Origin of the sequence: Paenibacillus psychroresistens, assembly GCF_009728935.1 — a bacterium.
GTDB classification, from domain to species: Bacteria; Bacillota; Bacilli; order Paenibacillales; family NBRC-103111; genus Paenibacillus_AC; species Paenibacillus_AC psychroresistens.
The window spans coordinates 3,148,713-3,206,383 of record NZ_CP034235.1 but is presented as its reverse complement, the minus strand read 5'-3'; the positions used below and the strand labels follow the sequence as shown (position 1 = coordinate 3,206,383).

Annotated in this window: 43 protein-coding genes (1 of these 43 only partly in view); 5 read left to right on the top strand and 38 right to left on the bottom strand. The window is 40.6% G+C overall.

Annotation, left to right across the window (positions count from 1 at the left end; all coding sequences use genetic code 11):
* Positions 1–117: 117 nt before the first annotated feature.
* From EHS13_RS14470 to ald, 7 genes are all read right to left on the bottom strand, one after another.
* Positions 118–1,161 carry a hypothetical protein gene (locus EHS13_RS14470; protein WP_155701018.1) on the bottom strand — a complete coding sequence of 348 codons (1,044 nt, stop codon included), beginning with the start codon at positions 1,159–1,161 and terminating at the stop codon, positions 118–120.
* Positions 1,162–1,579: 418 nt separating this feature from the next.
* Positions 1,580–2,419 (bottom strand): purine-nucleoside phosphorylase, encoded by an 840-nt coding sequence (locus EHS13_RS14465; RefSeq protein WP_155701017.1) that lies wholly within the window; start codon positions 2,417–2,419, stop codon positions 1,580–1,582.
* An 18-nt stretch (positions 2,420–2,437) separates the two neighbouring features.
* The gene (locus tag EHS13_RS14460) at positions 2,438–3,262 is read right to left on the bottom strand and encodes a purine-nucleoside phosphorylase (RefSeq protein WP_155701016.1); all 825 of its coding nucleotides are present in this window, start codon (positions 3,260–3,262) and stop codon (positions 2,438–2,440) included.
* 17 nt (positions 3,263–3,279) lie between these two features.
* Positions 3,280–4,455 (bottom strand): phosphopentomutase, encoded by a 1,176-nt coding sequence (locus EHS13_RS14455; protein ID WP_155701015.1) that lies wholly within the window; start codon positions 4,453–4,455, stop codon positions 3,280–3,282.
* Positions 4,456–4,465: 10 nt separating this feature from the next.
* Entirely contained in the window at positions 4,466–5,365 is a 900-nt protein-coding gene (gene xerD / locus EHS13_RS14450; protein WP_155701014.1) for a site-specific tyrosine recombinase XerD, read from the bottom strand.
* A gap of 64 nt (positions 5,366–5,429) precedes the next feature.
* Positions 5,430–5,663, bottom strand: coding sequence for a DUF4227 family protein (locus EHS13_RS14445; RefSeq protein WP_155701013.1), 234 nt, complete (start codon positions 5,661–5,663; stop codon positions 5,430–5,432).
* 77 nt (positions 5,664–5,740) lie between these two features.
* Positions 5,741–6,895: an alanine dehydrogenase gene (gene ald / locus EHS13_RS14440; RefSeq protein ID WP_155701012.1), complete on the bottom strand. Its 1,155-nt coding sequence runs from the start codon at positions 6,893–6,895 to the stop codon at positions 5,741–5,743.
* A 190-nt stretch (positions 6,896–7,085) separates the two neighbouring features.
* Between ald and EHS13_RS14435 the strand changes: the two genes are divergently transcribed.
* Positions 7,086–8,255 carry a S8 family peptidase gene (locus EHS13_RS14435; RefSeq protein WP_155701011.1) on the top strand — a complete coding sequence of 390 codons (1,170 nt, stop codon included), beginning with the start codon at positions 7,086–7,088 and terminating at the stop codon, positions 8,253–8,255.
* A 148-nt stretch (positions 8,256–8,403) separates the two neighbouring features.
* Here EHS13_RS14435 and fur read toward each other — a convergent pair whose 3' ends face one another.
* From fur to EHS13_RS14410, 5 genes are all read right to left on the bottom strand, one after another.
* A complete protein-coding gene (gene fur / locus EHS13_RS14430) occupies positions 8,404–8,859 on the bottom strand; it encodes a ferric iron uptake transcriptional regulator (RefSeq protein WP_155701010.1) in 456 nt (151 codons plus the stop codon).
* A gap of 92 nt (positions 8,860–8,951) precedes the next feature.
* The gene (spoIIM, locus tag EHS13_RS14425) at positions 8,952–9,587 is read right to left on the bottom strand and encodes a stage II sporulation protein M (protein WP_193571502.1); all 636 of its coding nucleotides are present in this window, start codon (positions 9,585–9,587) and stop codon (positions 8,952–8,954) included.
* Between the two features lie 80 nt (positions 9,588–9,667).
* Complete coding sequence (locus EHS13_RS14420; RefSeq protein WP_162463111.1) at positions 9,668–10,891, bottom strand: acyltransferase; 1,224 nt, start codon at positions 10,889–10,891, stop codon at positions 9,668–9,670.
* Positions 10,892–11,073: 182 nt separating this feature from the next.
* Entirely contained in the window at positions 11,074–12,249 is a 1,176-nt protein-coding gene (locus tag EHS13_RS14415; RefSeq protein ID WP_155701008.1) for an endonuclease Q family protein, read from the bottom strand.
* A 1-nt stretch (position 12,250) separates the two neighbouring features.
* On the bottom strand, positions 12,251–12,814 hold the full coding sequence (locus tag EHS13_RS14410) for an NUDIX domain-containing protein (RefSeq protein WP_155701007.1): 564 nt from the start codon (positions 12,812–12,814) through the stop codon (positions 12,251–12,253).
* Between the two features lie 82 nt (positions 12,815–12,896).
* Between EHS13_RS14410 and mciZ the strand changes: the two genes are divergently transcribed.
* Entirely contained in the window at positions 12,897–13,091 is a 195-nt protein-coding gene (gene mciZ / locus EHS13_RS14405; RefSeq protein ID WP_155701006.1) for a Z-ring formation inhibitor MciZ, read from the top strand.
* On the opposite strand, the gene EHS13_RS14400 is transcribed toward mciZ, so the two are convergent.
* A complete protein-coding gene (locus EHS13_RS14400) occupies positions 13,063–16,704 on the bottom strand; it encodes a two-component regulator propeller domain-containing protein (protein WP_155701005.1) in 3,642 nt (1,213 codons plus the stop codon). The genes mciZ and EHS13_RS14400 overlap by 29 nt on opposite strands.
* Positions 16,705–16,856: 152 nt before the next feature.
* Entirely contained in the window at positions 16,857–17,990 is a 1,134-nt protein-coding gene (locus EHS13_RS14395; RefSeq protein ID WP_155701004.1) for a M20/M25/M40 family metallo-hydrolase, read from the bottom strand.
* Positions 17,991–18,084: 94 nt separating this feature from the next.
* On the opposite strand from EHS13_RS14395, the gene prli42 reads away from it, so the two are divergent.
* The gene (prli42, locus tag EHS13_RS14390; protein ID WP_155701003.1) at positions 18,085–18,189 is read left to right on the top strand and encodes a stressosome-associated protein Prli42; all 105 of its coding nucleotides are present in this window, start codon (positions 18,085–18,087) and stop codon (positions 18,187–18,189) included.
* A 62-nt stretch (positions 18,190–18,251) separates the two neighbouring features.
* Here the strand turns inward: prli42 and EHS13_RS14385 are convergent, their stop codons facing one another.
* From EHS13_RS14385 to EHS13_RS14375, 3 genes are read right to left on the bottom strand one after another with little or no spacing between them, the layout of a single operon-like run.
* Complete coding sequence (locus EHS13_RS14385; RefSeq protein WP_155701002.1) at positions 18,252–19,595, bottom strand: dihydrolipoamide acetyltransferase family protein; 1,344 nt, start codon at positions 19,593–19,595, stop codon at positions 18,252–18,254.
* A gap of 23 nt (positions 19,596–19,618) precedes the next feature.
* Entirely contained in the window at positions 19,619–20,599 is a 981-nt protein-coding gene (locus tag EHS13_RS14380) for an alpha-ketoacid dehydrogenase subunit beta (protein WP_155701001.1), read from the bottom strand.
* 5 nt (positions 20,600–20,604) lie between these two features.
* The gene (locus EHS13_RS14375; RefSeq protein WP_155701000.1) at positions 20,605–21,618 is read right to left on the bottom strand and encodes a thiamine pyrophosphate-dependent dehydrogenase E1 component subunit alpha; all 1,014 of its coding nucleotides are present in this window, start codon (positions 21,616–21,618) and stop codon (positions 20,605–20,607) included.
* 194 nt (positions 21,619–21,812) lie between these two features.
* Between EHS13_RS14375 and EHS13_RS14370 the strand changes: the two genes are divergently transcribed.
* Positions 21,813–22,082, top strand: coding sequence for a DUF2627 domain-containing protein (locus EHS13_RS14370; protein WP_155700999.1), 270 nt, complete (start codon positions 21,813–21,815; stop codon positions 22,080–22,082).
* 5 nt (positions 22,083–22,087) lie between these two features.
* On the opposite strand, the gene EHS13_RS14365 is transcribed toward EHS13_RS14370, so the two are convergent.
* The 3 genes from EHS13_RS14365 to EHS13_RS14355 form a co-directional block, all read right to left on the bottom strand.
* On the bottom strand, positions 22,088–22,993 hold the full coding sequence (locus EHS13_RS14365) for a hypothetical protein (protein ID WP_155700998.1): 906 nt from the start codon (positions 22,991–22,993) through the stop codon (positions 22,088–22,090).
* Positions 22,994–23,106: 113 nt separating this feature from the next.
* On the bottom strand, positions 23,107–24,060 hold the full coding sequence (gene msrB, locus EHS13_RS14360; RefSeq protein ID WP_155700997.1) for a peptide-methionine (R)-S-oxide reductase MsrB: 954 nt from the start codon (positions 24,058–24,060) through the stop codon (positions 23,107–23,109).
* A 110-nt stretch (positions 24,061–24,170) separates the two neighbouring features.
* The gene (locus EHS13_RS14355; RefSeq protein ID WP_155700996.1) at positions 24,171–24,605 is read right to left on the bottom strand and encodes a MerR family transcriptional regulator; all 435 of its coding nucleotides are present in this window, start codon (positions 24,603–24,605) and stop codon (positions 24,171–24,173) included.
* 228 nt (positions 24,606–24,833) lie between these two features.
* Between EHS13_RS14355 and EHS13_RS14350 the strand changes: the two genes are divergently transcribed.
* Positions 24,834–25,862, top strand: a complete 1,029-nt coding sequence (locus EHS13_RS14350; protein ID WP_155700995.1) for an aldo/keto reductase — start codon at positions 24,834–24,836, stop codon at positions 25,860–25,862.
* 135 nt (positions 25,863–25,997) lie between these two features.
* On the opposite strand, the gene EHS13_RS14345 is transcribed toward EHS13_RS14350, so the two are convergent.
* The 18 genes from EHS13_RS14345 to nrdE all read right to left on the bottom strand — a co-directional run.
* A complete protein-coding gene (locus tag EHS13_RS14345; RefSeq protein WP_155700994.1) occupies positions 25,998–34,571 on the bottom strand; it encodes an S-layer homology domain-containing protein in 8,574 nt (2,857 codons plus the stop codon).
* A 348-nt stretch (positions 34,572–34,919) separates the two neighbouring features.
* Positions 34,920–35,960 carry an HD-GYP domain-containing protein gene (locus EHS13_RS14340; protein WP_162463110.1) on the bottom strand — a complete coding sequence of 347 codons (1,041 nt, stop codon included), beginning with the start codon at positions 35,958–35,960 and terminating at the stop codon, positions 34,920–34,922.
* Between the two features lie 25 nt (positions 35,961–35,985).
* Positions 35,986–39,069: a hybrid sensor histidine kinase/response regulator gene (locus tag EHS13_RS14335; RefSeq protein ID WP_155700992.1), complete on the bottom strand. Its 3,084-nt coding sequence runs from the start codon at positions 39,067–39,069 to the stop codon at positions 35,986–35,988.
* Positions 39,070–39,220: 151 nt separating this feature from the next.
* Positions 39,221–40,339, bottom strand: coding sequence for a response regulator (locus EHS13_RS14330; protein WP_155700991.1), 1,119 nt, complete (start codon positions 40,337–40,339; stop codon positions 39,221–39,223).
* A gap of 142 nt (positions 40,340–40,481) precedes the next feature.
* Positions 40,482–41,981, bottom strand: a complete 1,500-nt coding sequence (locus EHS13_RS14325; protein ID WP_155700990.1) for a DHA2 family efflux MFS transporter permease subunit — start codon at positions 41,979–41,981, stop codon at positions 40,482–40,484.
* 256 nt (positions 41,982–42,237) lie between these two features.
* Positions 42,238–43,026 carry a hypothetical protein gene (locus tag EHS13_RS14320; RefSeq protein ID WP_155700989.1) on the bottom strand — a complete coding sequence of 263 codons (789 nt, stop codon included), beginning with the start codon at positions 43,024–43,026 and terminating at the stop codon, positions 42,238–42,240.
* On the bottom strand, positions 43,010–43,774 hold the full coding sequence (locus EHS13_RS14315) for a hypothetical protein (RefSeq protein WP_155700988.1): 765 nt from the start codon (positions 43,772–43,774) through the stop codon (positions 43,010–43,012). The genes EHS13_RS14320 and EHS13_RS14315 overlap by 17 nt, the downstream gene beginning before the upstream one ends.
* The gene (locus EHS13_RS14310) at positions 43,758–44,219 is read right to left on the bottom strand and encodes a flavodoxin (RefSeq protein ID WP_155700987.1); all 462 of its coding nucleotides are present in this window, start codon (positions 44,217–44,219) and stop codon (positions 43,758–43,760) included. The genes EHS13_RS14315 and EHS13_RS14310 overlap by 17 nt, the downstream gene beginning before the upstream one ends.
* Positions 44,220–44,304: 85 nt before the next feature.
* Complete coding sequence (locus EHS13_RS14305) at positions 44,305–45,069, bottom strand: SDR family NAD(P)-dependent oxidoreductase (RefSeq protein WP_155700986.1); 765 nt, start codon at positions 45,067–45,069, stop codon at positions 44,305–44,307.
* Between the two features lie 24 nt (positions 45,070–45,093).
* Positions 45,094–46,212, bottom strand: coding sequence for a galactonate dehydratase (gene dgoD / locus EHS13_RS14300; RefSeq protein ID WP_155700985.1), 1,119 nt, complete (start codon positions 46,210–46,212; stop codon positions 45,094–45,096).
* A gap of 39 nt (positions 46,213–46,251) precedes the next feature.
* Positions 46,252–47,562, bottom strand: coding sequence for a carbohydrate ABC transporter permease (locus EHS13_RS14295; RefSeq protein ID WP_155700984.1), 1,311 nt, complete (start codon positions 47,560–47,562; stop codon positions 46,252–46,254).
* A gap of 17 nt (positions 47,563–47,579) precedes the next feature.
* Positions 47,580–48,494, bottom strand: coding sequence for a carbohydrate ABC transporter permease (locus EHS13_RS14290; protein ID WP_227013938.1), 915 nt, complete (start codon positions 48,492–48,494; stop codon positions 47,580–47,582).
* Between the two features lie 76 nt (positions 48,495–48,570).
* Positions 48,571–50,007: an extracellular solute-binding protein gene (locus EHS13_RS14285; RefSeq protein ID WP_155700983.1), complete on the bottom strand. Its 1,437-nt coding sequence runs from the start codon at positions 50,005–50,007 to the stop codon at positions 48,571–48,573.
* Positions 50,008–50,109: 102 nt separating this feature from the next.
* Positions 50,110–51,735 carry a response regulator transcription factor gene (locus EHS13_RS14280; RefSeq protein ID WP_155700982.1) on the bottom strand — a complete coding sequence of 542 codons (1,626 nt, stop codon included), beginning with the start codon at positions 51,733–51,735 and terminating at the stop codon, positions 50,110–50,112.
* Positions 51,736–51,751: 16 nt separating this feature from the next.
* On the bottom strand, positions 51,752–53,584 hold the full coding sequence (locus EHS13_RS14275; protein WP_155700981.1) for a cache domain-containing sensor histidine kinase: 1,833 nt from the start codon (positions 53,582–53,584) through the stop codon (positions 51,752–51,754).
* A 1,013-nt stretch (positions 53,585–54,597) separates the two neighbouring features.
* A complete protein-coding gene (locus tag EHS13_RS14270; RefSeq protein WP_155700980.1) occupies positions 54,598–56,313 on the bottom strand; it encodes an ABC transporter ATP-binding protein in 1,716 nt (571 codons plus the stop codon).
* 97 nt (positions 56,314–56,410) lie between these two features.
* Entirely contained in the window at positions 56,411–57,412 is a 1,002-nt protein-coding gene (gene nrdF / locus EHS13_RS14265) for a class 1b ribonucleoside-diphosphate reductase subunit beta (RefSeq protein WP_155700979.1), read from the bottom strand.
* A gap of 34 nt (positions 57,413–57,446) precedes the next feature.
* On the bottom strand, positions 57,447–57,671 hold the 3' portion of the coding sequence (gene nrdE, locus EHS13_RS14260) for a class 1b ribonucleoside-diphosphate reductase subunit alpha (RefSeq protein ID WP_155700978.1). Its footprint extends 1,860 nt past the window's final position; 225 of the gene's 2,085 nt are visible here — the last part of the coding sequence; its start codon lies off the right edge, out of view — the gene reads right to left on this strand; its stop codon occupies positions 57,447–57,449.

Here is a 57,671-nt window from a genome sequence, read left to right as displayed (position 1 = left end):
ACAATTCAAAACAGTCAATGCTTTTTCCATCAACACTCAATCTATCGCAAATTTCCTTGGCCATATCAACTTCCATAGCAGACTTTAATTTTTACGGAAAATAACTATCTCTACTTTCTAACAAAATGGCTTATTCATATCTCTTACCTTCTCATTATTTCTATCATATTCCGCTCTTACAATTGTATCTCTCCAATCTGTTTTAGCCAATTCAATGCCATCATTCAATCTATTTAAATCACCATTAGCATAATATACGATGCATCTTGTAATTCTATTTTCTTCAAACTGTTTGTAAATAGTTATCATTTCCGTATGCCAATCTAATAATATTCCTAAAACTAAATCATAATCCTGAGCGAAATCAATTAGAAGCTTTTTTAAAATATCCTGAGGGAAGTTATGAGTGGATACATCGTACTGCCCCTTATTATGATTTAGATAAATAAAATCATCAGCCATATTTATTAATTCTTCCTTTTCTACCACTGGGATTAAAACAATAGCATTATGTTCTTTCAATATTTGGATATATTTTCTGTTGTACTCACCAATAATGTAATTAGAATAAAGCTTTCCCTGCATCCAAGGACAACAAAATAATTTTTTACTATACGCAAATCCTATTGCCATTGAAGCTCTCCATACTTCGCTACCTTGCAATTCTAATGGTCTATGTATTCTTCCATTCCTTTCATCATTCTCAGCTAAACCTGTAAGATCAAACATAATTGCTATTTCTTGAAGGCTGTATTTACTTCCACTCTGATTGATCCCATCTTGAATCCTTTGAGCCACTGTTTTTATACCAAGCAACTTTCTTATCAGCTTATTCGTGTATGATTTTCTTGGTTTGAATGGAGATTCTGCAACACCTTCACCAATGTAGCAAGCAATAGTTTGAAGAGATTTTTGTGAAGCTATAACGCTATTGATTTTAATTTGATAATTATTAGGTTCATGAAACAATTCTTTTCCAGCTAACAAAATGGATAATGCCCATCCACCATTACCAAAATCACCAACAATTCCATATATCATTCCACTAGTCAATGTTACTTTTAAATTTGCAATGTTATCCACCATTCTCCAACGATCAAATAAAGTACAATCGATAGAGTAATTCTTGATATGTATATCAATTATTAATGTGGAGTCCATATAATCATCCTTTTAATAATATCCTCATAATTTTCATTCTTAATTTCAACGAAATTGTGTTTGCTGAGATCAATTTGAAATATACCTTCAAAGTTATCGAAGTTTAACCCAACCCATAACCATAAGTTGAGTTTTTTCCTTTAAGATTGAACATTTTGAAACTGACTGCAAGACCAATTTCCGCCTCTGTCAACTTAACTTCCTATTTAATCCATTATATCATTCGTTTGCATATCATAGGTGAGAAATTATCGTTCGTAGTAAATTCCAACAAAAAAAAAAAAGACCACTCCCAAGTTCGATTAATTAATCGACAGAAAGTAGCCTTTACTCCTAAAATCGTTTCTTATCACCATGACTTACTGTTTCCAGCCACCATGACATATTAAAAAATATCACAACTAAGCGCTACAAAAACCTAAACCTCCCGAACAAAAGCCTTAACCAGCCCAATAAACATCGGTTTAGTCTTTTCCGCCGTCGCCATCACTTGCTCATGCGTTAACGGCTCCAGCTCTTCGCCAATCGCCATATCCGTGATACAGGAAATGCCTAATACCTGCATCCCGCAATGCTTAGCTGCAATGACCTCACCAACGGTGGACATGCCAACAGCATCTCCGCCTAAATTAGCAAGCATTTTAAGCTCGGCAGGTGTCAGGTATGCAGGGCCACTAATCCCCGCGTAAACCCCCTCTTGCAGCTTTAAAGGGTTACCTTGATTATTAGTAACTTCACTAGCTACTTTGTGTGCAAGCTCACGGAAGCTGCGGCTATAAGCCTCAGACATGTCGGGGAACCGCAAGCCTAGCTCATCATGATTGGTACCAATCAACGGACTGTCGCCTGTTAAATTGAGATGATCGCTTAGCAGCATTAGATCACCTGCTTCATAAGTCCGGTTCATACCACCGGCGGCATTGGTAATAACCAGTGTACTTACTCCAAGCTGCTTCATTACATAAACCGGAAGCGTTACTTTACGCATCTCATAGCCTTCGTAATAGTGGAAACGTCCTTGCATCGCAATGACACATTTTCCCTCCAACTCGCCAATAACAAAAAGTCCAGCATGGCCAGCAACGGTTGAAACTGGGAAATGGGGGACTTCGCTATAAGAAATCATAACTGGATTTGTGATTTGCTCAGCTAGATCGCCCAAGCCTGACCCAAGAATTAGGGCAATTTCAGGTTTTCTATCTGCTAATTTATCTCGGATATATCCTGCTGCTTCTAGAATTTGCAATAAATAATTCAAAGTGCGACCTCCTGCGATTTAGATTAGTGGAATAATGCCTAACAATAATTTAAGAAACTTCGGCTTCACTCGTTCGCCCGTTTCCATTACTTCTTCATGAGAAAGCGGTTGGTCCAGAATACCTGCAGCCATATTAGTCACGCAGGAAAAGCCCAGAACCTCTATACCCGAATGACGAGCAACGGTTACTTCAGAAACGGTAGACATTCCCACTGTATCTGCTCCAAGAATACGGACCATGCGTATTTCAGCAGGCGTTTCAAAGGACGGTCCCAGGAGACCAAGATAAACGCCCTCTTGCAGGGTTAAGCCTTGCTCAGTTGCTACTTCGTGTGCTAATTTGCGCAGCTTGCGGTTATAAGCCTCCGACATATCTGGAAAACGAACACCCAGGTTGTCATCATTATGACCCATAAGCGGGCTGCGGCTAGTAAAGTTAATATGATCACTGATCAGCATTAAATCCCCAACTTCATAGGATTTATTAACTCCGCCAGCTGCATTGGTAACGATCAACGTTTTGACTCCTAGAGCTTTCATTACACGTACTGGAAAAGATACTTCCTCCGCGGAATAGCCTTCATACATATGAAAGCGGCCTTTCATTAGGACAACATTCTTGCCCCCAACTTTACCGATTACAAGTTCACCAGCATGGCCAAAAACCGTAGAAACTGGAAAATGCGGGATTTCTCCATACGGCAAAACTATCGCTTCTTCAATCAATTCAGCTAAAACACCTAAGCCGGAACCTAGTATTAGACCTAACTCTGGTTTTACTTTTGCTTTACTTTCGATATAACTGCGAGCCTCTGCTATTTTTATTGAACTTGTACTGGTCATTGGATTGTTCCTCTCTCTTATTGAAGTTGTTGTAAAAAGCTTTTTCCTTGTCCAACGTTTTCTACACCAAAATTATCTGCAATCGTAGCTGCCAAATCAGCAAAAGTCGCACGCACACCTAAGCTCCCCGGGGCCTTAAAAGCTGGGTTCCAAACTAACAAAGGGACATATTCCCGAGTATGATCTGTACCGGCATGAGTAGGATCATTGCCATGATCTGCGGAAAGAATTAATAAATCGTTCTCCCCTATCTGAGCCATTAATTCCGGCAGGCTTTGATCAAATTCGTCCAGAGCTCGCGCATAACCTACTGGATCACGACGGTGCCCATATAAGGAATCAAACTCCACCAAGTTCGTGAAGCATAACCCCTTGAATGGTTTGCTCATAGCTTCAATGGTTTGTTTCATCCCGTCAGCATTGCTAATCGTATGAAGAGATTCTGTAACCCCTTCACCTGTAAAAATATCATTGATCTTCCCAACCGCGATACAATCTAATTGAGCGTCCTGCAGCTTGTTCATCACCGTAGGTCCAGGCGGCTTAACTGCATAATCATGCCGATTGGATGTGCGTTTAAACGCTCCAGGCTGTCCAAGATAAGGACGAGCAATCACTCGGCCTGCCGCAAACTCAGGCTGCAAGGTTAAGCGACGAGCAAGCTCACAAGCACGGTACAGCTCGTCCAGTGGAATAATATCCTCATGGGCAGCTAGCTGAAACACGCTATCTGCTGAAGTATACACGATCCACTCGCCTGTTTCCATCTGACGCTCGCCGAGCTCGTCGAGGATTTCTGTACCTGATGCAGGCTTATTCCCAATCACTTTACGCCCAGTCTCACGCTCGAACTGTTCAATTAACGCTGGCGGAAATCCATTCGGGTAGGTCTGAAAAGGAATCTCTACTTTCAGCCCCATTAGCTCCCAATGTCCAGTCATCGTATCTTTGCCAACAGAAACCTCCGCCATTTTGCCATAATAGGCAGTTGGCTTGCCTGCTGCGGGAACCTGCTCTAGCGGCATTATGTTACCTAAGCCCATTTTCTGCAGATTCGGCCAGCTTATATGGCTCACCGTCTGAGTGATATGTCCAAGTGTATGTGAACCCTCATCCCCAAACTGAGGAGCATCCGGAAGTTCGCCTATTCCTACACTATCCAAGACAACGAAGCAAATTCTTTGAAATTTCATAGCATCCCGCCTATTCTATTTTGGCCCTTGGGTGTGTAAGGTTGTAAACTTCTTTCATACGTGTTTTGCTGACATGGGTGTAAATCTGGGTAGTCGATATATCCGCATGCCCAAGCATTTCCTGAACTGCTCTTAAATCTGCACCATTATCCAACAAATGAGTTGCGAAGGAATGACGCAGAGTATGGGGTGTAATCTCTTTAAGAATCTGTGCTTCGCGGCCGTATTTTTTAATTATTTTCCAAAAGCCCTGTCTGGTGAGACGGGTTCCCAAGTGATTAATGAATAAAGCATCATCTAATTTGGATTCTCTTAATAATTGACGACGCATAATTTGCAGATACTCATTGAGCCACTTAGCAGCAATTCTGCCTAATGGGATAATCCGTTCCTTAGAGCCTTTGCCGATACAGCGAACAAAGCCCATCCCTAAATTGACATGCCCCGCATTTAAGTTAACCAACTCAGAAACTCGAATTCCGGTTGCATATAATAATTCTAACATAGCTTTATCACGCATTCCATAAGGCGTACTTGTCTCAGGTGCTTCAAGCAAGGCTTCAACCTCTTGAATGGATAAAACTTTGGGTAATCTTTTGACTAAGCGGGGGGATTCCATATTTAAAGAAGGGTCTAATTCCAGCATCCGCTCTCTCACCAAAAATTGATAAAAAGAGCGAATCGACACCATGCTTCTAGTGATGGAGGAAGACGCCCGTCCTAACTTTTTGAGCTGTAATAAATAATTTTGGATGGTTAGTTTTTTAGTATCTTTCAATTGAGTGATGCCGCTTTTTTCGACAAATTCAAGATATTGCGTAATATCGCGCTCGTAAGATTCAAGCGTATTCTGGGCAAGCCCCTTCTCAACCGATACATATTGAATAAAAATCAGCAGCTGTTGTTTCATCGCAATCGAACTCCTCGTCATAACTTCAATTACGAATTCAACGCGAAGCTTGTCAATTCCTGCTTTATTCGCCTATCCAATAAAACATCGCTAACCGATCTTTGATTGTTTGTCGTTGCTCAATTAACATTTCTTCCTGAAATACCTTCACCGAATGACCCGATGGCGTTCGATATTTTTGCACAGGCTCAATCCATCTCGTAACGAGATTTAAGGAATAGTAGAAAAGAACAGTCAAGATGAATAGCTGCAAAAGAAACTTCAACCGCCGCTTGAACTTGCGAAATGAGAAAACCATACTGCACCTCTTTTACTAAACTTTTTTATATACTGTTAACGGGCAACTTATTGTTCATTAACAATATTAGTATATGTTTAGCTTGGGCTATTTAAGCCTTCCGATGCAGCATCGTTGTGCAAAAGGGTATGCAGCGGTGTATAAGGCCTACCCACTGCTTCTGCTACAGCAGCAAAAGTGACATGCCCTCCATAAGTATTAACTCCCAAAGAAAGCGCATTGCTCTCTAATAACGCTTTTTCCAAGCCTTTGTTAGCTAGTTCTAACGCGTATGAAATCGTTGCATTGGTCAGAGCAAATGTAGAGGTTCTTGGCACTGCCCCAGGCATATTAGCTACAGCATAATGAACCACCCCATGCTTCACATAAGTCGGTTCACTGTGTGTGGTGACTCGATCAATAGTTTCGATAGTCCCTCCTTGGTCCACAGCAACATCCACTATAACGGAGCCCGGCTTCATCGTACGTACCATTTCCTCGGTTACCAGCTTTGGCGCTCTTGCCCCAGGAATGAGTACGGCTCCAATTAAGAGATCTGCTTTCTGTACGGCATTAGCAATATTAAGTGGATTGGACATTAAAGTTCGCAAACGCCCGCCAAAAACATCATCCAGATAACGCATCCTTTCTGCGCTTCGCTCAATAACAACGACATTGGCTCCTAAGCCCAGCGCCATTTTGGCAGCATGAGTCCCCACGATACCACCGCCAAGAATGATCACGTCTGCAGGAGGTACCCCCGGAACACCACCCAGTAAGATACCTCGTCCCCCGTAATATTTTTCGAGAAACTGCGCCCCGACCTGTACAGACATTCGCCCAGCAACCTCACTCATTGGTGTTAATAAAGGCAAGCTCCCGTTAGCCAGTTGAATAGTTTCATATGCGATACCTGCAACCTGCTGCTTCAGCAACGCCTCTGTCAAATCTCCAGCAGCAGCTAAGTGAAGGTAAGTAAACAGAATTTGATTTTTTTTAAAATAGGGATATTCTGCAGGCAAAGGCTCTTTTACCTTAATAATCATTTCTGACCTTTCCCACACTTCAGAGGCCAAACTCAAAACCTCGGCTCCCGCTAAGCGGTACTCCTCATCGATAAATCCACTTCCCTCACCAGCACCTTGCTCGATATAAACAGAATGGCTTGATTTCCGCAGCATACTCACACCCGAAGGTGTTAGAGCAACACGAAACTCGTTATTTTTGATTTCTTTAGGTACTCCAATTCTCATAATAGTAGCCCTCTTTCAGTTTGGGTAGGCATTTCATCTATAGTCTGACTTTTCCAAACAATATTATGTATTCCGCAGACATCTTATACCTTTATGCATACAATGTACGATACGCTAACGCCCCCATCCCCCGTTAACAGTATACCAATCCCCCTAGCTCTTAATCCAAAATGTGACAGAGGTGAAATTATTGAACGATCTTAAACAGTCCATTCAAGCCTTAACCCACTCTTCAACCGGCAAAACCTCAACAATTAATCAAAAGAATGCTCCAAAAACACGACAATTGGTCGTTCTACGTACACAAGCTGCTTACAAAGAATGCTTGCATCATTGCAAAAGCTTAGGAATTCATCCTGTAAAAACCATAAAGACCATGAATGCCATCCTTTTGCATGCCCATCCTCATGCGGATATGGGTCCACTTAAGCGTAATGGTTTGGTTCGCAGAGTAGAATCAGATCGGAAAATTAAGCTTCATACTGTCAAAAAAAAAGCACGTCGCCTAGCAACGGGCTGCGCCTCCATTGATACTCCGGAGATTATCCCTTGGGGCATTGCTCGCATTCAAGCACCACTCGTATGGAAAGCTACTCAAGGCAGTCCCATTCGTGTAGCTATTCTAGATACAGGGATTGCTAAACACCCTGACTTGCGAGTGGTTAGATCCTTCAACACGATCAATAAAAAGCCTGTGATTGATCGTAATGGTCATGGCACCCACGTCGCAGGTACTGTTGCCGCTTTGCGCAATAGCTTCGGCGTTGTTGGGGTTGCACCAAAAGCCAAGCTTTATGCAGTGCAATCTTTTAACTCCGAAGGCTCTGCCTTTACCTCGGACATCATCCAAGGCATTGATTGGTGTATTCGCAATCGCATGCAAGTCATCAACATGAGCTTTGGCTTGACCGACTTTAGCCCATCTTTGCAGCAAATCATCCGCAAGGCACATCGCCAAGGAATCGTCATGATTGCCTCCGCTGGAAACAGTGGAAAAAACAGTGGAACCATCGACTATCCCGCACGTTTTCCTGAAACGATTGCCGTAGCCGCTTCCACAGAAAACAACCAAATTGCCGTTTATAGCAGCCGCGGGGCCGGCATTGATGTAACTGCACCTGGTGATGAAGTGTGCTCCACTTACTTGAACAATTCCTATACAAAGCTAAGCGGTACTTCAATGGCAGCACCGCATGTCACTGGCACTGTTGCTCTACTGCTTAGCCGTTGTCCACGATTATCCCCTACAGCTGTAAAACAACGTTTGCAGCGAACCGCTCGCAAGCTCAATGGATTTACTCGTAAATCTCAAGGGAACGGGTTAATAAACGCATCGCGCGCTGTTTTATTGACTAAGTAAGCTTGCTGTACCGCCAGTTTCTGGCTCTACAGCCTCATGCATGAACTACTTCCACAGCGTAGAAAAAGCTCAGCACAAATTAAAAGCATCTGTTAAGCGCGAGTCGCGACTTAACAGATGCCCATTTAATTAGTGGTTTAGTATTGCCTTAGATTGGGTTGTTAGTTTTACCATTACAGCGGAAACAGATGCCTTGAAAATCCAAACGATGATCAACTACAGTAAAGTTAAATTGCTCTTCCACTCTTTCTTCCAAGGGACCGAGCCAATCCTCCATTATTTCGTCCATAGCACCACATTGCACACAAATCAGATGATGATGGTGATGGTGAGTACTATCGTTGCGCAAGTCATAACGAGCTACACCGTCGCCGAAATTAATCTTCTCCACTACATGCAGTTCGCTCAGTAGTTCAAGGGTTCTATAAACGGTAGCCAGACCGATTTCAGGCGCTTTATCCTTAACGAGCATAAAAACATCTTCCGCGCTTAAATGGTCCTCTTCATTCTCGAGCAGCACACGAACAGTTGCTTCTCGCTGATGAGTCAGCTTATATGCTTGTGATTGCAGCTGCTGCTTGATTTTTTCAATCCGCTCTTCCATTATCCCCCTTACCCTCCCGTTCAAACATATTTCTTCCTATTATAGGGGGAAAAGTCGAACAAAGTCAAACCATTTAAGGTGTTTAACATGTATCAAGAAACCAATATAGGAGTCACCCACTGCATTATCAAAGGTGAAAGTAAAGCTTCATATAGCGAGACAACAATCAGAAGCACCGCTAATGAAAAAGTTGTGCCGATAAATTTTGAGAACGAGAGCGAATTACTCAAATGCTGGCGTAAAAAGCGACTTTTAAGCAGGTGCAGTCCAAAAGCAATCGAGGTAACACTACATATAATCAGTGCTGGAATCAACAGTAAATTTTGTGGCACTACGGAAGCAAGAGCGAATAACATCCCTTTCCAGGCATACTCCCCTACCATAAATCCAACTGTAAATCCAATCAAGACGCCCTTTAAGAAGTCCATAAATAAGATAAACGGCAGTCCGATCACCGATAAGCCCAAAAGGCAAATAAGTGCTAGCCACTTAAAATTCAGCAAAAAGGATTGCAAAAAAGAATGCTGCTTATCCCATTCAAGTCCGATATCAACCATTTGAAAAAAATTACCTAAATGGCGACTTAGCTCTTGCTTCTGCTCCAGGGTTAGAGCTTGCACAATAACAACACCAAAAACAACCCCTGTAATAAACAAGACAGATACATATACGTACAACGGCATATGTTCCTTCATATAGCTTCGCATCGCATGCGATAAATCCGACATATTCCGCTTCCCTCCCTTGTCCGCTTACAACAAGATATGAGTCCAGAGGAAATTGTATGTATATTGGTAACGGACAACTATTAACCTTGCTTTGAAACGGGTAATGAGAGTTTTGTTCGCTTGGCTATATTGGTGCTTTTCCATTCGATGTACGGGCTTATTTTCGGCGCAGCACCGAACAACATCCAAGCCAACCGGCTTTGCTTTTGAATAAAGCTGACAATTATCCATGATAAAGCAAAAGTCACAACGAAAGCTGCAGCTACATAAACAGAGTAAATTAGGGGACTATAGCTCACTGAAATTCGGTAATAATAGAATAGAATCCCTGCATGAATAATATATATTCCAAATGAAGCAATTCCTAATTGCAGCATAATATTCACAAGGGGAGGGCTAAGCTTACGATAGATTAGATTAGCTAGCTGAAGCAAAACCAAGCCTGCTGTGATCGTGTGTAAATTCCAAACCAATTCATAAAGCAGTGGATTAAAAATGGTTCCATTTTTACGAGCCCAGTAAAACATATAAACATCGGCAAAGCTTGCCAACAACCAAACCGACCCTAACAATACCCAAAAAACAGCTTTCAAGCTCATTAATTTTTTTCTTGTAACTACGAGCCATTCCATTAAGCTGGAATAGTAAATCCCAAAATAAGCACCTAAAAAGTAATTAGAGGTGTAACTGATCGCAAGCTGTCCTTTATCGGCGTAATTCAAGCTATAATAATTATAAATAATAAATGCCCACTGTAACAAAAACCCAATCCAAATAAGGTGCTTAGTTAGGTTTCGTTTATATTGCAGTAAGAGCAGCAGCAAGGGGAACAATAGATAAAACTGGATATTGATAAAAACGAAATAAAGATGATAAAAGGATTTTCCTAGTGCCAGCATTTTCAGAAACCCTATAACAGAAGCCGCTTGAACAAACTGATGCCATGTTTCGCCGTAAGAATAATACATTTGAATCACATAATACAGTATGGAGAAAATAACATAAGGAATTCCGATATACAACAGCCTTCGCTTATAAAAGCTCATAAGCAGCTTTCCGCTTATCGGCTTCTCATAATAGCGATAAAATAGCACAAAGGCACTTAAAAAGATAAAGGTTGTTGTCCCATAGCGATTAAATATATTGAGAAAATTAAAAAACATGAACATGATTGAGCTTTTATCTGCAATAATTCCGACCGGAACGGATGAAACATGTACCAATAAAACTCCGATAATGGCTAGGGCACGTACAACATAAAGCTCTGGAATTTGCGCTTTATGATTCATGCTTAGACTACTCAAAACATCACTCCTCGTAAAAAGTCTTACGTTCATCGTAATCATAAATGGCCACCGGCACAATGCATTTACCAAATCTTCACAGTATAAAAGGCTGTTGCAAAAGTAGATAAATCTACTTTTGCAACAGCCTTTTTCTCAATAATCGATCTTAATCATAACTTTCAAAATTCACGTACCTCACGTTACCTACGCTGTATCCTACCATATTTCCCGCCACCGCCAACATCAACTTTTAGCAAGCCGCCTCTAGCATTAAGGATGGTCTCCGCTATTTCCAATCCGACGACTCGAGTCAAATCATCAATGGGTACATGGTGAAGTACGTTCATCTCCGTTCCGAATTGTCCGAGCAGCTGCTCCAGCTTTTTTTTACCGAGCCCTGGGATAAACTCAAGCGGAATTTGGTTATAGTAAGGCGGGCGATGCGGCATAATGATCGGTATTTCACGATCAGCAAGTGCGAGAATACGATCCATCACTCCACGGACAATTTTGGGACTGCCGCAATTTAAGCAACGAGATGTGGAGATAGCTGTTTCATCTAAGACCGCATCACATTTAGCGCAAAAAGTCCGATGGTATTTGCCAAGCTGTGGATTTAAGCCGTAATTGCCGATAATGGAACGCCCATCTTCAAAGTTAAGAGCCTTCACCAATTCGTTATAGCTCGGCTCAAGCATCCGCATTTGATTATATTCGCGCCCAATCTTACTAAGAGAATGTGCATCGGAATTGGTTACAAAGGCTAAATCATCTAACTCTGAAAGATAGCTAGCCATGTAGGTGTCTGAGCTTAATCCAAGCTCAACAGCAGTAAGTCCCTGCAGATCTAACATATCTGCTATCCTAGTTGAGCCGCTGCCATATACACTTTTATAAGGCGTAAAGATGTGCGCTGGGATCATAAAACCACCGCGGCTAATTACCTCACTCTGCAGCTCTCGAGAGGTTACATATAAACGCTGTGAACTAAGCTCGACATTTTTCATAAACCGACTCATCCACTTTGTAAATTGCTGCATGCTTTTTAGATCAGGCAAATAGGCCAACAGATGTGTAGGACCGCAGCCCTCATCCCTAACCTCAATCTCACTGCCGAGGATAATCGTCGACTGGCGATATCGGATACCTCCACCTTCAAGCTCTTCCATCTCACCACTGTGCAAATAACCCATGATTTCTTCCTGAACAGAAGGTGCATGACAATCAATAATCCCGATCATGTCAATGCCCTTACGTGTAGCTGATTCATGGGCAATATTATAAAAAGTTAAATCACGCGAGCCCGAGATTTTGACAGGCTTACCTGATTCCGTACGTCCAATATGAATATGCAGATCAACATAATAGTCATTCATTCTAGAAGGATCCTGTAAGCTTATAAATTCGCCAAGCATAGACAGCCGCTATAGTTTTGGCATCACTGATCCGTTTTTCAGCAATATACTGCTGCGCTTCTTCAAGAGTTATTGCTTCGCACTCTAAAAACTCGTCCTCGTCCAAGTTAACCTGCCCTTTGACCAAATGCTCCGCAACGTAAAAATGAATCAGCTCATCAGCAAAACCAGGTGAAGTGTAGTAGGAGCAAATATGAAGCAGTTCATCACAATGATACCCTGTTTCTTCCTCAAGCTCACGACGGGCTGCTTCCAGTGGATCTTCTCCTGGCTCTAATTTGCCAGCCGGTATCTCAACCTGGCTTTTGCCTAGCGGCTTACGATATTGCTCCACAACGAGCATCTTATCCTCTAACAGAGCAAGCACACAGACGGCTCCAGGGTGTCGAATAATTTCTCGAGTTGCGATTTGACCATCAGGCAGCTCCACATGAACAACCTCTAGTGAGATAATCTTGCCTTGAAAAATGTGATCTGTTTTTATGGTTTTTTCGAGAAATTTTTGATTACCTTCGTGATTTTTCATATTCTGGCTCCTTATGTATAAGTTGTCCCTTAGTATCATACGCTCCTAGTATAAGAATAACAATTGAAAAGAGGAAACGTCTATGAAAAGCTATTTTGCCCCACAGCAATTATGTTTAGTCGGCAAAGCCTGGGAGGTCCAACATTATTTACGCAAGCTTTCTGCTAGACCTGCCAGTTTGAAACAACCTTTAGTCTCCGTTTTACAAGATAGAGTGAATCCTGCCCAGCTAAAAAGACCTTATCCATTTACACTTGTTTCATCAAAGGAAGGGTAATAATGACTGATGTTTTGACCCCTATGTCACTAAAGGCTTCAATATCACCCTGATGGTTGCGCACAATGTTTAATGAGGTCGTTAAACCTAACCCAGTCCCCGTATCTTTCTGTGAATAGAAAGGATCGAAAATTTTACGCAATTGCTCAGTTGAAATACCCTGGCCATGGTCAATAATTATAATTTGGACATGTTGACTATTCTCAATTACTTGAATTTGAATATGACTACCCGCTTGTGAAGCCTCTAGTGCATTCTTAATTATATTCATGAAAACCTGTTTCATTTGCTTAATATCCATCTCTATCCAGACTTCTTTATTCAATGAATCGAAAATAATTTCAACATTGTGCAAGGAAGCTTCACTAGACATAAACTCCACAGTAGTTTTGAGCACAGCATACAAACTCCCGCGTTCATATTTAATCGGCTGAGGTTTTGCTAGCATTAAGAACTCGCTAACCAAGTCATTAATTCGTTTCACTTCAGGATGCATTAAATTCAGATAACTCTTGCGTTTCTCCTGCTCCAGCTCCGTTTTAAGCATAATCTGCATAAATCCGTCAATAACGGTCAATGGATTACGAATTTCATGGGCTATTCCAGCTGCAAGCTGCCCTAATACCGCTAGTTTTTCCATTGTGTATATTTCGTCCGCTTCCTCCATCTGTGTCTCTAATTGGCGTAGCGAGGATAGATCGGAAATGATTAACATGCACTTGATATCTTCAGGATTATCTGCATTAATAATAGGTTTGAAGTCCAACTTTACAGTAAATTCATTTAATCTTGTTTCACAGGAAAGCTGCTCCAAATACTCACTTTTCTTAATAAGATCGGGCTCTTCAAAAAACGCTCGCAATAGCTTTTCTAGTCTATCCTGCTGTGAAACTTGATTGGGACAGAGTAAGGTATGAATGGTCCGCCCTTCCAAATGACTTGAGAGAAAACGAACACAAGCTAGACTATATTCTTTCTGAATGATCAAATCTACCCCAAAGGAAAGAAAGCCTTGATCCGAATTATCCATAAGACTATGAATGGCGCTAGTTCGTGCAGCAACCATCAGCTCCTGCTCCTGAAGCTTCTTTGCTTGCTCACTGCTGCGAATACGTATAAAGAGAATAAAGAGCGAACTCCCTAACCCAACATATACAAGGTATGCCCACCAACGCTGCCACCAAGCAGGAATAACCTCAAGCTCAATGGTTTTCTCAATCGAGTTCCAAACCCCGTCACTATTGGTGGATTTGATATGCAGTACATAATGCCCCCCCTTCAAATTCATGTAACTGACATATCTTCTGCTCCCTGAATAAACCCAATCTTTATCAAATCCATCCAATTTATAAGCATATTGAATTCGAGGTGTATTCCGGTAATCCAAAGCTGCAAATTCGAAAGAAAAGAAATTTTCTTTATATGAGAGTTGAATGGTTTTCATTTCGGACAATGGTTTATCGAGAAGCTTAGGCTGGTCGAATACTTTAAAGGAATGGATAACTATGGATGGTGTAAAATGGCTATCTTCTAAAAGTTCAGGACGAATCCAATTGAAACCATTATATCCTCCAAAAAAGAGAGCGCCATCATTCGTTTTTAAAAATGACCTAACTACGAATGTATTGCTTTGCAATCCGTCAGCTTGCTCATAATTATGAAAGCTCATCGTTTTAGGATTCAATTTGGACAACCCTTTGGTATTAGAAAACCAAAGATTATCCGAATTATCTTCAACGATTCCCCAAATTAAATTATTCGACAAACCTTCTGTTTGTGTAAAGCGTTCAAAGCTGTCTTTTATAGGATTGAACTTCTCGAGTCCCCCTTTGGTCCCTACCCAGATAGACCCGCTTTTGTCTTTAAGGAGGGAGGAAACACTGTTGCTTCCCAAATTATTAGAAAATTCAGGATAAATCGGAAAGTGATCAAAGCGATTATGGATCGAGTCCAATTTATATAGACCTGAATCCAATGTTCCAAACCAAGTAATTCCTTTTTCATCTGCGAGAACGGAAGTAAACCGGGATTCATCAAAAGTACTATCATAATTATCTACCGTGCTTGCAATGAATTTATGAATTTCTTGTTTTTTAATATCAAATATAAAAAGGCCATTATAGGTACCTAACCATAGCTCATTTTCGGTCTTTTGGGCTATTACCACAATTGTAATGAATTTCCTTCGTTCTATCTCCCCTACTCCTATATCATTGAATCTTGTAAATGTCTGAGTTTCCGGGTTAAAGCGATTCAAGACTCCTTCTTTAGAACCCGCCCATATCGTTCCAGATGAATCTACAAAAAGAGCGAGAATCGAACCATTACTTACACTGGTAGGATCTTGAGGCTTGTTTATATAAAGCTCGAATGCCCCCGTTTCTCGATCAAAGGTTTGAACTCCTTTATTCGTGCCAAGCCAAATCAGCCCATTCTTACCTTCCGCAAAAGAAAGAACCCCGTTATTCTGGAGCTTGCTCATCTTAGCATCCTCAGCATGATAAGTAATAATCTTCTTGGGTGAATATAGATTCAAGCCTTTTTCGGTCGCCACCCAAATATTAAGCTGTTGATCTTGATAAATACCATATACCACACTTCCGTTTAAGCTTTGAGGATTGCTCAAATTATTAACAGTGTGCTTGAAGCCATTTAGACTACTATCCCACTGCTCCAATGATTTATCTGTACCTAGCCATACTCGACCTTGTCTATCTGTATAAATGGTATTTATTTTATTATCGCTTATACTTTCGGTCATATCGGGGTTTGAAAGAAAGCTGGAAAATAGCCTGTTTTTATGATCAAAACGAGTAACGCCTGCACTTTGCGTCCCTATCCATAAATCTTGGTTGGCATCTAAACTCAAAGAAGTGATCATGTCATCACCAATTGATGATGCCAACACTGCAATTTGCTGAGAACTGCTAAACTTCGAGGTTTTTGAATCAAAACGAACTAAGCCTGCAGAAGTACCCACCCAAATAATACCTTGATCATCGATAGCAAGTGCATTAATTAAATTAATTTTGTCATTATCCGTTTCATTATTTTTAAAGTTGAAATGTGTAAAAGTTTTGCTTGCTTTATCAAATTTATTTAAGCCTTTTCCAGTGCCAATCCAAAGCACTCCATCTTTATCTTGCTTCATTATATTTATATTCTCTTGACTTAGCCCTTTTGGGTCATCGGGGTTATTAGGATTGTATGTATAGTGTTTAAATTTACCCGTTTCTGGGTCGAGCTGATTCAATCCACCTCGATAAGTCGCTACCCACAAGGAGCCATCCACATCCTCCTCAATACCCATGATCTGATTATTGGAAATGGAGTTTGGATTAGTTGGATTGTTCGTATAAGTCGTGAAGGTATACCCGTCAAATTTATTAAGACCATCATCTGAACCAAACCACATATAGCCAGCTTTGTCCTGAGCAATTACTAATACAACTGGATAGGACAACCCTTGATCCGTAGAAAAGGACTTGAAATCCATAGGCTGATTGTTTAGCTGCTTTTCGAAGCTATCAGCTGATACAGCCGAACCCACCAAGAAAACTAGGACAAAGCTAAAAAATAGTATAAAAGCGATTCGATGTATGCTGCTGCTCATGATTGTTTGAATGCCCCTTTTTCGTAAAGTACATAAATCCTTTGATAAAATTTAGGTAGGCTAATTATAACACCAGTCACTGAAAAATTGCATTAAAAAGCCTGCTTTAGATATCTGATTGCAGATTTCTAAAGCAGGCAATTCCTATCGTTTTAGTTTGAAACTGCTACCTTTTGAATTAATGCAACTACGACTTCGGCCACTTTTACCAGCTCGCTCGCAGGTATTTGTTCCTTAGTGGTATGAATATGCTGATAGCCTACTGCTAAATTCGCGGTTGGGACACCCATCCCGTTGAATATATTAGCATCACTTCCGCCTCCGGAATGAAACGTATGTGGTGTTAACCCCATATCACTTAGTACATCGATTGCCAGCTTCACAACAGGAGAATCATCAGCATGCATATATGCAGGATAGATGACCTCGCTTTCGAACTCCATACGTGCGCCCATTTCTTCAGCTGCTGCAGCACAAGCTGCTCGCATGGATTCCACTTGCTTCGCCAGCTTCTCATTCACGATGCTGCGTGCTTCTGCAGTTAAAACAACTTTCTCACAAACGATATTAGTTTCTCCACCGCCTACAAAGCTGCCAATATTCGCTGTGGTTTCTTTGTCGATTCTTCCTAAAGACATCTTGGCAATAGCACGGCTTGCTGTTGTAATAGCGCTGACACCATCCTCTGGATTGACACCTGCATGTGCAGCCTTGCCCCAGAAGGTAATCTCAATCTTGGATTGAGCTGGTGCAGCTGTAGCGATATCACCGACTTGGCCATTAGAATCCAAGGCATAACCAAACTTTGCTTCCATCCATTTGGGATCCATCGCGCGCGCGCCATGCAAACCAGCTTCTTCGCCTGCGGTGATAATAAACTGGACTTTACCATGTTCAAGCTTCTGTTCCTTTAATACTTGAATGGCTTCTAGCATTGCTGCAATGCCTGCTTTATCATCACTGCCCAAGATTGTCGTCCCGTCGCTGCGAATAAAACCATCCTCGTCTAATCTTGGTTTAATCCCCTTGCCTGGCATAACGGTATCCATATGGCATGTAAAAAAAATAACCGGTGCTTCTAATCCACCTGAAGTTGCATTCAAGTTACAGATTAAGTTACCAGCAGCATGACCTGTTTGAGCTGCCGTATCATCTTCAACCACCGTTAACCCCAATTGTGTGAATTTGTTGATTAAAACCTTGCTAATGGCTAATTCATCTCTTGTTTCACTGTCCACTTGGACAAGCTCCATGAATTCTGCGATAAGACGTTCCTTCTGAATCATGCCTCTTTCCTCCATTCCACTAAATAGGTTACAATAGGGATAATGCTTGTCAGCTTCAATAATTAATAATTATATATAAAAGGAGTTGAATTACTTGCGAAAAAAGAAAAATGGTTTCCGTATTGTTGTCTATATTATGCTGTTTGCCATGGTAGCTTCCACATTAATGATAAGCTTAAGCTTCGTCGTCGATAAATAAGAAAATCGCAATGAGAAACATGTGACCATGTTTCTCATAACTTTTGCTACTTAAAACTATTTTTAATAAAGCTTGGTATCCAATGTAAAGCTCTCCAGGTTTTCCTTAACTCGTTGTAAAAACCTTCCACAGATAACGCCATCCAATATCCGATGATCCAAGGAAAGACACAAATTCACCATGGAACGAACCGCAATCATGTCTTGAATAACAACAGGACGTTTGACGATGGATTCAAAAGTAAGAATAGCTGCTTGTGGATAATTGATAATCGGATGTGACAGAATCGATCCAAAAGAACCGGTATTGTTAATGGTAAAAGTACCACCTTCGCTATCCGCTAACGTCAATTTGCCGCTTCTTGCTTTTTTGGTAACCAGATCGATTTCTTTGGCAAGCCCAGCAATATTCTTCTCATCTGCCTTTTTAATAACAGGTACGGTTAATGAATCCTCTGTCCCAACGGCCAGTGAAATATTAATATCCCGCTTAACGACAATTTTATCCACTCCCCAGAATGAATTCATAATGGGATAGTCTTTAATTGCATTCACAACGGCCTTCATCAAAAAAGCCAAGTACGTTAAATTAATGCCTTCATTGCGATTGAAATCATCCTTCAGTTTGTTGCGCAAAGCCACTAAATTCGTCATATCGACTTCAATCATCATCCAGCCATGCGGGATTTCCGTGACGCTTTGACGCATATTTCTTGCGATCGCACTGCGCATCGGTGTTAGATTGATATAATATTCATCTTTTCGTTCATTATTCGAGACCACTTCTCCACCAGGTACATTAATACTTTCAGATAAGTGTAATCCGGACGAACGCAAATGTGAAATAACCTTTTCAGGCGATTCTATGCTTGATTTTGACTCCTGAACTACGGGTGCAGCAGCTGGCTTAGAATTAGAATGTCCACCTCGAGTTATATATAACTCAACGTCTTTCCTTGTAATTCTACCACCTAGACCTGTACCCGCGATCTGATCCAAGTCAACTTTTTGCTCAGTTGCTAAATTCAATACAGCCGGCGAGAACCGTCCGCGCAACGAAATATCTCCAGTTATAACTGGAGGAATAGCCCCTGAGATAGCTTGAGAGGCTGTGGCTGGAATGTTGCCTCCTGATTGCTTTAAACCATTTGCAGGCTCTTCAATTAAACATATAGCTTCTCCGACCAAGGCAGTAACCCCTTCTTGCACTAGAATCTCAAGAATAGTTCCTTCAATAGGAGATGGCATTTCTACATTAACCTTTTCTGTTAGAAGCTCACAAATAATATCATATTCACGAACATAGTCGCCAGGTTTAACCATCCATTTACCTACTGTAGCGGAAACCAAGGTTTCTGCTAAATGAGGGACAGTAACTTCGGTTCCTTTAAGCTTCGAGCCTTCCATCTATCCACCCCGTTCTATTTCGGTTATAGCATTGCCAGATTACGCATAGCTTCCATGACTTTATCTGGGTTTAATAAATAAAACTTTTCAAGTGCAGGACTCATTCCTACTGCAGGCACATCCGGTGCACATAAACGCATAATAGGAGCATCCAATTGAAAGAACAGCTCCTCAGCAATAATTGCAGAAACCTCTGCACCTACGCCGCCCGTCTTATTATCTTCATGTACGATCAGAACCTTACCTGTTTTGGCCACTGCCGCAAGCACAGCTTCCTTATCAAGTGGCTGTAAAGTGCGCAAATCGAGGACATGCGCGCTAATACCTTCTTTTTCCAGCTCTTCTGCAGCCTTCAAGCAATAATGTACGGTCATTCCATAAGAGATTACGGTAATATCTGTACCCTCTCGTTTCACATCTGCTTTACCAATTGGCACAATATAATCTTCATCCGGCACTTCGCTGGAGATGGATAAATAACATTTTTTATGTTCAAAGAACAGCACTGGATCCTCATCACGAATAGCAGCTCTCATTAAGCCTTTAGCATCATAAGGTGTTGAGGGAGCAACTAATTTTAATCCTGGTGTTCCGAAGAATACAGATTCTGGGCATTGCGAGTGATACAAAGCTCCTCCTCCAGTGGCACCATAGGGTGCACGAATGACTATTGGACAATTCCAATCTCCATTGGAGCGGTATCTGATTTTAGCTGCTTCGCTAATAATTTGATTCGTTGCAGGAAAGATAAAGTCAGCGAATTGAATCTCGGCAACTGGACGCATCCCTTGCATGGCTGCACCAATTGATACGCCAACAATTGCAGATTCAGCTAACGGGGTATCCAATACACGAGCTGCGCCAAAGAGATCACGCAACCCTTTCGTTGTGTTATTTACTCCGCCTTTACCGACGTCCTCACCCAATACGAATACATTAGGATCGCGTCGCATCTCGTCTTCCATGGCCGAACGAATCGCTTCTAAATACGTCATAACTGCCATAGCAATTAAGCCTCCACTTCATTATCGGCATAAACATGCAGCATAACATCCTCTGGCTTAGGAAAAGGGGACTTATCTGCATAATTGGTTGCATCGTTGATTTCTATAGCAAGCTGTTCGATTAATGCCAAATCTTTTTCCTCGGACCAAATCCCGCTATCTATTAGATATTGCTTGTATTTAGGAATACCATCGTCTTTTTTGTGTAGATCGACTTCTTCCTGTGTGCGATATAACATATCATTATCAGCCGTAGAGTGAGGGGAAATTCGATACATCATCGCTTCGATTAAAGTCGGTCCCTCGCCTTTCACAGCCCGTTCCCGTGCTTCTTTAACTACACGATATACCTCAAGCGCATCATTGCCATCAACTCGAATACCAGGAAAACCATAGCCTATAGCACGCTCATATATATTGCCAGAAATTTGTTGGCTCAACGGCACAGAAATCGCATATTGATTATTCTCACACATCAGGATAACCGGGAGCTTATGTACCCCAGCGAAATTACAGCCTTCATGGAAATCCCCTTGATTACTAGAGCCCTCGCCAAAAGTGACGAATGAGACTCCCTCTTGCTTTTGCATCTTTGCCGCTAGAGCGAATCCGACTGCATGAGGAACTTGAGTAGTTACCGGGCTCGAGCCTGTAACAATGCGCAGCTTTTTGTGGCCAAAATGTCCTGGCATCTGTCTGCCGCCGCTATTCGGATCCTCCGCTTTCAAGAAGACAGAAAGCATCAGCTCACGCAATGTCATACCGAGAGAAAGCACAAATCCATAATCACGATAATAAGGAAAAAAGTAGTCCTGTTCCTGATTCAAAGCAAAAGCTGCTGCAACCTGAGCGGTTTCCTGACCAATCCCAGAAACATGAAACGCAATTTTACCTGAACGCTGCAATAAGAAACCTCGTTCATCAAACTTTCGCGCGCGCATCATACTGCGATACATCTCCACTGCTTGTACGTCTGTAAGTCCTAGCTTTTGGTGTTTAGTTAATTGTCCGATAGACATGGAGTCAGCCTCCTATAAGTATACTAAAAGAATAATTTATTACCTGGTCCTAAGACTTGCCGCTATAACCTTCATTATAAATCGTTTAAATTCGGATGGCAACCGTTTTATACGGTTTAGCCATATAAGTGAATTAGACACATATAACGTTTACTAGTATGATAGGAAATATCATACTACAAAGGATGTTCATAATGAATGATAAAGTCAAACGTTTTATTGCTGTTCTGCTACTAGTTATTCCTGGAGTGACAGCAACCTATGGTTTTCTGGCAATGAAGGATGCCTTTTTCGCGCAATTTGGAGATCCCGTCACTAACCCTCATGTGCTCTGGGGCAAAATGATTCTTGGTTTGTTCTTATTTGCAATCGGAATTGCTTTTATTGGTGGTTGGACCTTTTATCGGGATCGCAAACGAAACTACCTAGCTCCACGCTTTAAGCCAAAACGCAAGAAATCTTAATTTCTCTACGTACTAGCTCGTCCCGAAATACCAACAGTTATGAATTGCTTCTCTGCATTAAACGGCCAAATCCATGAGCGGAGAAGCTTGCCATCCACTGCCATTTTATCATGCATATCCTGTAAAGCAAGTACGGCGGATTCAATTCCATAGCTCCCCATAATTCGCACCATAAACTGAACTCTTTCTGCTTCAGTCGTCAAAGAATAGAGCATTTCTCTGATAAATTCAGTTTGTGCATCAAGCAGAACGATATCTGTCCACATAATAACTGTGCCATTTGGCCGGGCTAATGAGAAGAGCATTTCATTATATTGCCGCAACAGAAAATCTCTCAATTCGGCCATACCATCGACAATCTGATTCACATCATTTTTTGCATACAATTTCGCATAAATAGCAAATACCGTGAGCGCATGAAGATAAAATAACTGTGTATGTACAGCTGATGAAATCACCGCAGCAAACCGTTGCTTAAGATGCGCTAGAACAGGCTTTAACCCAACCTCTCTAGAAATCTCTTTAAAAAAAGTAATCAATCTCGCCGCAGGTGCTTGATTATCCAGTAAGCTTTGAAATCGAGCATAGAAATCTACCTGGTCCAAGCCTGTAAAATCAAGGGAATCCAAGCACTTTATACTAAGCTGCAGCTGGGGATCCAACGCTTTAACCGCATTTTGCATGGAATCTGTATCAATGTCTGCCAGAATAATCAAATGGAATCGTTTTGCCAAGTCCTCCAAATCAAAATCATCGCAATTACCTGCCCCCAGAATAATCACTTCATCCTTCGGACCAAGCTTGCCTATACTGCTCTGAATCAAATGCTTGATCTCTTGCCGATGCTTAATCCACCTGCCCGAACGATCTGGTTCACGCCCTTGGTTCATCTGTCCAAAAAAAGTTTTCATTCCCTATTAACTCCATTCCTATATGCTTCTTAGCTATTATAATACATAAACACCCACCGTATAAACCAAAAAAACCACTTAATTGGATAAGTGGTTTCGAGGTAGTTAAACCATCAATTAAACAAAGGCAAATAGCTGCCCAAGCCTTCTTTATCAAGCTCTTCCTTAGGAACAAACCGTAAGGCTGCAGAGTTGATGCAATAACGCAATCCACCTGTTTGAGCAGGACCATCATTAAAAACATGACCAAGGTGAGAATCAGAATCCGCACTGCGTACTTCCACTCGCTTCATACCGTGAGTACGATCCACTTTTTCTTCAACCGTTTCAGGAATCATTGGTTTTGTGAAACTCGGCCAGCCACAGCCTGAATCAAACTTATCCAATGAAGTGAATAAAGGAGCTCCAGAAACAATATCTACATACACTCCAGCTTGCTTATGATCCCAGAACTCATTATGAAATGCAGGCTCTGTACCGTTATTTTGTGTGACTTCATATTGAATTCTAGTGAGTTTCTTCTTTAATAGCTCTTTATCTTTCTCCGAATTCCAGTGGCTTTCAATAAAACGATCGCGACCAGAGCCCTGACGATAAGACTTGTAGTGGCTTGTATTTTTCTTATGATAATCTTGATGATAGTCTTCTGCTGGGTAGAAAGTGACTGCTGGCAGAATTGGAGTCACAATTGTTTTAGTGAACCGTCCACTTTCCTCTAAAGCCTTCTTAGATGCTTCTGCTGCAACGCGTTGTTCTTCACCATGATAATAAATGGCAGTCCCATAGGATTCGCCACGATCAAAAAACTGACCCCCTGCATCAGTTGGATCCACACTAGCCCAATATTGTTCAAGCAACCTTTTATATGGAAAAATAGCTGGATCGAACGTAATCTGCACCGCTTCTTTATGACCTGTCGTTTCGGAGCAAACCTCTTTATAGGTTGGATTTTCTTTATGTCCACCGGTATAGCCCGAGACTACTTTTATAATGCCTGGAAGCTCGTCAAATGGTGAAACCATACACCAGAAACAACCGCCAGCAAATGTTGCTAATTCTTGAGACATGTTTAATCACTCCTTCAATTGGTCCAAAAACTACCTTTATTATATCACACGTTTATGGGGTGTCCAAACGAGGATGATATAGGTGTTAAAAGATAAAAAAGTATTAGAGTTTACTCTTGGTCAGATGGTAACTTACCTTCCTTTAACCACGCTTTCATTGCTTGATCAAATTGAACATTTTCTTTTTTTAATCTAGGGTACCACTCCATTTGAAGATTGAGCAGATCGATGTGAGACTTCAATGTATTCACTTGTTCTTCTATCTTTTCTTTTTGTTTCTCAAGAATTCCCAAACGTTTTTCACCAGTTTGGTCGCCTAGTAAAGTAAGATCCGCATAATCTTTAAGCTGAGCTATTGGCATACCCGTATTGCGAAGACAGTTAAGAAGATTGATCCACTGGATATCCTCATATTCAAAAATACGTATTCCACTTTCGTTTCTTTTGATGAACGGCAGAATACCTTCTTTTTCATAATATCTTATGGTAGGGATGGACAAACCCGTCTTTTCTGCCACCTGGCCGATTGTTAATTCCTCGTTCATTCTCAATGTGATCCACCTCCCGTTAATGAATTAATCGAAACATGTTGTTCTTTATTATTTAGAATATACTCCATAGACAACAATAAACCAAGATTGGAACTTATATCGATAAACACTTTTACGCTAAACAGAATTTAAAAATAATCGCTTGACCTAAAGTGAACTTTAGGGTGTAGGATTTGAATTGTACGAGAGGAGATTTAAAAATTGAAAGGGAAGTGAAGTCAAATGGAATACAAATTACTAGGCAAAAGTGGCTTAAGGGTCTCGGACATCGCTTTGGGTACGATGACATTCGGAGATAGCTGGGGATGGGGAGCAGATAAAACGGAAAGCAGAAAAATCTTTGACACTTATGTTGAGGCAGGAGGAAATCTGATTGACACAGCCAATCAATATACGGGAGGCGAGAGCGAAGAATTCCTTGGGGAATTTATCGCATCAGAACGAGAGAAACTTGTCATCGCCACGAAATATTCACTGACCATGAACCCGAAGGACCCGAACGGTGGAGGAAATCACCGCAAAAACCTAGTTCAGTCTCTAGACGCAAGCTTGAAACGGTTGAAAACCGATTATATTGATATGTATTGGCTGCACGCATGGGATTTTATGACACCTGTTGAAGAGGTTATGCGAGCATTGGATGACCAGGTACGAGCTGGAAAAATCCTCTACATCGGCATCTCCGATACTCCGGCGTGGATTGTCGCAAAAGCCAATACAATGGCGGAATTGCGCGGTTGGACCCCATTTACCGGATTGCAGGTGTCGTATAGCTTGGTTCAAAGGGAGGCGGAGCGCGAGTTAATCCCCATGGCAAAAGCATTGGACATTGGGGTAACCGCCTGGGCCCCGTTAGGTGGCGGTATCTTGTCCGGCAAATATAAAGGAGGCAGACCTCAGGACTCGAAACGGGTTGATTTTATTGGGGAAAGTCTTTCGGAAAGAAACCGCTCCATTCTGGAAACGGTCGAAAGCATTGCTCAAGAGATTGGCAGAGCTCCTGCCCAAATAGCCCTCAATTGGATCAGGCAGCAGGATGGGACGCCGATCCCGATTATCGGGGCAAGAACGGAAAAGCAGATCAAAGATAATTTAAACTGCCTAACCTTCGAGTTGACACCTGAACAAATGGATTTGTTAGCCAAAGCCAGTAGTATCTCTCTGGGATTCCCGCATGATTTTCTGGAATTGGATCAGTTTCAACATGCCCTTCATGGTCAATTCGCTGGAAAAATTGCTAAACGCAACTAATAACGAGTGAGTGTAAAAAGAAAAGAGCTTTCAAACTTATTTTCAAGAATATCCTCTGTATGAGAAATAGAAAGGCCTGAATTCACTTAAATTTCTAAGTGAATTCAGGCTTTAAGTTATACTTTTACTTTAATTCTACCAAAGCGGCTCAGGAATATATTTAGTCATCTGCTCAGAACCATTATCAAAACGTTTGTACTCGTGAGTAATGGCACTTTCCTCAACCTGACCAAATGCCCAGTGTGTAGCATTAACATCTGGAAAGCTTACTTCAGCTCCATACAATGGACCACGATTCAACAATCGGTTGATCATCGTAACAGCCTCAGTACGAATCATATCTGCTCCAGGACGGAAGGTTTTATCCGGGTATCCTGTAATAATGTGATAACGGAAAATCTCTTCGATGGCATTCTTCGCCCAGTGTGTTTCAATATCCGTAAAGTCTAGCTTGATTGGAGCACGATCTGTAAGTTTCAAATATCTGAAGATAACCGTGCTTAACTCGGCACGTGTAATTGGAGCATCTGGTCTGAAGCCGCCATTCTCATAGCCTGTGAACAACCCAACTCTTGTTGCTGTCTCAATGTATTCTTTAGCCCAGAAGGTTGCTGTAATATCTGTATAGAATTTCTCACCTGTTACTGTGCTCTGTAAATCCATAATTCGTGAGAAGATAGCTGCAATTTCAGCACGTGTAATCGCACGATTAGGTTTAAAGTTACCATCTGGATAACCCTTAATGTAACGCTCATGTCCTTGATCACCAAAACGTGATGTGAATAACAAGATACTTAGTGGTGATTTATCATCTTCAAGATTCACTAAAGTATCAGTTGAAGCTATGGTAGCTTCATTTGTTACTTTAACTTCAGCTTGTGGCAATGAATTAGCTTTAACTTTTACTTTGTAAACAATCGTTCCTGATGCTTTAGGTGCTAGATCGCCAATTTTCCAAGTGATCTCAGAGCCTGTAACTTTTCCATCTGCTGCTTCTAATATATCTGTATATTGTGGAATTTGAGCCTTAACTGTAACACCTTTAACAATCACATCTGATTTATTCAGATAATTGATTGTAAATGTAACGATGCCTTCCTCAGGATAAGCAGCATTATCACTTAGAAGCTGTACAGCTAAGTCTGCTTGGGTTTGAACGATTGGAGCGACTGGAGCGACTGCGTCTTCCTGCTGTGCTGCCGGTGATGGAATTCTTTTCAGCTTAGGGTCATATTTAACGATTGCACCGTCTACACTAAGAGTTCCACTCGTATTGGAGTAATACCCTGGTTTAGTAGTTTCGACATAATAGTCTGTATGGTCATAAACCATCCAAGCATATTGTCCGTCAATCAAAGTAATTTGCTCTGGGCTTAAGTTATCAAATGGAGCAAATGAAAGAATCTGCGGTACATGAACTAAGGTACCCGGTATTGGCGATTCAGTTTGTCCTACGGGTGGAGTTGTTACATTCGCAAGATTCCTTGGAGTATTGGCATAAAATAGCGTAACATGCGCTCCAGCAATTGGTAATCCAGTATCTATATCTGTTACTGTACCATAAGGATCGATTAATCCAAGAGCTATGTTCATTTCTCCAATTAAAGCTCCATTGTTACCGATAACTATCGTCGGTAACTTACTTCCTAAAATCAATTCATGTGCGTTTTCATCCTTATATGTGATTGCAAATTGATAAGTTCCCGGATCCAGGTTCGGTGCATTGAATGTCCCGTTATCGTTAATTGTCACTGGAATCGGAACTTCTTGTGGCAATGACGGATCGATTACTTTAATTAAATACCCTTGTATTCTTTGCGCGAGAGCAACTTCAAGCAATGTTTCTTCTCCGGATTGCGTTTTGAAAATTAATAAGCCACTTCCTGTTTTCTCAGCAGGGAATTCCTTATAGATTCCGGCAATAATCGCTCCAGCATGGGCTACTTGTGGAAAATCTACCATTTTTGTTTGAGTCCCTACCAGTATTGGTTTCGTGATAACGACATCGTAATCCGTGTTACCTACTGGTATAGCGATTTTATAAGCTCCATTTTCAGCTGTAGTCATTGTGGCAGAGAATATTACTTCATTGCCTTCTTTTTTCGAAACCGTAACAATTGCTCCTTTAACTGGCTTAGAGATAAGATTGCCACTCTCGTCTTTTAAAGTTTCAGTAACAATACCGACAATTGCTCCAGGATCAAACGTGACGATGATCTGTCCATTAGCATACAAATTATTTATTGGGTCAGATACATCTGCATTAACTGGGAATCGAACAGATGCAGTTCCAGCAATTATATCTGATTTGAATTGTACATGCGCAATCCCGTGTTCATCCGTTATAGCACTTATGGAAGCTGCAACAAACGTTCCATTACTTGTTGAAGAGAAGGTACCTTTAGGGGCTGTAAATGTAACTGTAACACCATCAAGCGCATTCCCCTCATTATCAGAAACGATCGCAGTCAGTATACTTTGCGAAACGCCATCTCCAAGTATTGTCGAAGGGTTTGCTGTCATTGTGATCTTATATGGCGAGAGTGCTGCATCGACAATTACAGTATTCGATGTGTCATCTTCCGGTAAAGCATAGAAACGTTTCGTTGTTTGAGAATATCCCGATTTTATTACAAGTAGCTCATATTCTCCAACATTTATATTGGAAAAACTATAATGTCCATTGCTGGTTGTTTCAAGAAGAGTAGCCACAACCACTTTATTGAGCGGATCATACAGTACAACCTTTGCTCCTGCAAGATTGTTATGCGTACTCAAATCCGTTATAGTTCCTTCAACCGTTAAGCTCTGGCGTAATTTAAACTTATTATTGCCGCCAACACTTAAAGCTTCGTCATTATATGTGTCTGTTTCCAATTCTACTCTTGGAACAGCTACAGCATCGTATGCTTTATAAATAGTGCCATATGTTCCGGTTGTTATTGAGAATGGCAGACGCGAGACACCTGTCCATTGTTTATATCCCACATCAACAAAATTAGGATTAACCAGTGTTAATTTTGTTTCAACTACTTCCGAGTTAACCGTATAAATGGCTACTACTGCTTTAACGTTAACAGCACTTACAGCTTGCAGGGTCATTGAATCATATTGCCCAAATACAGGAAGCATCCAATCATTGCTTGTTGCTGGGTTATGAATTCTTGGCGCGAGAGGTCCTAATGGCAGTTGATTACCGACCCAACCGTCTAATGGAGTACCTGTTACGGTAAGAGTGTCATTGACAGATTCAACACTTATCGGCGATATATGGTATTTGCTGACAGCTTGTAGAACAGTCGTATTAGCAAGATTATCATATTGAGTTGTAACAGGTACATTCACAACAAGTTTCAGCGTTATAATAGCTCCAGCTGCGAGATCAACAACAATTTCGCCAGTACTGTTTCCATTACTGCTATAACCTAGGTTAAGTATCTCCCATTTCCAAACGCCTTCATCCAGTTTGCCCTTGGCAATTGGATTGACCATATCCGTCCCTGCAAACAAATCTGTAGGATAGATCCCATTTTGAAGCGATAAGGTGAAAGTATCTCTACCTGCACCATTGTTTTTCAATGTATGCGGAAATTCTTGTGATTTGCCCGCAGTGATCGAATAGGTATGAGTAAGATCTAATGCATGTGTACCTTTTACTACCCCGGTTGCTGTATTCGTAAGTAACGATGTATACTTCTTCCCTCCATCTCCTGGTAGTACAGAGCCTGGAATTGAATAATATTCCTTTAATTTGGCTTCACCATAAATAGCCGTCGTTACTGTTGTTGCATCTTTAGCAGCAGCTTTGAATTTCAGAATTGCTGAATTGCCTTTAGGAATAGATCCAATTATCCAATGGATTGTTCCGTTTCCTGTAGGACCACTATTTGAAGTAACGATATCATTGACTTCTGCCAAAGCTACATGTGACAAGTAAATCTTTGAAGAAACACTTAGATCTAGATTAGCGTTAAAAGCATCACTATTCCCTGAAGCATTACCAACAGTGACAGTATAAGTAACTTCCTCACCTGGAGTGGAAAGATCAGGCTTATCTTGAGTGATTTCTAGTGTCAACACAGGTTCAACAACAGTTTGTACCAATTGCGAAACCGTTGCTAGCTTATCGCTATCATTCGTGTCTGCAGTTTTATAGCTAATTGTCGGCTTAAAGGAAGTATCGTGTGGATTACTATAGTTCGTATTCGTATTAACCCTTGTTACCACAGTCAATTTAGAGTCATCTGAGATTGGTGAATCACCAATTACAGGAACTGATAAGATATAACCAATATTCTCAGTTAGTGGAATTGTAGTGTTGCCTTGTTTCACACTGATAATTACTTGATCTACTAAGCCTGTCAAATTTAAAATAGGATGATAAACGGTACTGTTATCTGTCGTATTTAAGTCGATCCTATAGGTCAGTTGATCGCCTGGACGTACTTTCGTTGTATTACCTGGCATGTATGTGTTTGCTGTCACCGTTACATCAAGAGTAAGCGGAGCTACAGTTAAAGTATGAGTAGCATGTTCATTAGGCATATATGTTTTAGCATGTTGATCTCCTGAAATGGTAGCAATTGATTTATATTGTTTCAATGCAGCTATCAGATCAAGCTCTGTAATACCCGCGCCTTGCACTGGAGAATTAGCCGACAACTCCACATCAAATGATAATACGAGTGTGCTGTTATTTCCGTTGACAGTGAGATTGTTCCAAACTACTTTCCCGCCTGATCCTCCAGTTGCTTCAATTAAACTGCCGCTAGCTGTACCCGCTGATTTAATTGTGCTCTCAACAACAGACAGCCCAGGTAAAATGGGAACTTCTACATTCGTTCCATATGCTTTTCCTGCTCCTGTATTAGTAAGCAGATACTGTATGTTTATCGTTTTGTTGTTACTTGCAAATTGTGGATTGCCTATAACTGGAGTTGCACTAATACTGAGTATAGGGCGAATCACAGCTATTGTGTTGGTTTTTTCAGGACTTGTTGTCAAAAGATTACCTCCTGAAAGTGCCGTCTCCCATTTAGCAGTAGCCGAGCTAGTTGCATTTTCAGTGTCGTTTGCAAAAGAACCATCTGTTTTGGCCCTTAAATGTAAAACAATTGTTTTCTTCTTCTCTGACCCTGATGCGTCAATTTCCCCAATAAAGGTATATTTATAGGTTGTTGAGGAAACAGTTTGTGTTGAGCCATCTAAGTCGGTCCCTATTAAATCGAACTTTTCAAGCGATGGCAAAGTGTCCTCAACAATTAGATTGTAAGCATTAGTTCCATCTGGAATGATTACTTCTAACTCATAATCAAGCAAATCTCCTGGGCGAATCTGTGTTAAATCCCCCGGGCTTATTCCATTGCTTGTGCCAATGATCTTATTAGTCAATTGAAGTCCAGGTACTTTAATTGTGCTTGATGCAGGAGCAGTAGGAAATTTCTCATTCTCATCCGTGCTGTTATTAACAAATGCTGAATGAGTCGAATAGTAGACTCCCGACGCTCCATTTACATGATGGCTCGAGCCTGAACCCTTCACTTGTTCTAGCATTAGCGGGAATGAAAAGGTAGTGCTTGCTGCTTTTGCTAAATTTTGAATATCATAAGTAAGTGTAAAACCGTCATCGATATTTCCAGAGACATCAGAATCTTCCAATAAAGGAGATGTACTAGCTAAATCAGCTACTTTAAACCCTGCAGGCAATTTTATCGTTGGTACAAAATCATAAGCTTCACTTGTTCCAATGTTTTCCAACTTAAATATAATCGTTTGCGTTTCTCCTTTTTCCATATCGGCATTAAGAGGAGTAATTGTCGCTTTTAAATTTGGTTTAGATACAATAACCTGAGCGTTGGAGGATTCTTTACTCCGTGGATCTCCACCCGAAATCTGATCTTTCCAATGTATTTGTGCTTTGGATTTCTGAGTTTCTTGATCCGAATCATCTGTGATGCGAACAACCTTGGTTTCGATAAAATAAGTATAAGTTGGTGTTGAGGCGCTAACCCCAAGTGTTTGCGGAAGAGACGCGCCATATTGTGGAATCCTTACTATTTCCGATGTGTTTGCAGCTCCGGATTGGGAATATGTCGTATTGGACAATGGTGTTCCAGAATGACTGGATGGTATATATTGATTTACTGCATACACATTCAGTAAGGTCTGTCCAGCTGGAATATCATCTGTAATAAACGCATCATACATCACTTCATTCTTTGGGACAGTAACGATAATTTTATAGACAACCTTATCTCCAACTTGAACATCACTATCACCAAAAGTTGGAGATGTTGAATCTACAACCGTTTTTGTAATTGCAACGTCCTCCGTTTTCATTGTTACATGTAAGGTTTCTCTTGTGATATTGCTTGGATCCGTGGGATCGATATAATGCCTTCCTTTATGGCCGGATTGACTATAATAGTCCCATTTCGAGCTTTCACTTATTTCCTTGCTTACACCGATTGGATTGATAACAGTTGCTCTGTAACTAAATGTAATGGTCTGACCAGGAGCAATAGACGGAATCTCATTAAAAGCAATATTGTTAAGGTTTGGCGTTGATCCATCACTAACACTAGATGGATTCTCCAATTCAGGAGGCAATGTATCAATAAATTTTACATTAAAAGCAGTTGAAGTAGTTGAGTTATTAGTTAAATAAACCGAAACTAATACACTCTGTCCACCATTTACTGTAACTGAACTCGAATCAACTATAGTTGTATTAATCTTACGACTTAGCTCAATATAGGGCTCCACGTATTGCAATTTCACGGTATCTCGTTCACTCTTGATTCGTCCAGGCGAGTTTTTGTAGGATAATACGACTAAGTTTTGCTCACTTTTATCAAGCTTCACATAATCAGTAGCATCGATGACAACAACGGGTACATCTACTGAAAGTGTCATCAACTCATCCACGTCATCAAGTGTCCAAACTAAAGCATGCAGATCGGCAATGTATTCAGGCTTAACGAGATTCAAGTCCAATCCTACTAAATCAGCTACATCATCTTCTCCATTTCCTGCTAGTACTGCTGCATTATCTGGCAATGTGCCTAACGGAAGGTAATCATATACGACAACTTCATGCTGTTTGGCATCGACATTCGATGCATCATAAGTTATTCTAAAATTCACTTTATCGCCAACAGTTGCTTTTGCCAATTCACTAGTAATAGGAGTAACAAATGCTGCATCTGCGACACTTGTTATTTCTTCAGTAATTTTTGGAACTGCAATTGGAACTGATGTCGAGTCACTGTCGCTTACTATGCCTGATGGAACCGTATGCGCAGTTACTTTTGACCAGTTGTGAATGTTATCTCCTGCATATATTGAATTGGGTGCATATGGAGCGCCAGCCCAAGTATTATCGACCGTAGTTGTATAATGCAACGTGACCGATTTCTTAGGCAGCATTGTACCAATATTCCAAGTAAATGTTGTAGTTCCATCACTAGCTTTAGCTGCAACAGGATTAGGTGCTGGAGCAGGATTAGTTGCATCTATTAAGCCAGTCTGAAGTACATAGCTGCCAAAAGATTGTCCATCGCCAATGATATCTGTTACAACAACAGTATCCGCTTGATAGTATTCATTTGTTGTTATGGTCAACGTATACTCCAAAGTATCTGCATAATGTGTTGAAGTTTGAATTACTGATTTATCTATAATAATATCCATCGGAGTAGAGTTGTACTCGATATTAGCACTTGGAATATCTGCATTACTAATAAAGTTTATATTATCAACAGTTGCATTATATTGAATTGTATTCGAGACTGTTGCGCCATGAGTAAGAATAGCTCCATCATTGTCCGTATCACTATCCACCGTATCATTATTTAAAAACGCTGCTTTAAACTTTAGTGATTTATCGCTATTCTCAGGCACATACAAATTTACCCATTGGCTAGAACGTTTATTATTTGTTTCCATCTTATTAACTGTTGTAGGTTGTGTATCCGTAAAGTTATACGCTTCTAGACTTCCACCCAATAAACTTGTCAATGAATTGAATTTTGTCTCAAATCGAGTATTATTCACTATATTGTATTCATAATTCCCTGCCCCCCACTCACTCGGGTGTGATGATTGTACCTCTACAGATCCGCTAGCTCCCTTAAGCTGCTTGCTAGGGTTCGTCACTATTATTGAAAAAGGCATGATTTTTAAGATTTGAGTCGTAGTAGCACTGACTTCATTTGGCGGATCATTTAGAATACGTGGAAATTTACTAGCGTGAACATTTACAACAAATTCAGGTACAGCTTTAAAAGGTACATATCCTTTGCTGGAAAGTATTCTGTATTTCTCCAATGAATTCACTTTTACAGGGAACTCAAATGATTCTCCAGGAGCAAGATCCTTAATGTCCTGCCAGTAAGCTGTTTGCTTTTCTAAAGAATTGCCTGTCTTGCTTGTTGGAGCTGGCGCTTGAGAATCACTTATTTGCAATCCATCATCTAGCACAACTTCGATCCCGACATTAAATGCCCAGGCAGCAGATTCATTTTTTGTAGTGACATAAACTATCGAATCTCGACCTAATACAGTTTCACCATATACATGCGTAAAAACAGTTATTCCGGTAGAAGTATTAGGATTAATTGTTGCCCCAACAGATGTAGCAAATATTCCTGAAACAAATTGAAACAAAAGCATAAAAATCATAATAACTGATAATTTCTTCTTCATCATAATAAGATTATCCCCTTACATTTAGTAGTTTCTTGCATAATCAAATTTTCATTTTTAGTTCTAAAGGATCAATAAATATTTGCTTATCCTATAAATTGTAAAAATTATTATTATCCTTTCTTATATTATTAGAACTTAAGAACTATTATTCTTGCCTCATAACTAATATAATGGTAAGAATTGTCGAACCCCACCGAATAATAGAATAACATCTTAATCTGAACAAAAACTGAACAAATTCGATTAAATTTTGAACATTTCTCTACAAATCCATAAAAAAAACACTCCTTTACACCTAGATCGAGGTATACGAGTGTCTTTTACTATTTTTTAGGTAATTTGAACTATTCAAAGTAAAATCTGTTGAATTTGCAAGCTATTATTTTTACTTAAATCTTCAAAGTTATCATCTATATGTATAAGTGGATGAGTCCCATCATAGGGATTAATCAACACAATTGTACCCTGTCTTCCATCTGTTAGTATAACTTCAAAGCCAATCATCGTTTGCATGATTTTATTGATTAATATACGAATGATTGTTGGATCCAAAATACCGAAGGCATTTTGCTCCATTTGCATCAATACTTCATAGAATGGGAAAGGATTGCGATACTCTCTTCGTGACGTCATAGCATGAAAAACATCTGCAACGGCGACTATGCGACTAAAATGATCAATTTGATCTCCGATTAAGCCTAACGGATACCCTGTACCGTCTACCCTTTCATGGTGCTGAAGCACCACTAAGGCCTGCCTGCTTGAAGTGCCTATCGTTTTTTTCACAAGCTCATATCCGAGGATGGTGTGTCGTTTCATGATCTCGAATTCTGCTGTAGTCAGCTTGTCTGGTTTTGACAGTAATTCGGGTGCAATATAAAGCTTACCAATATCATGAAGGACAGCAGCCATGGTTAACTGCAATAAATCGATTTCATTGTAGCCTAATTGTCTGCCGATAAGTGCAGATATGGTCCCCACAGCAATGCTATGTCGATATAAATAATCATCCTTTTCCTGCAAAGCTGCAAAAACTTCGAATACATTTTCCTGCTCAACTGTTTTAAGAATTAAGGGAATGACGGATTTGCGGATTTCAGTGAGCGGTAATTTTTTGGAGTTTAATACTTCATTGAAAACATCACGAACCACAGCAACAGCTTCATCCATTTCTTGACTTAACTGTAGAGAGCTTGGCTTGCCAAAAGGACCAATGGTTTCAATATTCAATTCGGCAGTATCAATCCGATGCGCTAAAAAATTCTGGACATGTATCCGATTTAGAATGGTTTGTGACTTCATGATTAGAAGTCCATTTTTATTATAAACATTTTCAATCAATCGTTTCCCTACCAATTGCTCAGAAAGCTGTGCATTTACTTTATCCATTAGTATGCTCCTATCCATCTATCTACTATTTTAATTTAGGAATTTGCATACTCACTCTAGTTCCTTGCATCGGGATACTCTCAATGGTTAGTCCATAACCATAATAATGCTTCAGCCTACGGTGGGTATTCAGTAAACCAATTCCCCCGTTGCTAATTTGTCCAGTTAATACGGCCTTAATTTCATCTCCAGTCAAACCCACTCCATTATCACTTACTGTAACCCTGACCTCATCCCCTAAATCTATAGCTGAAATCTGGATTTTGCCGCCTTCCATCCGTTTCATAATGCCATGACGAACAGCATTCTCAATTATAGGCTGCAGAGTTAGAGGAGGAATCCTGAACTCCAAATCCTCAGGAAACAGAATCTCAAACTGCAGTCGTTCCGCAAACCTAACCTTCTCAATATATAAATAAGATTGAACCAAAGCCATTTCATGGCTGATGTGCACAAAACGATTGAGATTCTTCGAATCAAAGCTAGCTCGTAAATAATTGCCAAATTCCATCAGAAGCTCACGCATTTGGTTAGAATCTTCTTCGCCTAGAGATGCAATTGTATTTAAGGTATTAAATAGAAAATGTGGTTTAATTTGAGCCTGAAGCAGTGCTGTTTCCAAATGAATATGATCAATTACTGCTCTTTTCATTTGCAATAACGTCCGAATCCGTGCTTTAAGCTCCTCGCCATTAACAGGTTTAACTGTATAATCATTAGCTCCTGCCTCAAACGCGGCTTTAAGATCTCCTAGCTGACTTTGTCCAGTGAGCATAATAATCGGAAGTTCAAATAGCGTGTAATATTCTCGGAGCTTTCGGCAAACCTCATAGCCTGACATTTGTGGAAGCATGACATCTAAGATAACCAAGTCCCACTCAGGCTTATTCTGCACCAAATGGGCTAAAACTTCTTCCCCGCGAGACATGGTTGTAATTCTATATTGCTCCGAGCCTAGTAATTGCAGAATGACGTGGACATTAACCGGATCATTATCCACAACCAAGATATGCATTTCCCCGCCATAATCTATATAGGAAGGTGTATCCGGCAAAGCAGTCTGAAGTACGATGCGCTCTGTATTTTCTAAGGATGCTGCTGCATATGGATTATAAATTAAACTTTTGCTTGCAGCTAAATCAATCAAACTAGTTGTAATTGGAATTGTAAAATAGAATGTGGCCCCTTGACCAACAATGGATCGGACTCCCATTCGCCCCCCATGCAGCTCCACGAGCTTTTTACTTATACTGAGCCCTAAGCCTGCACCACCTTGATAATCGATTTCTTCCCAGCTGCCTTGTACAAAGCCACGAAAGATTTCTTCTTGATGCTCCAAAGGAATACCATTGCCCGTATCCATAACTTGAATTTCCATATAATCTTTTTTTGAAACCGCTTGGATAACAACCCGACCTTTTGGAGTGTATTTAATAGCGTTGTACAACAAATTCGATAAAATTTGCATCAAGCGCTGCTCATCCGCCTCTATCGGTGCTAGATCCTGCGGCACTTGATTGATGACTTCTAATTCTTTTCCGGTTACAAGAAATTTCATAACTTCTATTAGTCCGTTTACCAAGCTATATAGATCTATATATTGTTTATCAAGTTGAATCTTGGCTTCATTCAGCTTCGACATATCTAGAATATCATTCAAGAGATGACCCATTCGGCGTCCGACGGTTACCAGAAGATTTAAGTTCTGCAGCTGGCTTGCTGTAAATTGATTTCCGCGATCATCCAGCATCGATTGTGAAATATTAATGATCCCATATAGAGGGATTCGGAGTTCATGTGAAGTATTAGTCAAAAATTCATCTTTAATCTTATCCATAATGACAAGCTGCTGAGCAAGTCGCGTGGTTTCGGCAAATCTACGGAATACGCGAATTGAAATTAAAACGGTCAAAGAAAGCACAAAAATTAAGATGCCCAATTTCGAGCTTTTTTCCAACTCATTCCAATCATTAAATTCAAACAAAAATTCAATGGATTGCCAGAAAAGTCCTAAAGCCCCGATTAGCAGTAAGGAAGCATCCTGTTTTTCTAAACGAACAGCTTTAATCAACACGCCAAGGATATAAAAATGAAAAGCAATAAATATGAAATTTATCGGTACAGAGAAGAGTGTGAATATAGCAGTATCGATAAACAAGGAAAGTATTCCATAAATAACAACAATGCCTTGCAGCATTCTTATAATCTTTCGAGAGGCTAAAGCAGGATTTAATTGATAATTATATTGGGCGTAGAAATAAATAAGTCCCGCAGCAGCAAGGCTTGTAATTCGCGAGTAAAGAGTATAGTCCATAGTAGGAAACCAGACCACTAAAAGCATCTTTCCCCCTTGAGTTACAAAAAACAGCGCTGTAAATAGCACACAAAGTCCAATACTTAGAACTTCTTTGCTGCGGATAAATAGAAAGAGGATAAGAAAAGCGAGTGCGAGTAACGCGTAGGTACTGCTAATAAACATATTACTTAAATTATCTCTTCGTGTTTCAGCTACAATATGCTCTGTAGAGCCTAGCTTTATGGATTGGAGGATACCACCGCTAATGGCGTGATCAAAATTAGCCACCTGAATTACAATATCAGCAGCCTGTCCATCGATTACAGCAAAAGCAACGTAGGGTGTAATTCCTGCTACTGTCAACTCTTTTGTTGAAGCTGGCTTACCGCTATTCCCTATTTCTTTTCCATTCACATAAATCCTATTAGAAGTACCAATCTTTGTGATTTTTAATGCCAGAATTTGTTGATTTACAGGTTTTAACAGCACCTTTAAATGATAGGTGCCATAACCATAAGCTGTTTCGTGATCTGCCTGAAAATAGCTATTCCATTTACTAGGGACATTCATCATTACGGAAGAGGCCTGCGCAGAAATTTCCTCAGGGGGTAAAAGCTGATTACGATAAAATTCCCATTCGCCATTTAAGCTTTGAATTCCATCCTTATCAGGCTCCCACTCTCTTAAATCCAGCTCACCATGCATGGCGGAGATTCCCTTTGGCTGATGCGAGGATACAACAAATCCAATACGTAAGGCCAAAACAATCATAAATATGCTTAAGATAAGGATAATTTTCTTTCGGGAATTCATACGGGCCTCCCACTTTAAGCCATGCCTAAAGCACACTATACAGCCCGTATCTGAACAAATTCTGAACAGCTATACTGGTAACGGGCAACTTATTTGTTTTCCATTCGAAAGCCAGAATGGAATCATTTATTGTTGCCCGTTACCAGTATATTTATTGTTTCCACTTCTCAAACCATTCTGTCATAAAGGTATCTGGAGCTTCTCCCAATTCATCGAATAATAAGTTATAGAATCGCTCATATTGTTCTTTTACAGCAACACCGTCACCTAAAACAGCATAGATTTTCATCAATGTAAAATAACTATAGCCTGCATAGGAATACTGCTCTTGAATCTTATGGCAAAGCGAAATCGCAGCAGAGTAATCCTGCCTATTCATTAAAAAATCTGTGATTGTTACAGCATGATTGAACCATAGCAAGCTCAATCGTTGACGCTCGTTATCCGCCCACTCAAAATCATATTCCTTAAGATAAGCGTCTCTGTATAAACGCATGATTTCATGATGGTCTTGAATGTTATGTTCTGTAATTGGCAGAAGCTGTTTAATGCCCATCTCCCACTCTTCCACATCTATCACTATCTCGCCTTTTTCCAAAATATAACCTTCATCACCGCTCATAATGCGCATATTTAAATTCTGTTGGTTAAGTGTTTTTCTAAGCTGGTAGACGGTGGTATAGAGATTGGTATAGGCTTTTTCCAGCTCATAATCAGGCCAAATTATCGTAATCAGAGTATCCTTACGGACCGTTTGTCCATTTCGTTGCAATAAATAGATGAACAGCTCTTGGGCTTTAGCAGTCCGCCAACGGATCGGCTGAGGCTCCTGCATGGGAAATTCAATTTGCAAGGTGTCAAAAAGGCGCAACCGAATTAAACCCGCAGTGATTGGAACTGGGCTAGGAGCGTCTATATTATCTTTAATGCGCTGGAGTGCTTTAATCACGCGATCTTTACGGACAGGCTTTAATAAATAATCTAAAGCGTTAAGTTCAAAAGCATTAACTGCATATTCACTAAAAGCCGTTACGAATACTATTTTGATAGATGGATCTGTTTGGGAAAGTCGTTCTGCTACCTCAAGGCCACTTAACACCGGCATTTCTATATCAAGAAAAATCAGATCGGGTTTATCTCTAGCTGCTGCTTCCAAAACTTTGCGCGGATCCTGATATTTGCCTATGACTTCAATACCTTCGATTTCTTTCAACAGCTTTTCCATACTCCGTAAAGCCAATGGTTCATCGTCAGCGATAAAAACTCTCATTAGGACAAACTCCTTTTATTACAAAAATAGAATTCAGACCGCTACCTAAAGAGCAAATAATCTCTCGGTTTCGATCGGAATTCTATTAAGTGTACCATGATCTCTATGATTTGATAACCTTTAGTGTTAGCTTACTTGTCATTTAATGCCCCATCATCATAGCGGAATCTGCCTTTTCTGCATTTTCCTTCATCTCTTCTTCTGCAGCATTTGTTTTGGGTTTACGCAAGATTATCGCAATAACAGCACCTGCTGCAGCAATACATGCCGCTAGGAAAAAGGTGTCACCAAAGGCGTTTACCGAGGAACTAACCAGATTGCCAGAAGTATCCCCTGCGGCCATATGATCAGCGATTTTCGTCGAAAGATAGCCGGTTAATCCCGCTACTGCAAAGGAAACCATAACCTGCTGAGCAGCCGTTGTTAGCGGTGTAACCCGACTAACCAGACGTCTTGGAGCGGATTGAAGCACATGCGTATTAATTGCCATCATTGATAGACCCATTCCAGAGCCAATTAAGAACAGAGGAAGCATTACCATGAACAGCTTTGTATCCAATGTAACCTGAGACAATAAGAACAAGGCAACAGTTATAGTGGTCAACCCTGTCATAACCAATGGTCTTGCACCAATTTTGTCAAATAAACGTCCGCCAATGGGCATGAATATTCCTGCCGCAAGAGCTTGTGGAAGCATAATTAAACCCGTATGAAAGGATGAATATCCTCTAATGCTTTGCAAGAAATACGGAATCAAGACAATCGCACCGAACATTGCGATTTGTGTGATCCATGCGATTACAATCCCACGAGTGAAATCGGAGGAACGAAATACACGCAGCTCCAACAAAGGTTGTTTTTGACGAAGCTCTACAATAATAAACAATATTAAGGCAACTCCACCAACAATTAACCCAGTTAACGCCTCTGTGGAAGTCCAGCTTACTCTCCCACCTTCACTTACTCCATATGCGAGCGATGCGAAGGCTATTGGCCCAAGGATCATCCCAATGATATCTAAAGAAGGTACTGTTTTACGTTCAACATTAGGCAAGTATCGAAGACCGACTAGAACACCAATTATTCCAACTGGCAGGTTAATTAAGAAAATCCAATGCCAGCTAGCAAATTCAATTAACCAACCCGAGATAATCGGTCCTAATGCTGGAGCAAGAAGCATCGGAACTCCCAATACCCCCATAACAGCTCCCATTCTACCTGGAGGAGCAAGCTTGAATATCATCGCCATCCCAATTGGAGCTACCATTCCTCCGCCAATCCCTTGGATAATCCGGAAAATAATTAATTGCTCCGGGGTTTGTGCTAACGAGCAAAGCAAGGAGCCAAGGGTAAAAAAGGCAATTGTAAATAAATAAATCCGTTTTGCCCCAAACCGATCTGTCATCCAGCCAGCTAAAGGAATAACTGCAGATAACGCCAGCGTGTAGCCTGTTATAGTCCATTGCATCGTGGATAGTGTACTGTCAAAGGTTGTGACCAACCCGGGTAATGCAACATTGACGATTGTGCTATCTAAGATAACCATTATCATTCCAATGATAACTGCTAATAATGGTGCGATGATTGAGCGAATAGTTACCTCTTGCCCTGCAACTGCCGCTTGCTGTGTACCTTTTGCCATAATGAATAATCCTCTCATTCTTAACTGCCTGTATTTTAACTCCTTGGTTCATTATACACGTCGATTGTGAACGGAGTATGAATGAAACATTATTTTATTATAAACCAAAAAAACCGAAGATCTCTCTTCGGTTTGTATACATTCTATGAATATATAATTATTTAACGACAGCTTTCAGCACATCATCCATAATTAGTCCGTTAGCAATCGGATTTGCATTAAACCAATGACCGGAATTCACACTCGATATCCATTATTATTCTACCTCTAATAAATTCTTCAGAATACCTTGGTTCAGCGTAGCAATCAACATATGTGTTTCAGCAAAAACTAGATCAGTAACTGCACAATGAATGCCTAAGGATTGCAAAATGAGGCGATCCTGAAGCATGACGATTTTGAAGAGTCCATTATTCGAGCAAGCAAATACATTTCCTTTATAAGTTGCAAGCTTGTATATAAACATCCCCTCAAAAGCAACTGTAATAAAGCCGCCTTTCTTATTGCCAATGACCATGCTTCCATCTGCCAGCACACCGATCAAGCTTTTACGAAAAACAGCTATACTGGTTACCGCATGTTGAAATGCAAACTCATCCCAGCTACCTGTCAGCATGTCATAATAAGCAATTCCTGAAGAAAGGGCGATAAAAAGAAATTGAGGCGTCATTAGAAAATCGTAGCAAGAACGATTGGGATAAGCAAACGGCATCCATTCTCCTTCATCACTATACATAAGGCCGCAACGTGTCATAGCAAAAGTATTACAGCTATCCACTATATGATAACAAGGAATTTCAAGTCCCGCTGACTGCCATTTGTTGTTGTGGAGCATGAATAAACCTTTTTCCGTTGCCGCATAAATCTCAGTACCCATTCTCTGCAAACGATAGATTGTAACATCCGCAGGCAATCCCTCGCTGCATACTTGCCAGCTCCCATTTAAAGACATCCTTAGTATGCCCTGACCGAAAGTCCCCGCATAAACATAGCCCTCATCTGAGCTGACAATGGTTGAAAACCGGTATTCAGAGAGCTCTTGCAAGCTGCTTCACCTCCGTAAAGTGGCATTCTGCATTAAAAGGACAAGTATTGCATTCCAGTAAGGAGTTTGTTTTGCGATATGGATTGGTAGGCAGAAGCTGTTGAGTTAACCATAAATAATCAATGGCTTGTGTAATATCCTCCGTGCCTTTTGGCTCAATAATCGTCGTTTTACCTGATAATACAGAGAAAATTTCTATCCGACTTGGCAGACGAGCGAATGCTTTATGGCTAAAGAGAATCGCCATATGCTTAAAAACCGTTATAACATCTGAATCCTCATCCACCAATATTTTTTTAATTACAAAAGTTTGCTCAGACCACTCCACAACTTGAAAAATCATCGACAGCTCTGTTTGCAGCTCTTCAATCCAAGTTGAGAAGGTTTCAAAAAGAAACAACGGTGGTTCTTTAGCAAAATCTGCTGAGAAATGATCTAGTAAGGCAGTGGTTACATGGGCAAGAATTTGATTGTAATGTGCTTTCGATTCGAACAGGCGCATATTTATTTTCCAACGGGTATGGATAATCTCATAAATTCTTGCTTGCGATCTTGCCTCAACAGGCAAGCTATAAATATCATTAATCACATGGTTAACCGCGTATTGCACCATTTGCCGCCAGTGAAGCGAGTTGCTCTTCTCACCTTTAACATGCCGTTTATAATATTTGAAAGGACAGCGCATCAACTCTTCAAATTCGTAATCCTTAATCGGCGCTGATGCTAACGGATTATTGTTCAATTCCATGGGGAACACACATCGTTGCAAATTGTTTACCGAATGCTTTGCAAGCTTCTCTTTCTTTATCAGATGGAGTTAATTCAATCTTCAAACCGGGAATGACTATTCTAGCACCACGTTCTGTTAACTTTTCAATTAAAGTATCTACTGCTGTACCAAAAGAGTGATAATTAGAGTCGCACGAGCCGAATACTGCGGCAGGTTTATTGGATAGTTCCAAATCTTCCATCTCATCATAAAAGTCTAAGTAATCATCGGGCAATTCGCCATCTCCCCATGTATACGCACCTAGCACAATTCCATCATATTGCTCAAGCTCCTTGGCATTTGTATCAAAAGCTTCCTTCATCGTGACAACTCCGCCGGATTCTTGAATCCCCGCTGCTACCGCATTTGCCATTAGCTCCGTGTTCCCCGTCATACTTGCATAGACAATAATTATCTTACTCATTCGTATGAGTCCCCTTTGCAGTAAAATAGCCTACACTCATATTAAATGATAATGATTATCATTGTCAACATAATCCTGAAATTCATTACAAATGACTGGATTCCCCTCCATCAACAACAAGAGAAGATCCAGTAATGAATGAAGCTCGATTGCTCGCTAGGAATGCAACGGCTTCCCCGATTTCCACCGCCTCTGCAATTCGCCCAAGCGGGATGTTAAACGCCATATCCCTTTCTTTGCTCTCTCTTAATTCAGGTGATAGCTTATTCAAACGTTCCTCTACACCATTATTTCGCGTCATGCCAGGAAGGACTGAATTAACTCGGATTCCAAATGGAGCGCATTCCAATGCCATAGCTCTCGACATCGCGACAATGCCTCCTTTTATAGCTGCATATACAGTAAATAGCTTGGCGGTTTGGAGGGCATGAACGGAGGCAATGTTAACAATCGCACCACTGCGTTTAGCTTTCATATGAGGTAATACCTTCTGAACAAATAGAAAGTGTCCTCTTAAATCTGTACCGATTACTTTATCCCACTCATCAAGTGTGACGTTCTCGATATTCCGATAATAGTGAGTACCCACATTATTGACCAGTATATCAAGAACCCCCCATCTTTCTAGTGTTCTATCAATAACATTCTGAATGTCGTCTGCTTTTGAAACATCGGTCCGAATGAACGTTATATGATCTTCATTAACTGATAACTCACGAACTGTCTGTTCACCCAGCTGCTCGTTCCAATCGGCGATCATTACTTTACAGCCTTCCCGCAGAAGTACTTCTACAATACCTCTGCCTATGCCAGACGCGCCACCGGTCACTATTGCTACCTTTCCAATCATATTCAGGCTTCCTCTCTGTCTGATTTACCAGTCTGCCACGGAACCGTCATCTTCATGAAACCAACGAGGCGTATCCCAATCTCCATCATAACGCTGGTCATGCAAAGCATCTTCATCGACTTCTATCCCCAATCCCGGAGCTGTTGGAATCTCCAGATAACCGTCCTTAACAATAAATGGAGTTTTTAGATACCCTTCCCCTAAAGTAGCATGCTCCTGAGCAAGAAAATTCGGTACATTAGCCGAAAGCTGAACACTTGCAGCTAGGTTGATTGGACCAAGCGGATTATGCGGAGCGAACCCACAATAATACGCTTCTGCCATTGCAGCGATTTTCTTGCCTTCCATAATCCCACCGCAATGGGCAAGATCTGGCTGTAAGATAGCAGCGGCCTGCTTCTCGAGAATTTCGCGGAATGCCCACTTAGTGAATAACCGCTCGCCCGTTGCAATGGGAATTGTAGTCGAGCGGGCAATGGTTACTAAGGTATCTACATTTTCCGGCAAACAAGGCTCTTCAATAAATATAGGATGGAATCGTTCCAGCTCCTTCGCCAAGCGAATCGCTAAAGCCGGGCTTACTCTTCCATGAAAATCAATTCCAAGATCGCAATTAGGTCCAATTGCATCACGGATCGCTTCAATTCTTGCAACCTCATGATTAATCCAAGCTGGCGTCTCCATTACATGCGCCATTTGATCAATTCCTGTTTTCATCATTGTGAAGCCTTTTTCCCGCCATTCCTTAGCATTCGCATAAGCTTCATCTGCTGAGCTGCCGCCTATGCCTTTATACATACGAATCCGGTTACGGACAGCTCCACCAAGCAATTGATACACGGGAACTCCCAACGATTTACCGAGGATATCCCACATAGCTTGTTCAATTCCACTTATGGCGCTGGATAGAATTGGCCCTCCTCGGTAAAAGGTCCCACGGTACATGGCCTGCCACAAATGCTCAATTCTCCGCGGATCTTGACCGATTAAATGCGGCTCAAACTCCTTAACTGCCATTTCTACAGTTCTTGATCTGCCTTCTACAATAGCTTCACCCCAACCCACTAGCCCTTCATCTGTTGACATTTTCAAGAAGGAAAACCGCGGTTTGACATGGAATATTTCGATTTTAGTGATTCTCATTTTCATTATCCCCTCAAGTTAATTTAATGTTGTGCTTATCTACCCTTTCACACCTGTAAAAGAAGCACCTTTTTCAATATATTTTTGGCAGGTGGCAAATACGATTAATAAAGGCACCATGCTTAATACTCCGATAGCCATAACTATGTTAGCCGGCGTTGTAGTTTGCAACGAATTTAAAGCAACAGTAATCGTCCAATTGTTCTGGCCCGTCGCAATAACCAAAGGCCACAAAAACTCATTCCAAACGGGTAAGAAAACCATCACCGTCACAACTGTAAAAATCGGGATCGACATCGGAAGCACAATTTGAATGAACTTCCTGACATCCGAAGCGCCATCCACTTCAGCAGCTTGCATCAGCTCGCGCGGCAATTGATCAAAAAATCCTTTGAATAAAAAGATAACAATTCCCCATGCCGTATGAGGCAGAATGATTCCCCACAGAGAATTCACCAGGTGAAGCTGATTCATGGTCAAATAAAGTGGAACAAGCAGCACGATATCTGGAACAGCTAATGTAGCAAGAAAAAACATAATCAACCACATCTGAATGGCTTTGCTACGGATGGTAAACGAAATTGCATAAGCTGCCAAAGACCCTAGAACAAGCTGAAGCGCAATAGAAGTTAGGGTGACGAAAGCACTATTATAAAAGAAGTGCAGATAGGATGAACCGCTGCTTGATTGAGCTTGACCTTTAAGGATAACAGCCCGATAGCTGTCAAATATGCTCCAAAAGCTTTTGGAAATCTCCATGCTCTGCGGTTTGCCTTTCACGAACTCAGTCGTTTGATAAAACTCTTGAAAATGTTGAACGATCTCAGAATCTGGGCTCGTGGTTGCTTGTTCAATTGGCTTGCCCTTATCTCCATACCATTTAAACGAAGAAAGCTTTTGCTTGCGAATCTCTGGAAGCTTATTATCCATACCAGTAGGATTGAAAAGGCTGGAAGGTACAATGAACTTGGCTGCAAAGCGGAAGGAATAACCTGCCGTTCTAGCACTATAAAGCAAATGACCATCTTTAACCCCTTGGATACTAACAGCCCCAATTAAATCTCGGCTATTCATTTTCCAAGGAAACCAGATTGCTTTCATCGCATCCTTTTCATAAAAATCAGCATTTTTCCCCTCTTGACCTGTATAATCCAAAGTGATCTGAATGGTTTCAGGGATGACAGGCAACCATTTTGGAGGATAAGCCGTTATCGATAATTCATCCTTCATCGAGGAGGAAATCATCCACACTAAAGGAAATAGCGCGGCAAGAATAAAAATCATTGTAATCAGGTAAGCCACAAACTTCATTGTACGCTGGCCTTTTTCTTTAATTTTATTATTAGTCATTGGATGCACCCCTTTCTTTAGTCAGATTCTCTTGAGAGACGCAATTGAATAAAGGTAATAATCGCCGTAATGATGAATAGAAAGAAAGAGATCGCACTTGCTGTACCAAAGCGTAATTCATTAAATGCTGAGTTGAATACGAGAATCGAGGCTACCATCGTGCTATTGGAAGGACCGCCTTGTGTGAACACATAAATGTTATCAAACGTATAAAGTGCCCCTGTTAAAAAGGCGATAAATTGGATGAGAATGATAAATCGAATGTTTGGCAATATAATCGCTGTAATTCTTCGCCAAGGTCCAGCCCCATCCATCTTAGCGGCTTCCAATATTTCTTGTGATACAGCACGAATTGCCGAAAAATATAACAGGATCGATATACCCGAGCTAGCAAAAATAGATGGCATCACAATAGAAAATTTCACCATATGAAGATCATTTAACCATAGATAAGGACCCAATCCGATCTTGCCTAAATAAAAATTCAACACTCCGAAATCCGGATTGTACATAAACTTCCAGATCAACACGGTAACAACGCCAGGAGCTATAGCCGGGATTTGATAGATAAAGCGAAATAGAACATTGCCGCGATGAATTTCGTTAAGCAATAACGCTTGGACAATGGGAATCCAAAAGGTTAAAAGCAAATATAATAAGGCAAAAATCAGTGTAATTCCAAATGCATGCCAAAAAGTAGCTGCCGTTAAACTCTGAATGAAATTATCTAAACCGACAAATTTACCCGGTGGATTTCCAATGTTATAGTCAAAAAAACTAATATAGATCATACGGAAGGTTGGATAATATTTAAATAACAGATAACAAATAATCGAAGGGGTAAGGAATAAGATAGGCACCCAGCGGATAACAATCTTTCGCTTAGTTTTTATTACTTGCTGCTTTTGCTTTGTTTCCATCATTAATTCCATATCATCACCCTTTTCTTGAAGGTAAATGTCGGGAGTCCAACTGCGGAATCCCGACATTCAGCTATTCATTCAGTAATTATTTAGCATTTTTTACATCTGCATTGTATTTATCGACAACTTCCTTTTGTGCTAAATCCTGTGCTTTTTGCAGCTCTGTTTTCGGATCAGCTTTGGCATCTAACAATATTTTCTGAACAGCACCCACTACATAAGGACTGAGTCTTTCCTTCAAGAAATATTCTAAATGCGGATCAGCTGCTGTTGCCGTAACCGCTGCCGTTAAATCTTCAGGAATATTGGAGAAGATTTTAGTTACATCTATATCAGAACGGACCTGCAGCAAATTTGGAAACCCGCCATTCTCAGCAGAGAATTTAAGCTTCTTCTCTGTGATTTCTTTGGAAGACATAAAGGTGATATAGGTCCAAGCTGCGTCTTGCTTCTCTGGACTAGTCTTAGCATTTATCGTCCAATACGCTCCACCAACCTGGCCTGGGTTTTTACCGGCTGGCCCTTTTGGAAAGGGCATTAATCCGATATCCTGAATGTTCATTCCCTTGCCTGTAAACCAATCTACACCGCCAATTTCAATCCCTACTTTACCTGCTGCAAAATCCTTCTGGTTATCATCTAAGCTTTGGATGACATTCTTTTGCACCACTTTGTCGGTCCATTTCAAATCTTTATAGAATTGCAAGGCTTGGACCACCGGCTCAGAAGTAAAGGTTAATGTAGCTGTATCATCGGCATTCTTCACCGTTAAATCTCCACCAGCTTGCCAAGGGAAATATTCAAAAAACCAATCGCCCCATTCCATACCAAGGATGTTGAAGCCGTACGTACCTTTAGCAGGATCTGTCAGCTTCTTGGCAACCTCTCTAAACTCTTCCCAGGTAGTTGGCGGCTTTTCAATGCCCGCTTCTTTAAACAGCTTCTTGTTGTATGCCATTGTCATTACGTAAGCATCACTCACTAAGCCGTAGTACTTGCCATCTTTCTTTCCAGCTTCCATTGTCGAGGGTAAGATTTTATCTTTATCCTCCCATGCACTAAAGCGATCGGTTATATCTAAGATAAATCCATTGGCAATATACTTTTGAACATCCGGAAAAGCTGCGCCATGCCATGCATCCGGACCTGACCCTCCTGCCATTGCAACTAAATATTGATCCCGATATTTAATCGGATCTAATTTCTCATGCTTAACCTTAATATTCGGGTATTTAGCATTAAAATCTGCAAATGTTTCCTCTTGAATCGTTTTATCTGCAGCATCATCAGCAGGTTGATCCCAAACTGAAATTTCGACAGCTGCTGCTGGTGCCGCAGTAACCGCCTCCGTAGGTGCTGCTGTTTCTGTCGCTTTAGCTGTTTCCGTTGCTTTAGCTGTTGCGCTTACTTCCGTACTAGCTGCCGGAGTGGTCTCAGTTGATCCTGATCCACAAGCTGACAATACAATTACGGAAGAAAGTAAAACGGTTACTAGCTTAAACGCCCCACTTTTCAACTTCATTTAAATGCCTCCCTAACTAAATTTTGATTACATTTAAATTGTATAGTAGGTACATTTTGTAATGAATACAATAATTTTACTTTTATCTATAAGTAATTCAACCTATTTAGCCATTTGATGCTTTTGTCGAAATTCATTCGGTGAAAACCCACGTTCTTTTTTGAAAACATTGCTAAAATATGCTGCACCTTCATACCCAACTAATTCGGCAATTTCCTGAATCTTCAGATTAGTGCCTATTAACCACTCTGATGCTTTATCTAGTCGCAGTTTTGTCAAATATTCCGAGTAGCTTTGACCATAGTTATCTTTAAATCGTCTAGAGAAATAAGTGGGATTAATGTAGAAACGATCTGCAATCAACTGGAGTGAAATGGGTGCGTGCAAATTCGAATCTAGATACCGTTTGATTTCACCCATTAAATCCTTGCTGGGATAATTCGCTTTTTTAGCTAAAAATGCCGTAATCTGTGATACTTGCTTACTAATCTGTTTAATAGCATCCTTCCAGCTTAATAAATTTTGTACCCAGAACTGGAGATCGTCCATTTCACCGATTAATAAATCCGTATCCTTGGTTTTCTCTATTAGAAACTTCCGCATAAGCAAATACATATCTACACAAAACCAATCCAAATGGACATAAGTAGAAGATGGGGTTTCCACAAGCTGTTTAATACGTTGTTCAACCCAGTCTAAGAGAGCGGTTTCATTGCCATCCGATAAAAGCTTAAACAACAGTCTTTCATCATGATCATTGATTACATTATGTCTCGAACTTGCTTGAGCATGGATCAAGCTATAGTCATAAATCTGATTTGTTCCCTTCAGCATTTTATTACGAATAGATAATTTAGCTAGTTGATAGGACTGCTGCATTAATGCCATTTGATCGACAAAGCTGCCAAGAGCAATTGTCACATCCAGCTTTAAACAGCGATTCACTCCTTGAAGCACATTGGCAAGCCATTCTTTAATGGCAAGGTTCTCATTTAAGTGGCTTACTCCCAGCAGGTAAACCATTTCATTTTGATGAATGGCATGCTGAAAGATAAAACCTTCGCAGCTAGCCTGTTTCATTTGGTCAGACATAATATTCTCAACAGCAAACCATATAAGATGCTCATCTCCAGCTCTAAAGGAATGATGCGGAAGCTTAAAAGACTCGAGCTCAAGCACGATCGCTAAAAAGTAAGGGTATTTTTGCTGAATATCTGTGTTATCTTCAGCAGTAAAAACAGCATTTCCGGAAGTTTGAATCATTCTCGTTAAATACTGCTTTCTTAAGCTTTCTCGGTTCAATTCATTGTCCTGCTTTAGTTTATTCATTACCCCCAGGTTTCTTCTCATAGCTTCAATTTTTAGAATGACCTTGCTTAGAACATGATGTAATTCTATTTCATCAACAGGCTTCAAAATGTAATCTGAAATCCCATATTTCATTGCCCGCTTGGCATATTCAAAATCGCTGTAACCGCTAACAATAATAAAAAAGATCTGGGGATTTTGTTCCAAAGCCTGCTCAATAAAGTCTAATCCATTCATTTCGGGCATACGAATATCCGTAATCACAATATCAGGCATTTCCTGCTTTATCAGCTGCAGCCCCTCTTCGCCATCTCCAGCTTCACCTATTATCATCAGGGGTAACGCATAGGTTTGAATTTTGGCAATGATTCCTTTGCGTTGAATCGTTTCATCATCTAAGATAAGCACCTTCATGGTCATTCCACTCACTCCTTCCTTAAACAACTGTTTTCATCAACCGTATGGATACCTCAGTTCCACTGCCTAGCTGACTCTCAATCGTTAAACCATAAGCTTCTCCATATATCAATTTTAAGCGTGAATGTGCATTAACTACACCAATTGAGCTGCGCTGACGGTCTATAGAGAAATCAGTCATTGAGACCTCATTGAGATTTGTTTGTAAAACGCTAAGCTGCTCGTCATTCATCCCGATTCCATCATCCTTAACACTAATGACTACATCATGCTCATTTAGCGATACAACTTTAATCCAGATTTGGCCACCTCTGCGCAGCCCCTCTATACCATGGATAATGCTGTTCTCCACAATTGGCTGAAATAACAGCTTTGGGATCCTCATGGACTCAAGCTCTGGCTCCAGCCAAATATCGTATGTTAAACGAGATTCATAACGAATTTGCTGAATCATCAGATATTGCTTTATTTGTTGAATCTCCTCACCTAATGTAGAAAAACTTCCGCCATTTACGTTATAACGCATCATCTGCGCAAGAGAATGACAGATATCGCGAATGCTTTTGTTATCCCCTTGGATAGCTGCTAAGCTTTCAATCGTTCCCAAAGTATTATAGAGAAAGTGCGGATTGATTTGTGATTGCAGCGCTTTGATTTCCGCATCTTTTTTCTTCAGCTCTGTTTCATAAACCTTTACAATAAGTCGATCAATTTCCCTAGTCATTTTATTAAACCCTGCAACAAAAAAACCAATTTCGTCATTCGTTTCTACAGGCACAGCAATTTTATAATTGCCTTGCTCAATTTGCCGCATCCCTTTTCGTAAACGTCTAATTGGAACCAATACTCGTGATGATAATAGACTCGCCAAGAGCATAGCTGCTAATAAACACACAAACCCAATGAGGATCGTTTTTTGGGCTACAGCATTGACTTGCTCTAATAAAACATTAACTGGAACCTTCCCAACTAGAATCCAATCGGTATTGAGCAAGCTTCGATAAACAACCAAGGATTTCTGGTTTTGATCCTTGACGAATGTATAAGGATCTTCATGGTATTTATTCCATTCTATTAAATTTGTTTCCTCAAACAATGGCTCTCCGATATTCGAAGCCTCTGTGCTAAGGATGATTCTACTATCTTGTTTATTGACTAAAAAAAACTCTCCGTGATCTTGTATCCTTAATGCACTCAACCAACTTTGCAGCTTATCAAAGGATAGGATGACTATCATATTGCCTACGATCGGCTGCTGTTCTGCATATACATCCTTCAAGGCTTGTGTATAAGCGATGGATTGAATGGTTTGTTTTTTCTGTGCATCATATATATCCGTTAATACCCAAGCTTCTTTTCCATTGTTCTTTAACGCAATTTGGCTTAACTTTATCTTTTCACTTGCAAAAAGGTTCCTGTCTTCGTAATACTTTTTATTAGTGATTTTTTGGATGCGTTCATTGCCTTCTTTATCGTTGACCAATAAAATTTCTATAAGTGAATTGTTATTTTGCATTATCGAAAATTTGTAATCGAAATAGCTTAATTTATCTGAATTTTCCGGAAAATTCTTAACTAGTCTCTGTAGTTCTTCATCGCCAAAAAAACTCCAGGCATCATTCTTAATATTGCCCATTTGCAGTTGCAAGGTTTGAACAGCCTGCTCCGTAGTCCGTTCCATAGTTGAGATTGCATTTTGTTTAATACTATCCGAGGTTTCAAAGTAAAAATTTGCTCCTAGTGAAGTCACTGTTATGATAATAATGGCAAAGAAAGCAAGCAGCATTTTTCTATAAAAAGAGCGCTTGATGTATTGAATGGGAGCCATTATCCATGCCCAAATCCTCTTCATAGTACAATCAATCTCCCCTTTCTTTAACCTTTAATTGATTATAACAATCATAACATGAGATTAGCTTCTTGTTAGGCATCTCCTGAAGAAAGGTTGAATTATTGATAGCCAAAAGTAAAAATATTTATATAAATTCTGCTTAACCTTAAGATAATCCTTCTATAGCAGCGGGCTGGTGTGATGATTTATAAACACGAATGCGTAGTTTGAGAAGAATACTTGATTTAAAGCGGCCCCGACGCTTTAAATCCTACTTTTCTGCAGTTTGGCTTGTTTTAAAGCGGCCCCGACGCTTTAAATCCTACTTTTCTGCTGCATAGCTTGATTTAAAGCGGCCCCGACGCTTTAAATCATCCTTTTCTGCTGCATAGCTTGATTTAAAGCGGTCTCGACGCTTTAAATCCTCCTTTACTGCTGCATGGCTTGATTTAAAGCGGCACCGACGCTTTAAATCATCCTTTTCTGCTGCATAGCTTGATTTAAAGCGGCCCCGACGCTTTAAATCATCCTTTTCTGCTGCATAGCTTGATTTAAAGCGGCCCCGACGCTTTAAATCCTACTTTTCCGCTGCTTGGCTTGTTTTAAAGCGGCCCCGACGCTTTAAATCCTACTTTTCCGCTGCTTGGCTTGTTTTAAAGCGGCCCCGACGCTTTAAATCCTACTTTTCTGCTGCATAGCTTGATTTAAAGCGGCCCCGACGCTTTAAATCATCCTTTTCTGCTGCATAGCTTGATTTAAAGCGGCCCCGACGCTTTAAATCCTACTTTTCCGCTGCTTGGCTTGTTTTAAAGCGGCCCCGACGCTTTAAATCCTACTTTTCCGCTGCTTGGCTTGTTTTAAAGCGGCCCCGACGCTTTAAATCCTACTTTTCTGCTGCATGGCTTGATTTAAAGCGGTATTGACGCTTTAAATCTTCCATTTCTGCAGTTTGGCTCGGTAAAAACCTACCTACTTAAACACAAAAAAACCAATCAGCGGATGCTTAGTCCGACTGATTGGTTTGCTATTAATCATTACTTATTGAATTGAGCGCTGTGCAGCTTGCTATAAATCCCGCCAGCGGCAATTAAATCATCATGTTTCCCTTGCTCAGCGATTCCATTCTCATTGACTACAATGATGCGATCTGCGTTCTTAATCGTCGTTAAGCGATGTGCAATCACCAAGGTTGTTCTTCCCACAGAGAGCTCGAATAGTGATTTCTGAATCGCTACTTCGGTTTCTGTGTCCAAGGCAGAAGTGGCTTCATCCAAAATCAGGATCGGTGGATTCTTCAGAAACATTCTAGCAATAGATAAACGCTGCTTCTGCCCGCCTGATAGCTTAACTCCACGCTCGCCAATGATGGTATCCAATCCTTCTGGCAGCTTGAGAATAAAATCTTCCAGCGAAGCTCGTTCTGCCGCTTTCCAAATCTCTGCTTCTGAAGCACTTAAATCTCCGTAAGCGATATTCTCTCGAATCGTACCCGAGAACAAGAATACATCCTGCTGAACAATTCCAATATGCTTACGCAAAGATTCAAGCTGTATATTCCTAATATCCATGCCGTCTACGGTAATGCTGCCTTCATTCACATCATAGAATCTAGGCAATAAGCTGCATATGGTTGTTTTTCCGGCTCCTGATGGTCCAACAAAAGCTACCGTTTCGCCAGCATGCACGGTTAAATCAATATTACTTAGAATCTTACTGCTTTTCTCATAGCCAAATGACACATTGTTAAAGTTGATCTCTCCCACAACCTTATTCAGCTTTACAGCATTGGGTACATCGGCAATATCTGGCTCCGTATCAAGAATTTCAACATAACGTTTGAATCCGGCAATCCCCTTGGGATAGGTTTCAATGACTGAACTGATCTTCTCAATTGGGCGAACGAATACGGTCGAAAGCAACAAAAAGGCTAAGAAATCTCCCATATTAATTTTGCCGCGAATGAAAAACCAAGCTCCACAAATCATCACAATTACGGTAATGAGCCGCATCATCATATAACTGATCGACATACTTTTTGCCATTGTTTTATACGCTAGCAGCTTGGTTTCACGAAAATTCTGGTTATCGATCGCAAACATTTTTTTCTCATGCTTCTCGTTAGCAAATGATTGTACAACGCGAATCCCACCTACATTATCCTCAATCCGCGCATTAAAGTTACCTACATTACCAAACAATTGCTGATAGGTTTTAGTCATCCTTCCACCGAAAACAATGATCAGCCATGCCATCACCGGAATTAAGATAAACGTCAATAAGGCAAGCTCTAAATTAATATAAGCCATCAGAGAGAAGGCTCCCACTAAAGTCATGACTGCAATAAAAGCATCCTCGGGTCCATGATGGGCAATCTCGCCAATATCGTTCAAATCGTTGGTAATCCGTCCAATGAGATGGCCTGTTTTGTGATTATCAAAAAAACGAAAGCTTAGCTTCTGAATTTGACTAAACATTTTACGACGCATATCCGTTTCGATATTAATTCCTAGCATATGTCCCCAATAAGTAACAATAAAATTCAAGGTTGTGTTAAGCGCATAGATAGCCAAAAGCCCCGCACATGCTGCAACGATAATCGGCCAATTCTCTCCGGGCAGCAGATCATTAATAAATTTACTTACAGCAAGCGGAAAAGCTAATTCAAGCAATCCTGCAACAACCGCGCAACCAAAATCAAGAAAAAACAGCCCTTTATAAGGCCTATAATAGGAAAAAAACCGACTTAACATCTCTAATATCACTCACTTTCACTACTAAATTGGAAAAAAATAAACCATTCAATTTGCATTGAACGATTTATATGGAATGGCTTTTACTGTTAATCCCTTAGAAATTAAAGTTGAAATCTTCGTCTGTAATTGGCTCCACATGAATAGCTCGTACGTAACCATTCCCCTTTTTAGAGAAAAAATCATGCTGCTTAGTACGGGTACTGATGCCATTAAACACGATAGGATTAACTTCTTCCTCTGGAAAAGCTGGATCTAATGCCAAATTCATCAATGCTTTATTAGCATTATACCGCACAAATCGCTTAACGTCTTCCTGTAAACCAAGTCCGCTGTACAATTCATCGGTATAGGATTCTTCATTTGTGTGCAAACGATTCAATAATGCGTAAAGCTCTGCAGTAACTTCCTTTTGTTCAACAGCATCTAAATCACGGAAAACCTCTTGAGCCAGTACTCCAACATAAAGTCCATGTATACTCTCATCCCGCAGAATCAAATCGATTACTTCACCGCTGCTAGTCATTTTGCCCTGCCCCGCAAGGTATAACGGGTAGAAGAATCCACTATAGAACAAGTAGCTTTCTAAAAGAACTGAAGCCGCCATCGCCATGAATAAGCTTCGTGCAGAATTAATGTTCTGATAACAGTCCGATACCAATTGTGCTTTTAGCTGCAAAGAGGGATTCGTTTCTACCCACTTGAATAGCTTATCAATTTCCTCTGTTGTTGCAAGCGTTGTAAAAATACTGCTGTATGATTTAGCATGAATTTGCTCCATCATTCCCATAAAACCAAGCACAGCTTTCCGCTGTAAGCCGTCTACATGCTCAAGCAGCTTTGGCATACCAATGCCGCCCTGAATCGTATCTAATAGTGTCAGGCCACCTAACACTTTCATGTATAGTTCGCGTTCCGCTTCACTTAATTTTATCCAAGACATTTTGTCATCCGAAAGTGGAATTTCTTCATCGGTCCAGAATTGCATAATATTCTGATTCCAGAACGTGCTGGTATAATCGTCATCTGGCCTGTTCCAGTTTACAGCTTTAAAGGTTACTGCTGTTTTAGCAGGAGCTTCTTCCCATTTAACATTCATTGTGTTTATTCCTTCCTTGGCTTAAATTCTCCTATTAAACGGCACAGCTGATGCATTCTTCTACAGTAAGATGGTTCGTACGCGTGTAATAAAGCGACTTCAAGCCCATTTTGGCAGCATAAACATAGAAACGAGATAAGTCACGAGTCGTCACATCACTATTTACATGAAGAACGGTTGAGATTCCTTGATCAATATGTGTGCTAATCTCGGCAATAAGATCGATAACCTTGAACTGATTGATTTGATAAGCGGATTT

Excerpts from the sequence above, each read along its gene's own strand:
- ald (WP_155701012.1), bottom strand. The coding sequence starts at position 6,895 with ATGAGAATTGGAGTACCTAAAGAAATCAAAAATAACGAGTTTCGTGTT.
- dgoD (WP_155700985.1), bottom strand. The coding sequence starts at position 46,212 with ATGAGAATCACTAAAATCGAAATATTCCATGTCAAACCGCGGTTTTCC.
- fur (WP_155701010.1), bottom strand. The coding sequence starts at position 8,859 with ATGGAAGAGCGGATTGAAAAAATCAAGCAGCAGCTGCAATCACAAGCA.
- EHS13_RS14305 (WP_155700986.1), bottom strand. The coding sequence starts at position 45,069 with ATGATTGGAAAGGTAGCAATAGTGACCGGTGGCGCGTCTGGCATAGGC.
- EHS13_RS14460 (WP_155701016.1), bottom strand. The coding sequence starts at position 3,262 with ATGACCAGTACAAGTTCAATAAAAATAGCAGAGGCTCGCAGTTATATC.
- EHS13_RS14275 (WP_155700981.1), bottom strand. The coding sequence starts at position 53,584 with ATGAAGAGGATTTGGGCATGGATAATGGCTCCCATTCAATACATCAAG.
- EHS13_RS14295 (WP_155700984.1), bottom strand. The coding sequence starts at position 47,562 with ATGACTAATAATAAAATTAAAGAAAAAGGCCAGCGTACAATGAAGTTT.
- EHS13_RS14290 (WP_227013938.1), bottom strand. The coding sequence starts at position 48,494 with ATGGAATTAATGATGGAAACAAAGCAAAAGCAGCAAGTAATAAAAACT.
- EHS13_RS14445 (WP_155701013.1), bottom strand. The coding sequence starts at position 5,663 with ATGGTTTTCTCATTTCGCAAGTTCAAGCGGCGGTTGAAGTTTCTTTTG.
- mciZ (WP_155701006.1), top strand. The coding sequence starts at position 12,897 with ATGAAAAGCTATTTTGCCCCACAGCAATTATGTTTAGTCGGCAAAGCC.
- EHS13_RS14310 (WP_155700987.1), bottom strand. The coding sequence starts at position 44,219 with ATGAGTAAGATAATTATTGTCTATGCAAGTATGACGGGGAACACGGAG.
- EHS13_RS14375 (WP_155701000.1), bottom strand. The coding sequence starts at position 21,618 with ATGTCTATCGGACAATTAACTAAACACCAAAAGCTAGGACTTACAGAC.
- EHS13_RS14415 (WP_155701008.1), bottom strand. The coding sequence starts at position 12,249 with ATGAATGACTATTATGTTGATCTGCATATTCATATTGGACGTACGGAA.
- nrdF (WP_155700979.1), bottom strand. The coding sequence starts at position 57,412 with ATGAATGTTAAATGGGAAGAAGCTCCTGCTAAAACAGCAGTAACCTTT.
- EHS13_RS14270 (WP_155700980.1), bottom strand. The coding sequence starts at position 56,313 with ATGTTAAGTCGGTTTTTTTCCTATTATAGGCCTTATAAAGGGCTGTTT.
- EHS13_RS14315 (WP_155700988.1), bottom strand. The coding sequence starts at position 43,774 with ATGGAATTGAACAATAATCCGTTAGCATCAGCGCCGATTAAGGATTAC.
- EHS13_RS14395 (WP_155701004.1), bottom strand. The coding sequence starts at position 17,990 with ATGATTCAGAAGGAACGTCTTATCGCAGAATTCATGGAGCTTGTCCAA.
- EHS13_RS14380 (WP_155701001.1), bottom strand. The coding sequence starts at position 20,599 with ATGGCAGTTATGACGTATTTAGAAGCGATTCGTTCGGCCATGGAAGAC.
- EHS13_RS14335 (WP_155700992.1), bottom strand. The coding sequence starts at position 39,069 with ATGAATTCCCGAAAGAAAATTATCCTTATCTTAAGCATATTTATGATT.
- EHS13_RS14455 (WP_155701015.1), bottom strand. The coding sequence starts at position 4,455 with ATGAAATTTCAAAGAATTTGCTTCGTTGTCTTGGATAGTGTAGGAATA.
- xerD (WP_155701014.1), bottom strand. The coding sequence starts at position 5,365 with ATGAAACAACAGCTGCTGATTTTTATTCAATATGTATCGGTTGAGAAG.
- EHS13_RS14400 (WP_155701005.1), bottom strand. The coding sequence starts at position 16,704 with ATGAGCAGCAGCATACATCGAATCGCTTTTATACTATTTTTTAGCTTT.
- EHS13_RS14280 (WP_155700982.1), bottom strand. The coding sequence starts at position 51,735 with ATGACCATGAAGGTGCTTATCTTAGATGATGAAACGATTCAACGCAAA.
- EHS13_RS14370 (WP_155700999.1), top strand. The coding sequence starts at position 21,813 with ATGAATGATAAAGTCAAACGTTTTATTGCTGTTCTGCTACTAGTTATT.
- EHS13_RS14345 (WP_155700994.1), bottom strand. The coding sequence starts at position 34,571 with ATGATGAAGAAGAAATTATCAGTTATTATGATTTTTATGCTTTTGTTT.
- EHS13_RS14285 (WP_155700983.1), bottom strand. The coding sequence starts at position 50,007 with ATGAAGTTGAAAAGTGGGGCGTTTAAGCTAGTAACCGTTTTACTTTCT.
- EHS13_RS14410 (WP_155701007.1), bottom strand. The coding sequence starts at position 12,814 with ATGAAAAATCACGAAGGTAATCAAAAATTTCTCGAAAAAACCATAAAA.
- EHS13_RS14365 (WP_155700998.1), bottom strand. The coding sequence starts at position 22,993 with ATGAAAACTTTTTTTGGACAGATGAACCAAGGGCGTGAACCAGATCGT.
- EHS13_RS14325 (WP_155700990.1), bottom strand. The coding sequence starts at position 41,981 with ATGGCAAAAGGTACACAGCAAGCGGCAGTTGCAGGGCAAGAGGTAACT.
- EHS13_RS14330 (WP_155700991.1), bottom strand. The coding sequence starts at position 40,339 with ATGAGAGTTTTTATCGCTGACGATGAACCATTGGCTTTACGGAGTATG.
- EHS13_RS14340 (WP_162463110.1), bottom strand. The coding sequence starts at position 35,960 with ATGGATAAAGTAAATGCACAGCTTTCTGAGCAATTGGTAGGGAAACGA.
- EHS13_RS14350 (WP_155700995.1), top strand. The coding sequence starts at position 24,834 with ATGGAATACAAATTACTAGGCAAAAGTGGCTTAAGGGTCTCGGACATC.
- EHS13_RS14385 (WP_155701002.1), bottom strand. The coding sequence starts at position 19,595 with ATGGAAGGCTCGAAGCTTAAAGGAACCGAAGTTACTGTCCCTCATTTA.
- msrB (WP_155700997.1), bottom strand. The coding sequence starts at position 24,060 with ATGTCTCAAGAATTAGCAACATTTGCTGGCGGTTGTTTCTGGTGTATG.
- EHS13_RS14470 (WP_155701018.1), bottom strand. The coding sequence starts at position 1,161 with ATGGACTCCACATTAATAATTGATATACATATCAAGAATTACTCTATC.
- spoIIM (WP_193571502.1), bottom strand. The coding sequence starts at position 9,587 with ATGTCGGATTTATCGCATGCGATGCGAAGCTATATGAAGGAACATATG.
- EHS13_RS14355 (WP_155700996.1), bottom strand. The coding sequence starts at position 24,605 with ATGAACGAGGAATTAACAATCGGCCAGGTGGCAGAAAAGACGGGTTTG.